Here is a 49,353-nt window from a genome sequence, read left to right as displayed (position 1 = left end):
GTGGATGCCTTGGTACCAGGAACCGATGAAGGACGTGGGAGGCCGCGATAGGCCCCGGGGAGCTGTCAACCGAGCTTTGATCCGGGGGTGTCCGAATGGGGAAACCCGGCAGTCGTCATGGGCTGTCACCCGCTGCTGAACACATAGGCAGTGTGGAGGGAACGAGGGGAAGTGAAACATCTCAGTACCCTCAGGAAGAGAAAACAACCGTGATTCCGGGAGTAGTGGCGAGCGAAACCGGATGAGGCCAAACCGTATGCGTGTGATACCCGGCAGGGGTTGCGTATACGGGGTTGTGGGAGTTCTTTTGATCGGTCTGCCGGCCGGTCGGCGAGTCAGAAACCGTATGGATAGGCGAAGGACATGCGAAAGGTCCGGCGTAGAGGGTAAGACCCCCGTAGCTGAAATCTGTACGGCTCGTTTGAGAACCACCCAAGTAGCACGGGGCCCGAGAAATCCCGTGTGAATCTGGCGGGACCACCCGCTAAGCCTAAATATTCCCTGGTGACCGATAGCGGATAGTACCGTGAGGGAATGGTGAAAAGTACCGCGGGAGCGGAGTGAAATAGTACCTGAAACCGTGTGCCTACAAGCCGTGGGAGCGTCGCTGGCAGCACTTGTGCTGTCAGTCGTGACTGCGTGCCTTTTGAAGAATGAGCCTGCGAGTTTGCGGTGTGTTGCGAGGTTAACCCGTGTGGGGAAGCCGTAGCGAAAGCGAGTCCGAATAGGGCGGTATAGTAGCGCGCTCAAGACCCGAAGCGGAGTGATCTAGCCATGGGCAGGTTGAAGCGGAGGTAAGACTTCGTGGAGGACCGAACCCACCAGGGTTGAAAACCTGGGGGATGACCTGTGGTTAGGGGTGAAAGGCCAATCAAACTCCGTGATAGCTGGTTCTCCCCGAAATGCATTTAGGTGCAGCGTCGTGTGTTTCTTGCCGGAGGTAGAGCACTGGATAGGCGATGGGCCCTACCGGGTTACTGACCTTAGCCAAACTCCGAATGCCGGTAAGTGAGAGCGCGGCAGTGAGACTGTGGGGGATAAGCTCCATGGTCGAGAGGGAAACAGCCCAGAGCATCGACTAAGGCCCCTAAGCGTACGCTAAGTGGGAAAGGATGTGGAGTCGCAGAGACAACCAGGAGGTTGGCTTAGAAGCAGCCATCCTTGAAAGAGTGCGTAATAGCTCACTGGTCAAGTGATTCCGCGCCGACAATGTAGCGGGGCTCAAGCGTACCGCCGAAGTCGTGTCATTGCAGTACATACCCCCAACGGGGACTGTGATGGGTAGGGGAGCGTCGTGTGCCGGGTGAAGCAGCAGCGGAAGCTAGTTGTGGACGGTTCACGAGTGAGAATGCAGGCATGAGTAGCGATACACACGTGGGAAACGTGTGCGCCGATTGACTAAGGGTTCCTGGGTCAAGCTGATCTGCCCAGGGTAAGTCGGGACCTAAGGCGAGGCCGACAGGCGTAGTCGATGGACAACCGGTTGATATTCCGGTACCCGCTTTGAAACGCCCAGTATCGAATCCATTAATGCTAAGGCCGTGAAGCCGTCCTGGAGCCTTCGGGCAAAGGGGAGTGGTGGAGCCGCTGATCCAAGGTGGTAGTAGGTAAGCGATGGGGTGACGCAGGAAGGTAGTCCAGCCCGGGCGGTGGTTGTCCCGGGGTAAGGGTGTAGGGCGTTGTCCAGGTAAATCCGGACAGCACAAGCCTGAGACCTGATGCCGAGCCGATTGTGGTGAAGTGGATGATCCTATGCTGTCGAGAAAAGCCTCTAGCGAGTTTCATGGCGGCCCGTACCCTAAACCGACTCAGGTGGTCAGGTAGAGAATACCGAGGCGTTCGGGTGAACTATGGTTAAGGAACTCGGCAAAATGCCCCCGTAACTTCGGGAGAAGGGGGGCCATTCTAGGTGATGGAATTTACTTCCTGAGCTTGGGGTGGCCGCAGAGACCAGCGAGAAGCGACTGTTTACTAAAAACACAGGTCCGTGCGAAGCCGTAAGGCGATGTATACGGACTGACGCCTGCCCGGTGCTGGAACGTTAAGGGGACCGGTTAGTCAATCTTCGGGTTGGCGAAGCTGAGAACTTAAGCGCCAGTAAACGGCGGTGGTAACTATAACCATCCTAAGGTAGCGAAATTCCTTGTCGGGTAAGTTCCGACCTGCACGAATGGCGTAACGACTTCTCGACTGTCTCAACCATAGGCCCGGTGAAATTGCACTACGAGTAAAGATGCTCGTTTCGCGCAGCAGGACGGAAAGACCCCGGGACCTTTACTATAGTTTGATATTGGTGTTCGGTTCGGCTTGTGTAGGATAGGTGGGAGACTTTGAAGCTTGGACGCCAGTTCAGGTGGAGTCGTCGTTGAAATACCACTCTGGTCGTGCTGGATGTCTAACCTGGGTCCGTGATCCGGATCAGGGACAGTGTCTGATGGGTAGTTTAACTGGGGCGGTTGCCTCCTAAAGAGTAACGGAGGCGCCCAAAGGTTCCCTCAGCCTGGTTGGTAATCAGGTGTTGAGTGTAAGTGCACAAGGGAGCTTGACTGTGAGACCGACGGGTCGAGCAGGGACGAAAGTCGGGACTAGTGATCCGGCGGTGGCTTGTGGAAGCGCCGTCGCTCAACGGATAAAAGGTACCCCGGGGATAACAGGCTGATCTTCCCCAAGAGTCCATATCGACGGGATGGTTTGGCACCTCGATGTCGGCTCGTCGCATCCTGGGGCTGGAGTCGGTCCCAAGGGTTGGGCTGTTCGCCCATTAAAGCGGTACGCGAGCTGGGTTTAGAACGTCGTGAGACAGTTCGGTCCCTATCCGCTGCGCGCGCAGGAGTCTTGAGAAGGGCTGTCCCTAGTACGAGAGGACCGGGACGGACGAACCTCTGGTGTGCCAGTTGTTCTGCCAAGGGCATGGCTGGTTGGCTACGTTCGGAAAGGATAACCGCTGAAAGCATCTAAGCGGGAAGCCTGCTTCGAGATGAGGACTCCCACCTCCTAGAGGGGTTAAGGCTCCCAGTAGACGACTGGGTTGATAGGCCAGATGTGGAAGACCGGTAACGGTTGGAGCTGACTGGTACTAATAGGCCGAGGGCTTGTCCTCAGTTGCTCGCGTCCACTGTGTTAGTTCTGAAGTAACGAACAGCCGTGACCGTCTTTAATTAGATGCGTATCCGGTGTTTGTTTAACTTCATAGTGTTTCGGTGGTCATTGCGTGAGGGAAACGCCCGGTTACATTCCGAACCCGGAAGCTAAGCCTCACAGCGCCGATGGTACTGCAGGGGGGACCCTGTGGGAGAGTAGGACGCCGCCGAACAATTATTGTGGGGATGCCCCGCACCTTATGGTGCGGGGCATTTCTGCGTTCACGGTCAGAAAGTCCCCAAGCCGCGGGGCCCGGTTCCCAACCCGGGCCGGCTCCCAGCCGGGCCGGATCAGTATGGCGACCGGTATTGAGCACGCCTGATCATCGGGTATGCTTCTTCTTGTTGCCGCGCCCCAATAGCTCAGTCGGTAGAGCGTCTCCATGGTAAGGAGAAGGTCTACGGTTCGATTCCGTATTGGGGCTCAACAAGAGAAAGGCCCCCGCCGACTGGCGGGGGCCTTTCTCGTTGTCTCGCTCAGCGCGGATCGGTCGGAAGCGGCTCCGGTACCCGCATGGCCAGGATGGCCATGTCGTCCGAGGCCGGTTCGGCCGCGAAGCGTTCCACGGCTCGCAGCACGCGGGAGGCGACCGCGCCCGCTGTCAGACCCGTACAGGTCGTCAGCACATCGGCCAGGCCGTCGTCGCCCAGCATGCGGGTGCCCTCCCTGCGCTCCGTGACGCCGTCGGTGACGCACAAGAGGACGTCTCCCGGGTCCAGGGTGACCGTCTGCTCGTACAGCTCCAGATCCTCCATGACGCCCAGCAGCGGCTGCGGTTCGGCGGCCGGTTCCACCGTGCCGTCCTGGCGCAGCCGGAGCGGGAGCGGGTGGCCGGCGCAGACCACCTTGAGCAGCGCGCTGCCGTCCTCCTGCGGCCACAACTCGCCGTAGAGCAGCGTCAGGAAGCGGCTGCGGGAGCCCTCGTCGAGGATCGCCGCGTTCAGCCGCTCCAGGACCGCCGGGCCGCTGAAGCCCTCGCGGGCCAGCAGGCGCAGCGCGTGGCGGGCCAGGCCGGTGACGGCCGCGGCCTCCGGGCCCGTACCGCAGACGTCTCCGATGGCGAAGCCGTACGCGTCGTCGCCGATCGGGAACAGGTCGTAGAAGTCGCCGCCGACCTCGTTGCCCTCGCCGGCCGCGCGGTAGATCACGTCGACTTCGACGCCGGGCACCTGGGGGAGGCCCGGCGGCAGCAGGCTGCGCTGGAGGGCCTGGCTGATGGCGGTGCGCTCCGAGTACAGGCGGGCGTTGTCGAGGGCGAGCGCCGCTCGGCGGGAGAGATCCTCGGCGAGCTCCAGGATCTCCTGGCGGAAGTGGTCGTCGGAGGGCTTGCCGAGGGTCAGCATGCCGATGACGCGGTTGCGCGCCACCAGCGGCAGGACCACGGTCTCGCCGCCGACCGCAGCGGCCGTGGCCAGCGTCGTGCCGACGCTCGACAGCGGGTGCTCGGAGTTTCTGCCCAGATCGCGCATGGAGGTACGCAGCGCCGCCTGGTGGGCGGCGTCCGCCGGGGCGGTCCAGACGCGGGCGCCCGGCGCCGGAACCGGTTCCGGCGGGTCGATCTTGGAGAGAAGGGCCTTGAGGCCGTCGATGCGGTCCTCGTCCTCGTGCAGCACGTAGGAGAGGTAAGGGTCCGACGCCTGGTCCGCGATCGTGTAGACGGCGCACCAAGTGGCCAGGGTCGGCACGGTCATCTGGGCCATCAGCGCGAGCGTCTGATCGCGGTCCAGGGTGCCGGCGAGGAGGTCGGACGCCTCCACGAGGAACGAGAGCGAACCGCGCCGGAGCCGCTCCAGTTCGCCGAGGCGGGCCGATTCGACGGCCAGGGCGATACGGTCAGCGGCGAACTGGAGGCGCAGCGCCTCCTCGTTCGAGTAGCGTCCGGCGCCTTCGGCGGCGACACCCAGGGATCCCGTGAGCCGGCCCTCGACCTTGAGCGGGACGGTGACGACGGAGCGCATCCCGGTGTTGTTGAGGAGGGGAACGGCGCCGGGGACGGCCGTCAGGTCCTCGTGGACGGCGGGCATCCGGGCCGAGCCGTAACGTCCCGTGCCGGCCTCCACCGGGACGCGGGCGAACCGCTGGCGGGCCGAGGGCAGTCCGGTGGAGGCCCGTACCTCCAGTTCCGTCTCGTCGTCCGTCGCGAGCAGCAGGAAGGCCGAGTCGCCGTCGAGCATGTCGCGGGCGCGTTCGACCGTGCGCTGGAGGAGCCCGTCGAGATCGTCGGGGGCGGGGGAGCCGATGAAGACCTCGAAGGGGTCCGCGGCGCGGCTTTCCGTGCCGGCATCGGTGGCGGGGGCGCGCAGCGGCGTCTGGATGACGGCGCGCTCGTAGTCCCGTACGAGGAGGCAGACGGTGGAGGGCTCGCCGTGGGTGTCGCGGACCCGCAGGTGGGTGGCGTACACGGGGATGACGCGGCCGTCGGCTCCCCTGACGCCGTAACTGCCCTCCCAGCGGGAGAGCTGGAGCGCCTCGGCGAAGCCGGTGCCGATGCCGGGCGTCTGCGGCCAGGCGGCGATGTCGGCGAGGGGTTTTCCGATGACCTTCTCGGCGGAGTATCCGAAGATGCTCTCGGCGTCCTCGTTCCAGTTGACGACGGTTCCGCCGCGGTCGATCTGTACGACGGCGACTCTGACCCGTTCGTCGGCGACGGGCAGCAGGCTGGTGGGGAGGACGGGCCCGGACGAGCGGGTGCCCACCTGGCGCTGGGGAAGTTCGAGCTGGAACCACACCTGTTTGAAGGTGGGCGTGTACTCGACGCCCCAGCGGGAGGCGAGGGCGGCGCACAGCAGCAGCCCCCGGCCGTTCTCCTGGTCGGGGGAGGCGAAGGACCGGCCCGACGCCTGGACGGGCACCTCGCGCTCCGGGTAGCGGTCCGCCACCTCGATACGGACGCCGTCCTCCGTACGGAGGCAGAGCACATCGGCGGCGGTGCCGGCGTGGATGACCGCGTTGGTGACGAGTTCGCTGGTGAGTACGACGGCGTCGTCGACGACATCCGAGTACCCCCACCCCTGGAGCGTGTCACGGACAAAGGCGCGGGCCGTCGCCACGGACCGCCCTACCGGGTCGAAGGTGGCAGCCGCACGCGCGGTGATCACAGCACTCCCCATTGGTCTTTCGTCGCTCCCCCGAGTTCTGTGCCCGTTTCTCGCGGCTTCGATTCGCTTGCCAGGCTAGACGGTCGCCCTGGGCCACGTGTGACGGAGTCCCGACTCGGTCCGGCCGAGGTGCGGCCCGCGGCCCTGCGCGGCGGCTCTGCGGGGGTGCGTGAGGGAGAGGGCCCTCTCGCCGGACCCTGCGGTCGGGGCGAGGACATGACCGCCCTTGTAGGCTTCAACGATTTGACGCTCACGTGGTCACGCGCCAACTGTTGGTGGTGGCAGTGAGTCGCAGTGAAACACTGGGCAGGCTTGTGGAGACGGCTCGGACGGTACGGAAACCCCTGCGGGAGGGACACGGTGGAGTCTGGCACGGCAGCGCGTGGCACGAGCACGCGCGCGAAAGGCGGACGGTCCCGAAGCGGCGGCGGGACCGTCGAAGTGGACGCGGCCGAGCTGAGCAGACTGCTCACGGCCCTGGTGTCGATGCGGGACGGGAATTTCCGTAAACGCCTGACCGTCTCCGGCGACGACGTGATGGCGGAGATCGCCGCCGTCTTCAACGAGGTCGGCGACCGCAATCTGCACCTCACCGGTGAGCTGGCCCGCGTACGGCGCGTGGTCGGGCGGGAAGGCAAGCTCACGGAGCGGCTGGAGACCGGGACCTGCGAGGGCTCCTGGGCCGCCGCGATCGACGCGTCGAACGCTCTGGTGGACGATCTGGCGCGGCCCGTCTCCGAGGTGGGCCGGGTGCTCTCCGCGGTCGCGGACGGCGATCTGGAGCAGCGCATGGAGCTGCGCTCCCAGTCGTCGGACGGGCCGGAGCGCCCGTTGCGCGGCGAGTTCCTGAAGGTGGCCCGTACGGTCAACAACCTGGTCGACCAGCTGTCCGCGTTCACCGACGAGGTGACCCGGGTGGCCCTGGAGGTCGGTACCGAGGGCAAGCTCGGGGGCCAGGCCACGGTGCGCGGGATGTCCGGGTCGTGGAAGGACCTGACGGACTCCGTCAACACGATGGCCTATCGGTTGACCGCTCAGGTGCGTGACATCGCACTCGTCACGACGGCCGTCGCCAAGGGGGATCTGTCGCGCAAGGTCACGGTCCATGTGGCCGGCGAGATGCTCCAGCTGAAGAACACCGTCAACACCATGGTGGATCAGCTGTCGTCCTTCTCCTCCGAGGTCACCAGGGTGGCCCGTGAGGTGGGCACCGAGGGCGAGCTGGGCGGTCAGGCGACCGTGCCGGGGGTCGCCGGGGTCTGGAAGGACCTCACCGATTCGGTGAACACGATGGCCGGGAACCTGACGAGCCAGGTGCGTGGCATCGCCGAGGTGACTGCGGCGGTCGCCAGTGGTGATCTGTCGCAGAAGGTCACGGTCAGCGCGCGCGGCGAGATGGCGCAGCTCGCCGAGACGATCAACCAGATGACCGAGACGCTGCGCACCTTCGCGGACGAGGTGACCCGGGTCGCGAGCGAGGTCGGGGCCGAGGGGCTGCTCGGTGGGCAGGCGCAGGTGCCGGGGGCGGCGGGGACCTGGAAGGACCTGACGGACTCCGTCAACACGGCCTTCCGCAATCTCACCGGTCAGGTGCGGGACATCGCGCAGGTGACGACGGCGGTCGCGAACGGTGACCTGTCGCAGAAGGTCACCGTGGACGTCGCCGGGGAGATGCTGGAGCTGAAAAACACCGTCAACACGATGGTGGACCAGCTCCAGTCGTTCGGTTCCGAGGTCACACGCGTGGCGCGGGAGGTCGGCGTCGAGGGCCGGCTCGGCGGTCAGGCCGAGGTGCCGGGGGCGGCGGGGACCTGGAAGGACCTGACGGACTCCGTCAACACGGCCTTCCATAACCTCACCGGTCAGGTGCGTGACATCGCGCAGGTGACGACGGCGGTCGCGAACGGTGACCTGTCGCAGAAGGTCACCGTGGACGTCGCGGGCGAGATGCTGGAGCTGAAGAACACCGTCAACACGATGGTGGCGCAGCTGTCCTCGTTCGCGGACCAGGTGACGGTCATGGCACGGGACGTGGGCACGGAGGGCCGGCTCGGCGGTCAGGCGCGGGTCGACGGCGTCAGTGGTACGTGGAAGGAGCTGACCGACTCCGTCAACTTCATGGCCGGCAACCTGACCTCGCAGGTCCGCCAGATCGCGCAGGTGACCACGGCGGTGGCGCGGGGTGACCTGTCGCAGAAGATCGACGTGGACGCGCGCGGCGAGATCCTGGAGCTCAAGAACACGATCAACACCATGGTCGACCAGCTCTCGGCCTTCGCCGAGCAGGTGACCAGGGTCGCCCGCGAGGTCGGTACCGACGGGCGGCTGGGCGGTCAGGCGCAGGTGCCCGGGGTGGCCGGCGTCTGGCGTGATCTGACCGACTCGGTGAACGGCATGGCGGGGAACCTCACCGCCCAGGTCCGCAGCATCGCGGGGGTCGCCACGGCGGTGGCCCGGGGCGATCTGTCGCAGAAGATCGACGTGGACGCGCGCGGTGAGCTGCTGGAGCTGAAGAGCACCCTCAACACGATGGTGGACCAGCTGTCCGACTTCGCCGAGCAGGTGACGCGGGTGGCCCGCGAGGTGGGCACCGAGGGCATCCTCGGCGGCCAGGCCGAGGTGCAGGGCGTCTCGGGCACCTGGAAGGACCTCACGCAGTCCGTCAACTTCATGGCGAACAACCTGACTTCCCAGGTCCGCAATATCGCCGAGGTGACGACGGCGGTAGCCATGGGGGATCTGTCCAAGAAGATCACCGTCGACGCCCGGGGGGAGTTCCTCGATCTGGTGACGACCGTCAACACGATGGTCGATCAGCTGTCCAACTTCGCCGACGAGGTGACGCGGGTCGCCCGTGAGGTGGGTACGGAGGGCATTCTCGGCGGCCAGGCGAGGGTCCGGGGCGTCACCGGGATCTGGAAGGACCTCAGCGACAACGTCAACACCATGGCCAACAACCTGACGAGTCAGGTGCGCAATATCTCGCGCGTCTCCTCGGCCGTCGCCCACGGTGACCTGACCAAGAAGGTGACGGTGGAGGCGCGCGGCGAGATCGCGGAGCTGGCCGACACCGTCAACACGATGGTGACGACGCTGTCGTCCTTCGCGGACGAGGTCACCCGTGTCGCGCGCGAGGTGGGTACGGAGGGGGAACTGGGCGGCCAGGCCCGGGTGCCCGGCGTCTCCGGTACGTGGAAGGACCTCACCGAGTCCGTGAACTCGATGGCGTCCAATCTGACCGGTCAGGTGCGCCAGATCGCCACGGTCACCACCGCCATCGCCAAGGGCGATCTCACCAAGAAGATCGACATCGACGCGCGCGGGGAGATCCTGAAGCTGAAGAACACGATCAACACGATGGTCGACCAGCTCTCCTCGTTCGCCGACCAGGTCACCAGGGTGGCCCGTGAGGTGGGTACGGACGGCCAGCTGGGCGGTCAGGCGCGGGTGCGGGACGTCGACGGCACCTGGCGCGACCTCACCGAATCGGTGAACGAGATGGCCGGGAACCTGACGCGTCAGGTACGGGCCATCGCCGCCGTGGCCACGGCGGTGACCAGGGGCGATCTGAACCTCAAGATCGACGTTGACGCGGCGGGCGAGATCCAGGTCCTCCAGGACAACATCAATACGATGATCGCCAATCTCCGGGACACCACGCTCGCCAATGAGGAGCAGGACTGGCTGAAGGGCAACCTCGCCCGGATCTCCGGTCTGATGCAGGGCCGGCGCGACCTGGAGGACGTGGCCTCGCTGATCATGAGCGAGCTGACCCCGGTGGTCTCGGCGCAGCACGGCGCGTTCTTCCTGGCGATGCAGACGGGCACGGTGCCCCAGGTCGGTACGGATGTCGGCAGGGACGGTTCGTACGAGCTGTGCATGCGCGGCAGTTACGGCTACTCGGCCGGTTCGATGCCGACGTCCTTCCGGCCCGGTGAGACGCTCATCGGCACGGCGGCCGAGGAGAAGCGCACCATCCAGGTCAATGTGCCGCCGGGGTATCTGAAGATCTCCTCCGGACTGGGGGAGGCGTCCCCGGCGCATGTGATCGTGCTTCCGGTGCTCTTCGAGGGGAAGGTCCTCGGGGTGATCGAGCTGGCGTCGTTCCAGCCGTTCACCCAGATCCAGCGGGACTTCCTCAACCAGATCGCGGAGATGATCGCGACCAGCGTCAACACCATCAGCGTCAACTCGAAGACCGAGGTGCTGCTGAAGCAGTCGCAGGAGCTGACGGAGCAGCTGCGGGAGCGTTCGGCGGAGCTGGAGAACCGGCAGAAGGCCCTTCAGGTGTCCAACGCTGAGCTGGAGGACAAGGCCGAGCTGCTGGCGCAGCAGAACCGCGACATCGAGGTGAAGAACACCGAGATCGAAGAGGCCAGGCAGGTGCTGGAGGAGCGGGCGGAGCAGCTCGCCGTCTCGATGCGCTACAAGTCCGAGTTCCTGGCGAACATGTCGCACGAGCTGCGCACGCCGCTGAACTCGCTGCTGATCCTGGCGAAGCTGCTCGCGGACAACGCGGAGTCGAATCTCTCCCCGAAGCAGGTGGAGTTCGCGGAGACGATCCACGGCGCGGGGTCGGACCTGCTCCAGCTGATCAACGACATCCTCGATCTGTCGAAGGTCGAGGCGGGCAAGATGGACGTGAGCCCGACCCGGATCGCCCTGGTCCAGCTCGTCGACTACGTGGAGGCGACGTTCCGGCCGCTCACGGCGGAGAAGGGACTCGACTTCTCGGTGCGGGTCTCGCCCGAGCTGCCCGCGACGCTGCACACGGACGAGCAGCGGCTGCTCCAGGTCCTGCGCAATCTGCTGTCCAACGCGGTGAAGTTCACCGACGGGGGCGCGGTGGAACTGGTGATCCGGCCGGCGGGCACGGATGTGCCGGACGCCATCAGGGAGCAGCTGCTGGAGGCCGGTTCGCTGCGTGACGCGGACGGTGATCTGATCGCGTTCTCGGTGACCGACACGGGCATCGGTATCGCGGCGAGCAAGATGCGCGTGATCTTCGAGGCGTTCAAGCAGGCCGACGGCACGACGAGCCGGAAGTACGGCGGTACGGGGCTGGGGCTGTCCATCAGCCGCGAGATCGCGCGGCTGCTCGGCGGAGAGATCCACGCGGCGAGCGAGCCGGGGCGCGGTTCGACGTTCACGCTCTATCTGCCGCTCCACCCGAGCCAACTGCCTCCGCAGGGCTATCCGCAGCTGCCGCCCGCAGGCATGCAGTCGCCGTCGCGGGCGGTGGAGGACGCCACGGCCGAGGTGACGGGACAGGCACGTCCGGAGGCGTTGCCCCCGGCGGAGCTGCCGGGTCCCGCCGCGCTGTTCAGGCGCCGCCGCAAGGGTGTGGGCGCGGGCCTGGGAGAGCAGGGCACCGGAGCGTCCGGGCGAGGACAGGGCTCCCAGGCGTGGCAGGGGACTTCAGCGGCTGCTGACGGGTCCGGCGGCGTGTCGTCCGGGGGCGGAGCCCCGTGGGCGGTGGGGGGCGCTGTGCCCGGGCGTCAGGAGGTTTCTGGCGAAGCGCGGCAGGAGGCGCCCGCGGAGAGCCGTACGTTCATGTTCACCGGCGAGAAGGTGCTGATCGTCGACGACGACATCCGCAACGTCTTCGCTCTCACCAGCGTGCTGGAACAGCACGGGCTTTCGGTGCTGTACGCGGAGAACGGCCGGGAGGGCATCGAAGTCCTGGAGCAGCACGACAATGTGACGGTCGTTCTGATGGACATCATGATGCCGGAGATGGACGGATACGCGACGACGACGGCGATCCGCCGGATGCCGCAGTTCGCCGGGCTGCCCATCATCGCGCTCACCGCGAAGGCGATGAAGGGCGACAAGGAGAAGGCCCTGGACGCCGGAGCTTCCGACTATGTGACGAAGCCTGTCGATCCGGATCATCTGCTGTCGGTCATGGAGCGGTGGATGCACGGCGAGTGACCGAACTGCGTGACAATCGGATCGCGATGGAGCCCAACTGTGTCTGCGGGCGTGTGAGCCACCGGTATTCGGGGAACCTTCTGGGCTTCCGCGACGTTTCCGCTTCAAGCACAGTGACATCACAGTGACAGGGTGTGGCGACGGGCGGGGTGCGGCTACCATGACCGGCACAAGGACGGACGGCGTAAGGGAGTCGTCCTCTGGGGCGGCGACCGGCGTTACGCAGGGCGTCGCGAACAGGGGACGCCCCGCGCCGGGGCGAGGAGGGCGGGCGGCCATGGTGCAGAAGGCCAAGATCCTCCTGGTCGATGACCGGCCGGAGAATCTGCTGGCGCTGGAGGCCATTCTCTCCGCGCTCGATCAGACGCTGGTGCGGGCATCGTCAGGGGAGGAAGCGCTCAAAGCGCTGCTGACGGACGACTTCGCGGTCATTCTGCTGGATGTCCAGATGCCGGGGATGGACGGGTTCGAGACTGCCGCGCACATCAAGCGGCGGGAGCGCACCCGCGACATCCCGATCATTTTTCTCACAGCGATCAACCACGGCCCGCATCACACCTTCCGGGGATACGCGGCGGGCGCGGTGGACTACATCTCGAAGCCGTTCGACCCCTGGGTGCTGCGCGCCAAGGTGTCGGTCTTCGTCGAGCTGTACATGAAGAACTGCCAGCTGAAGGAGCAGGCCGAACTGCTCAGACTTCAGCTCGCCGGGGCGGGCGAGGCCAGAGAACCGAACGGTCTGCTGGCCGAACTGTCCGCGCGGCTCGCGGCAGTTGAGGAGCAGGCGGAAGCGCTCTCCAAGCAGTTGGACGACGACGCGGCGGACGCCTCCGCGGTGGCGACCGCCGCCCATCTGGAGCGCAAACTCACCGGTCTGCGCCGGGCACTGGACGCGCTGGAGCCGGGTGCGGGGAGCGGCATGCCGCCGCTTCCCTCGCAGAACTGAGCGCGGTCCGCCGGACCCGGGCGGGATCCGGCGACCGGCCCGGTGGGGGGCGGCCCGGCGAGAGGGCCCCGTTCCCGGTCCTGTCGCCGTCGGCGGCCCGGCCGGCTCGGCCCGCGTGAAGCCGCGTCAGTTTCCCGCCGAGTCGCGGGCGACACGAACGGGTGAAGCGGTAGTCACACGTGTCCCCAGCCGTTCACACCGGTAACCTCACCACCATGGCCTCACGTACGTCCGGCAATGGCTCCCAGGGCACGGCGGGCACCGCGAAGCCGCGGGCCGGCCGTACGACCGGCGCCGCGAAGGCGGCGCCCGCCAAGAAGACAGCGGCGAAGAAGACGGCGCCCACGAAGAAGGCTCCGGCAAGGAAGGCCCCCGCGAAGAAGGCCGCCGCCAAACCGGCACCCAGGCCCGCGCCGTCCCCCACCGGGGGCGTGTACCGCGTGGTCCGCGCCGTATGGCTCGGGGCGGCACACGGAGTGGGCGCGATGTTCCGGGGCATAGGGCGCGGCGCCAAGGGCCTCGACCCGGCGCACCGCAAGGACGGTGTGGCGCTCCTGCTGCTCGGCATCGCCCTGGTCATCGCGGCGGGCACCTGGTCGAATCTGCACGGCCCGGTCGGTGATCTGGTCGAGATGCTGATCACCGGCGCCTTCGGACGCCTCGATCTGCTCGTACCGATACTGCTGGGCGTCGTCGCCGTACGGCTGATCCTCTATCCCGAGAAACCCGACGCCAACGGCCGGATCGTCATCGGCCTCTCCGCGCTGATCGTCGGTGTCCTCGGGCTGGTCCACATCGCCTGCGGCGCCCCGGGACGCGGCGAGGGCACCGCCGCGATGCAGGACGCGGGCGGGCTCATCGGCTGGGCCGCGTCCATGCCGCTGATCTTCACCACCGGCGAGGTGCTCGCCGTACCCCTGCTCCTGCTGCTCACGATCTTCGGTCTGCTGGTCGTCACCGCGACCCCCGTCAACGCCATTCCCCGCCGGCTTCGGCAGCTCGGCGTCAAACTCGGGATCGTCGAACCCGCCCATGAGCGCGGCCGGTTCGACGACGACGGCTACGACGAGCGGTACGACGACGGGCCGTACGACGACGACGAGCGCTACGACGAGCAGTGGCGCCAGGCGCTGCCCGGGGCCGGCGCGCGCCGCTCGCCCGCCCGGCGCGGTGGCCCGCCGCAGGAGTACGACGCGGACCGGGCCGAGTCCGAGGCGCTCGCCAAGCGGCGCAGGCCGCGCCGGCCCTCCGTGCAGCCGTCCATGGACCGCTCCATGGACGCGGTGGATGTGGCGGCGGCCGCGGCTGCGGCGCTGGACGGTGCCGTGCTCAACGGGATGCCGCCCTCGCCGATCGTCGCGGACCTCACGCAGGGCGTCTCCGTGGACCGTACGCGCAAGCCGGGACAGCGCCCCGGGGAGCGGGCCGACCGGCCGGCGGCGGACGAGAGCGACGTGGAGCGCTCCGCGCCCGTACCGGCGGCGCGCGAGGAGCGGTCCAGGCCCGCCGGCGCCCGCCCCGGGGCCGCTCCCGTCGCTGACCTGACCAAGCCGACCCCCGCACAGGACAAGCCGCTCCCGGCGCGGGCCGAGCAGCTCCAGCTCAGCGGCGACATCACGTACTCACTGCCCTCGCTGGACCTGCTGGAGCGCGGCGGCCCCGGCAAGACGCGCAGCGCCGCCAACGACGCCGTCGTCGCCTCGCTCAGCAATGTCTTCCAGGAGTTCAAGGTCGACGCGGCCGTCACCGGCTTCACCCGGGGCCCCACGGTCACGCGGTACGAGGTGGAGCTGGGCCCGGCCGTGAAGGTCGAGCGGATCACCGCGCTCACCAAGAACATCGCGTACGCCGTCGCCAGCCCCGACGTACGGATCATCTCCCCGATCCCCGGCAAGTCCGCGGTCGGCATCGAGATCCCCAACACCGACCGGGAGATGGTCAACCTCGGCGATGTGCTGCGCCTCGCGGACGCCGCCGAGGACGACCATCCGATGCTGGTGGCGCTCGGCAAGGACGTCGAGGGCGGCTACGAGATGGCCAATCTCGCGAAGATGCCCCACCTGCTGGTGGCGGGAGCGACCGGCTCCGGAAAGTCGTCCTGCATCAACTGCCTGATCACCTCGGTGATGGTCAGGGCCACCCCGGAGGACGTCCGGATGGTCCTCGTGGACCCCAAGCGGGTCGAGCTGACCGCCTACGAGGGCATCCCGCACCTGATCACACCGATCATCACCAACCCCAAGCGGGCCGCCGAGGCGCTCCAGTGGGTCGTGCGCGAGATGGATCTGCGCTACGACGACCTGGCGGCCTACGGATTCCGGCACATCGACGACTTCAACAAGGCCGTGCGCGCCGGCAAGGTCAAGGTGCCCGAGGGCAGCGAGCGCGAGCTGTCCCCGTATCCGTATCTGCTGGTCATCGTGGACGAGCTGGCGGACCTGATGATGGTCGCGCCGCGTGACGTCGAGGACGCCATCGTCCGTATCACCCAGTTGGCCCGGGCCGCCGGCATCCATCTGGTGCTCGCCACCCAGCGGCCCTCGGTCGACGTGGTCACCGGGCTGATCAAGGCGAACGTACCGTCGCGGCTCGCCTTCGCGACGTCCTCACTGGCGGACAGCCGGGTCATCCTCGACCAGCCGGGCGCGGAGAAACTGATCGGCAAGGGGGACGGTCTGTTCCTCCCGATGGGAGCGAACAAGCCGACCCGCATGCAGGGCGCCTTCGTCACCGAGGACGAGATCCAGGCGGTCGTCCAGCACTGCAAGGACCAGATGACGCCGGTCTTCCGCGACGACGTCGTGGTCGGTACGGCGAAGAAGAAGGAGATCGACGAGGACATCGGCGACGACCTCGATCTGCTCTGCCAGGCCGTCGAACTGGTCGTCTCCACCCAGTTCGGCTCCACCTCGATGCTCCAGCGGAAGCTGCGCGTCGGATTCGCCAAGGCGGGCCGGCTGATGGACCTCATGGAATCGAGGAACATCGTGGGGCCGAGCGAGGGGTCCAAGGCCCGCGACGTGCTCGTCAAGGCGGACGAACTCGACGGGGTGCTCGGCGTGATCCGGGGGGAGAGCCCGGCCTGATCCGGAGGGAGCCGCACCGGGACCGCGGGGCGGCTCCACTCGGTCGTCGCCAGCGGGAAACCCCCAGGGAAACGGGACGTCCGGCGACTCGCCGGAGGAGTAACGCCGTAAGGGGGAATCTTCCCGGATTTCGGGGGAACGCGGAGGGCAACCGTTTCCCTTGGCCGGGCGTCAAGTTGGAGAGGGGAAAAGCATCGTGTTCCCCCCTCGCGCCGTCCGGCCCTTCTGATGGCGTACAAAGTGCATCCGCCCGGTTGCCCCACCCTTTCGTACCACCCATAGACTGAGACTGAACCTCCAGCAGGTGGCTACACGCTCGAAAGGCGCCCCCGTGTCCATCGGCAACTCTTCCGACGGCAAATCCCCAGACGGCAACGCCCCCGACGACCAGGTTCCCGACGGTCAGCAGCCCGGCGGCAACCCTCCTGAAGACGAACGGCCTTCGATCGGCCACGTGCTTCGGCAAGCGCGTGTCGCGGCGCATCTGACGGTCGACGAGATCAGCGGCTCCACCCGGGTGCGCATCCCCATCGTGCACGCGATCGAACAGGACGACTTCTCGCGCTGCGGCGGCGACGTCTACGCCCGCGGGCACATCCGGATGCTCGCCCGCGAGGTGGGACTCGACCCCGAGCCCCTCATCGAGCAGTTCGACTCCGAGCGCGGAGGGCGTCCCGCGCCGACTCCCGCCGCGCCGATGTTCGAAGCCGAGCGGATCAGGCCCGAACGGCGCCGTCCCAACTGGACCGCCGCCATGGTGGCCGCGATCGTCGCCGTGGTCGGCTTCGTCGGCTTCACCCTGTTCAACGGTGGCGGCGACGCGACGAAGACCAAAGAGGTCGCCGAGGGCCCCAAGCCCGAGAAGAGCGAGGTCAAGCCCAGCGCGACCAAGAAGACCGAGCCCAAGCCCGAGCCGTCCGACAGCGCGATCGCTGCGGCGCCGCGCGACAAGGTCACGGTGAAGCTGTCGGCCATGGACGACAAGAGCTGGATCTCCGCCAAGGCGCACAACGGCCGACTGCTGTTCGACGGAATCCTGCTCAAGGGTGATTCCAAGACCTTCCAGGACGATGAGCAGATCGATCTGATCCTCGGAAACGCGGGCGCGATCGAGCTGTACGTCAACGGCAAGAAGGTCCAGGACGAGTTCCAGTCCGGCCAGGTCGAGCGTCTTTCGTACACGCAGGGTGACCCCGAGGCGGGCTGAGCACCCTGCACGGCAGGGGCGGGGCCGGGACAAAGTAGTCTTGAGCCCATGCCCGAACGCCGTACCGTCGCCCTTGTCACTCTTGGCTGCGCCCGTAACGAGGTGGACTCGGAGGAGCTTGCAGGCCGCTTGGCAGCGGACGGCTGGGAGCTCGTCCAGGACGCCTCCGGGGCGGATGTCGCCGTCGTCAACACCTGCGGATTCGTCGAGGCCGCGAAGAAGGACTCCGTCGACGCCCTGCTGGAAGCCAACGATCTCAAGGATCAGGGCAGAACCCAGGCCGTGGTGGCCGTCGGCTGCATGGCCGAGCGCTACGGCAAGGAGCTCGCCGAGGCGCTGCCCGAGGCGGACGGTGTGCTCGGCTTCGACGACTACGCCGACATCTCCGACCGGCTCCAGACCATTCTGAACGGCGGCGTCCACGCCTCGCACACCCCGCGCGACCGCCGGAAGCTGCTGCCCCTCAGCCCGGTCGAGCGGCAGGGCGCCGACGTGGCACTGCCCGGCCACGCGCAGACCCTCGACGAGGTGGCCCCCGCCCCCGCCGACCTGCCGGACGGGATCGCCCCGGCCTCCGGACCGCGCGCGCCCCTGCGGCGGCGCCTCGACACCAGCCCCGTCGCCTCCGTGAAGCTCGCCTCCGGCTGCGACCGGCGCTGCTCCTTCTGCGCCATCCCCTCCTTCCGCGGCTCCTTCATCTCCCGGCGCCCCTCCGACGTGCTCGGTGAGACGCGCTGGCTGGCCGAGCAGGGCGTCAAGGAGGTCATGCTCGTCTCCGAGAACAACACGTCGTACGGCAAGGACCTCGGCGACATCCGGCTGCTGGAGACACTGCTGCCCGAGCTGGCGGCCGTCGACGGGATCGAGCGGGTACGCGTCAGCTACCTCCAGCCCGCCGAGATGCGGCCGGGGCTGATCGACGTCCTGACCTCGACGCCGAAGGTCGCGCCGTACTTCGACCTGTCCTTCCAGCACTCGGCGCCGAGTGTGCTGCGCTCGATGCGGCGCTTCGGGGACACCGACCGCTTCCTGGAGCTGCTGGAGACCATCCGGGGCAAGGCGCCGCAGGCCGGAGTGCGCTCCAACTTCATCGTCGGTTTCCCCGGGGAGACCGAAGCGGACTTCGCCGAGCTGGAACGCTTCCTCACCGGTGCCCGGCTCGACGCCATCGGCGTCTTCGGGTACTCGGACGAGGACGGCACCGAGGCGGCGACCTACGACGGCAAGCTGGACGAGGACGTCGTCGCCGAGCGGTTGGCCCATCTGTCGCGGCTGGCCGAGGAACTGACCGCGCAGCGGGCCGAGGAACGGCTCGGTGAGAGCCTTGAGGTGCTCGTCGAGTCCATCGACCCGGACGGCGCCGACGGCGAGGCCGCGGTGGGCCGGGCGGCGCACCAGGCCCCCGAGACGGACGGCCAAGTGATCTTCACCTCGCGCGAGGGCCTGCGTCCGGGCCGTATCGTCGGGGCGAAGGTGATCGGCACCGAGGGCGTGGACCTGGTGGCCGAGTGCTACGAGCTGCCGGGGGACGAGCCGCGGACCCCGGGCGAGGAGGCGGCCAGATGACCGGAGTGCCGGCGTCCGCGGCGGGCGGCACCGGTGCGACGCCCGTGACGGGCGGCTCCGGGGGCAAGCCGGCGCCCGGCGGCAATCCGGGGCCCGGCCGTAAACCGGCGCCCGGTGGCAAGCTGGGGGCGGCGGCGGTCAATCAGGCCAGCCTGTGGAACATCGCCAACATCCTCACCATGGTGCGGCTGGTGCTCGTGCCCTGCTTCGTCCTGCTGCTGCTCCAGGACGGCGGTTTCGACCCCGTCTGGCGCGCCTGGGCGTGGGCCGCGTTCGCCGTCGCCATGATCACGGACATCTTCGACGGACATCTGGCCCGTACGTACAACCTGGTCACCGACTTCGGGAAGATCGCCGACCCGATCGCGGACAAGGCGATCATGGGTGCGGCGCTGGTCTGTCTGTCCGCGCTCGGCGATCTGCCGTGGTGGGTGACCGGGGTCATCCTTTTCCGTGAACTCGGCATCACCCTGATGCGGTTCTGGGTGATCAGACACGGAGTGATCCCCGCCAGCCGCGGCGGCAAGATGAAGACGCTGGCCCAGGGCACGGCCGTGGGCATGTACGTGCTCGCGCTGACCGGGCCGCTGGCCACGCTGCGCTTCTGGACGATGGCCGTCGCCGTCGTCCTGACGGTCGTCACCGGCCTCGATTACGTGCGCCAGGCGATCGTGCTGCGGCGCCAGGGGCTCGCGGCCGAGCGGGCCGAGGCGGGGTCCGCGCCGTGAGGGGCCCGGCCGGGCCGGAGACGGGGGAGAGCGGGGCGGCCGGTGCGGCCGCCGTGCTGGCCGCGCTGGACGAGCGCGGTGGGACGCTGGCCGTCGCGGAGTCCCTCACCGGCGGTCTGGTGGCCGCGGAGCTGACGGCCGTCCCCGGTGCCTCCCGTACCTTCCGCGGGTCCGTCACGGCGTACGCGACCGATCTCAAGCGGGACGTACTCGGCGTCGACGGGACCCTTCTGGGGGAGCGCGGTGCGGTGGATCCCGAGGTCGCGCGCCAGATGGCGGCCGGCGTACGGCGGCTGCTCGACGCCTCCTGGGGCGCGGCGACCACCGGGGTGGCGGGCCCCGATCCGCAGGACGGACAGCCGGTCGGCACCGTGTACGTCGCGGTCGCCGGGCCGCTGGGCGCCGGGAAAGTGGTCGCGCTGCGGTTGAACGGCGACCGGGCGGACATCCGTAAAGAGAGTGTACGGAGCGTGCTCGGGCTACTCCTCAGCGAACTGTCCGGAAACGGGCGGGCACAGGATACGGAACAGAACGGGGGGAATTGATGTTTACAGCCCTGAGTGAACACGACATCACTCCCCGCACGGCCGCGGCGCGAGGCGGTACGGTGGGGCGTGAAGGATGCGGCTACGCGGTCCGAGGAGGGAGCCACCGATGATTCTGCTCCGTCGCCTGCTTGGTGACGTGCTGCGTCGGCAGCGCCAGCGCCAGGGCCGTACTCTGCGCGAAGTCTCCTCGTCCGCCCGAGTCTCGCTCGGCTATCTCTCCGAGGTGGAGCGGGGGCAGAAGGAGGCATCCTCCGAACTGCTCTCCGCGATCTGCGACGCGCTTGACGTACGGATGTCCGAGCTCATGCGTGAAGTGAGCGACGAACTGTCGTTGGCGGAGCTGGCCGCGTCGGCGGCGGCGAACGAGCCGCTGTCTGCGCCAGTACGCCCCATGCTCAATTCCGTCTCTGTGACGTCGGTGGCCGGAGTGCCGACGGAACGGGTGACCATCAAAGCGCCTGCGGAAGCGGTGGATGTCGTCGCCGCCTGACTGCGCTCAGTTCAAAAGGTTTGCCGAGAGCCCCGGTTGGTACCCGTACCGACCGGGGCTTTTGTTCTCCCTTCAGGAGACCGCTTTGTCGCATTTGTGCCATGGTGGGAACTGAGAAGTGAGCTGAGAAAAGAGCTGAGACGGAAGAAAACGGAACTGGAGGATCCTGCATGTCTGTCGTGAAGAGTTCCCTGTCCGAGGAGAATCTGAAGCTGGTCGGCGAGGCGCTCCAAGGCGCGCTGGTCGATCTGGTCGACCTCTCGCTGGTGGCCAAGCAGGTCCACTGGAACATCGTCGGGCCGCGCTTCCGGTCCGTGCACCTCCAGCTCGACGAGGTCGTGACCACGGCGCGACAGCACTCGGACACCGTCGCGGAGCGGGCCTCCGCCATGGGCGTGACGCCGGACGGGCGGGCCGCGACCGTGGCGGGGACGAGTGCGATCGGGCCCGTGCCCAACGGCTGGATCAAGGACGTGGACGCGGTACGGATCCTGGTGGACGCGCTCGGCGCGGTGATCACCAGGATGCGTGAGCGGATCGAGGTGACGGACGCGCCGGACCCGGTGACGCAGGATGTGCTGATCCAGGTGGCCGCGGACCTCGAGAAGCACGCCTGGATGTTCCAGGCGGAGAGCGCCTGATACGGGGCGCCCGAAACGGGCGGGGGCGGGACGGGGCGGGCGCTCAACCGGGCGCTGGGGCCCGTGTGGGTACGCCTCGTACGTTCCCGCGCGCCGGAGCGTGCATCCGATGCGCCCTCCGTGTGGGTGATCGTGCCGGGCCGGATGAGCGAGTCTGAAGTAGCGTCGGCCGTCCCCTCCCTGTCACCCTCCCCGTCGGCGGGGCTTCGGGTCCCGCGGGCGGGACCCCGGACTCACTCATCCAGCGCGTCGGCCGGAGGAGGCAGCCATGGCACGGCGATGGACGCTGCTGTCCGCGCTCGCACTGGGCGGCGTGTGGTGGTGGGCGGTGCTGCGACTCGTGCTGGAGCCCGAGCACACCGGCCTGGTGGAAGGTGCGGTGGCGGCGGGCGGCTGGGGGCTCAGCCTGCTGCCCGTCCATGTCGCGGCCTCACGGCGGCCGGCCGGGGCCCGGGCCGATGAGCCGTCAGCGAGCCGTCAAGGACTGGGCCCCGACTGACAGACGGGGCACCAATAGGTGGGGCGCCCGTCCTGGTCGGCCGTACGGATCCCGGCGCGGCACCGGGGGCAGGGGCTGCCGGCGCGGCCGTACACGTACAGTCGCCGCGCCCCGCCGGGCCGGTTCCGGTTCGCCTCCAGCACCGCCTTGGCCGCGGCCACCAGGCGCTCGGGCGCGGGGAGACCGCCGACGGGCAGCCAGGGGGTCGCGCGGACCAGGAAGCAGGTCTCGGACTTGAAGATGTTGCCGACTCCGGCGAGATTGCGCTGATCGAGCAGGGCCTCCCCGAGAGAGCGGGACGGATCCGTCAGAAGGTTGCGCAGGGCGGTGGCCGGGTCCCAGCCGGGTCCGAGCAGATCGGGGCCGAGGTGGCCGACAACCCTTTCCTCCTCGCTGGTGCGCAGCAGCTCCAGTACGGGGAGGCGGTAGCCGACCGCGGTGCGTTCGGCCGTACCGAGGATGGCCCGGATCTGATGGGCCGCGCCGCCGCGCCAGCGTTCACCCGGCTCGTACACCTTCCAGGAACCGTCCATGCGCAGGTGCGAGTGGAGCGTGAGACCGCCCTCGACGCGGGTGAGCAGGTGCTTGCCGCGCGGGGTGACGTCCAGCACGGTGCGGCCCGTGAGATCGGCGGTCGCGAACCGGGGGACGCGCAGCTCCGAGCGGGTCAGCCGCTGTCCGGCGAGCGCGGTGTGCAGGCGGCGGGCGGTCTGCCAGACGGTGTCTCCTTCGGGCATGTCTCCCATGATGCGTGACGGACGGCGGGCCGGGGCTGTGTGCTCGTGGTGCGAGGGGGCGCGGGGCGGCGCGGGGCTCTCCCGCGGTGGTGGCGGGGACTCAGGGGCGCAGACGCAGCCCCCGGGGGGTGGCGTGGAACCCGGCCGCCTCAAGGGCGCGTCCCAGCGGAGCGGTCAGGGCGGGCACACCGTTGGCCCGCTCCACGGTGACGGTGCCGAGGGCCCCGGCGCGGGCCGCGCCCGCCAGGGCCTCGGTCGCGGCGCGCAGGGCGGGGTCCTCCGGGTCCGTGGGCCACGCCAGCAGCGTCTTGCCGCCGCGCTCCATGTAGAGCGTCAGTTCGCCGTCGACCAGGACGACCAGCGAACCGGCCTTGCGGCCCGGTTTGTGCCCGGCGCCGTTCGGTGCCTCCGGCCAGGGGAGCGCCGCCCCGTACGCGTTGGCCGGGTCGGCGGCGGCCAGGACCACGGCGTGCGGCGTGGGAGACGACGGTGCGCGGTCGCGGGCGGTCGCCGCCGCGCGCAGCCGGTCGACCGCGCCGTCCATCGCGAACTGGGCGGCGCCCAGGCCCTCCACGACATAGCCGCGGCGGGCCTGCCCGCTGTCCTCGAACGCGGACAGCACCCGGTACGTCGCGGAGAAGCCGCCCGCCACCCCCTCGGCCGTGACGGCGCCCCGGGTCACCACGCCGTGCCGGTCCAGAAGCGTGCGGGCGAGCGCGTGGGCGCGGTGCGTGGGATCGGGCTCCGGGGCGGGGAGCAGCGACCAGCGACCGCTGACCGTGGGCGGGCCCGTGCGGGAAGCGGGTCTGGCCGCGGCCGTCAGCGTCCCGTACCGCCCGCGCGGCACCGTCCGCCGGGCGCGGTGGGCGGTGGCGCCCGCGGTACGGCCCGAGCCGAGCAGGGAGCGCAGCGGCGCCAGCGTGTCATTGGTGAGCCGGCCCGACCAGGCGAGGTCCCAGAGGGCGTCGGCCAGCAGCGGGTCCGTCGCGTCGGGGTGGGTGGTGGCGCGGACCTGGTCGGCGATCTGCCGGAAGAACAGGCCGTAGCCGCCCGAGAGCGTGGTCAGAACGGATGCGTGCAGGGCGGTCTGCTCCAGGGGGTGCGGGGGCGGGAGCAGCAGGGGCGCCGCGTCCGCGAGATACAGCGACACCCAGCCGTCCTTGCCGGGCAGGGAGCCCGCGCCCGCCCACAGGACCTCGCCCGTGGTGGTGAGCTCGTCCAGCAGCGCGGGGGTGTACCCGGAGACACGGGACGGAAGGACCAGCTTCTCCAGCGCCGAGGCGGGGACGGGCGCCCCCTGCAACTGCTCGATCGCGCGGGCGAGTCCGTCGATGCCGCGCAGGCTGTTGCCGCCCAGATGCTGCCACTGCGGGAGGAAGGTGGCGAGCGCGGCGGGCGGTACCGGCTCCAGCTCCTGACGCAGCGCCGCCAGGGAGCGCCTGCGCAGCCGGCGCAGCACGGTGGCGTCGCACCACTCCTGGCCGATGCCGGAGGGGTGGAACTCGCCCTGGACGACCCGGCCGCTCGCGGCGAGCCGCTGGAGGGTGCCGTCCGTGACGGCGGAGCCGAGACCGAAGCGCTCCGCGGCGGCGGACGAGGTGAACGGGCCGTGCGTACGGGCGTAGCGGGCGAGGAGGTCGCCCAGAGGGTCTTTGACCGGTTCGGTGAAGGCTTCGGGCACGCCGACCGGCAGCGCCGTGCCCAGGGCGTCACGCAGCCGCCCCGCGTCCTCGACGGCCGCCCAGTGATCGGCCCCGCCGATCCGCACCCTGATGGCGCGGCGGGCCGAGGCGAGGTCCCGCGCCCAGGAATCGAGCGCGCCGCGCTCGGCCAGCTCGGCGTCGGTGAGCGGACCCAGTACCCGCAGCAGATCCGCGACTCCTTCGAGGTCCTTGACGCGCCGGTCCTCGGTGCGCCACTGGAGCTCGCTCTCCAGCTCGGTGAGGACCTCCGGATCGAGCAGTTCCCGCAGCTCTGCCTGGCCGAGCAACTCGGCCAGCAGCCGGGAGTCCAGCGACAGCGCGGCGGCCCGCCGCTCGGCGAGCGGGGAGTCGCCCTCGTAGAGGAACTGGGCGACATAGCCGAAGAGCAGCGACCGGGCGAACGGGGAGGGCTCCGTCGTCGTGACCTCGACCAGCCGGACCCGGCGGGACTCGATGTCCCCCATCAGCTCGGTGAGACCGGGGACGTCGAAGACGTCCTGAAGACACTCCCGCACCGCCTCCAGCACGATGGGGAACGAGCCGAACTCGCTGGCCACCTGGAGGAGCTGGGCGGCGCGCTGGCGCTGCTGCCACAGCGGCGTGCGCTTGCCCGGGCTGCGGCGCGGCAGCAGCAGCGCCCGGGCGGCGCACTCCCGGAACCGGGAGGCGAACAGTGCGGAGCCGCCCACCTGATCGGTGACGATCCCCCGGACGTCGCCCCCGTCGAACACGACGTCCGCGGCCCCGACGGGCGCCTGCTCGCTGTCGAAGGCCGCACTGCCGCGGTCCTGTTCGTCGTCGACGAGGTCGAACCCCATCAGATCGGCGTCGGGCAGACGCAGCACGATGCCGTCGTCGGCGTGCATGACCTGCGCGTCCATGCCGTACCGCTCGGAGAGCCGGGCGCCGAGCGCCAGCGCCCACGGGGCGTGCACCTGGGCTCCGAACGGGGAATGGATCACCACCCGCCAGTCGCCCAGCTCGTCGCGGAACCGCTCGACCAGGATCGTCCTGTCGTCGGGGACGTGACCACAGGAGCGGCGCTGTTCATCGAGGTACGAGAGCAGATTGCCGGCGGCCAGGGTGTCCAGGCCCGCCGCCGTCAGCCGCAGCCGGGCGTCCTCCTCGGAGAGGGAGCCGATCTCGCGCAGGAACGCGCCCACGGCGCGCCCCAGCTCCAGGGGGCGGCCCAGCTGATCGCCCTTCCAGAACGGCAGCCGTCCGGGGGCGCCCGGGGCGGGGGAGACCAGCACGCGGTCGCGGGTGATGTCCTCGATCCGCCAAGACGAGGTGCCGAGCGTGAAGACGTCACCGACCCGGGATTCGTAGACCATCTCCTCGTCCAGCTCACCGACCCGGCCGCCGCCCTTCTTGGGGTCCGCCCCGGCGAGGAAGACACCGAAGAGGCCCCGGTCGGGGATGGTGCCGCCGGAGGTGACGGCGAGGCGCTGGGCGCCCGGACGGCCCGTGACCGTACCGGTGACGCGGTCCCACACCACACGCGGACGCAGCTCGGCGAAGGCGTCCGAGGGATAGCGTCCGGCGAGCATGTCCAGTACGGCGATGAAGGCGGACTCGGGCAGCGCGGCGAAGGGGGCGGAGCGGCGGGCCAGGGCCAGCAGGTCGTCGGCCTGTCTGCTGTCGAGCGCGACCAGGGCCACCAGCTGCTGGGCCAGCACGTCCAGCGGATTGGCGGGCACGCGCAGCGCTTCGATCTCCCCGCCGCGCATCCGCTCGGTGACCACGGCGGCCTGCACCAGATCGCCCCGGTACTTCGGGAAGACCACTCCGGTGGAGACCGCGCCCACCTGGTGGCCTGCCCGGCCGACCCGCTGGAGGCCGGAGGCGACCGAGGGAGGCGACTCGACCTGGATGACCAGATCCACCGCGCCCATGTCGATCCCCAGCTCCAGACTGGACGTGGCCACGACGGCGGGCAGCCGGCCCGCCTTGAGGTCCTCCTCCACCTGGGCGCGCTGCTCCTTGGAGACCGAGCCGTGGTGCGCGCGGGCGAGCAGCGGCGGCGCGCCTCTGGCCGCGCCCGACTGGGCCATGACCTCGGCGGGGGAGTGTTCCTCCGGCATCGATTCGCCGGTCGCGCGTTCGTAGGCGATCTCATTGAGCCGGTTGCACAGGCGCTCGGCCAGTCTGCGGGAGTTCGCGAAGACGATCGTGGAGCGGTGCGCCTGGACGAGATCGGCGATGCGCTCCTCCACATGAGGCCAGATCGACGGCTTCTCCGCGCCGCCCGTGTCGGAGGCCGGGGAGCCGCCCAGCTCGCCGAGATCCTCGACCGGGACGACCACCGAGAGGTCGAATTCCTTGCCGGAGGGCGGCTGGACGATCTCCACCCTGCGCTGCGGGGACAGATAGCGGGCCACCTCCTCCACCGGACGCACCGTCGCCGACAGCCCGATACGGCGGGCCGGGCGTGGCAGCAACTCGTCCAGCCGCTCCAGGGAAAGGGCCAGATGCGCGCCCCGCTTCGTCCCCGCGACGGCGTGCACCTCGTCCAGGATCACCGTCTCGATCCCGGCGAGCGCGTCCCTGGCCGAGGACGTGAGCATCAGGAACAGCGACTCGGGGGTGGTGATCAGGATGTCCGGCGGTCGGGTGGCCATCGAGCGCCGCTCGGCGGCCGGGGTGTCGCCCGAGCGGATCCCCACCCGCACCTCTGGCTCGGGCAGCCCGCGCCGCACCGACTCCTGCCGGATTCCCGTGAGCGGGCTGCGCAGATTGCGCTCCACATCGACGGCGAGGGCCTTGAGCGGCGACACGTACAGCACGCGGCAGCGCTTCTTCGCCTCGGCGGGCGGCGGCGCTGAGGCGAGGCGGTCCAGGGCGGCGAGGAAGGCGGCCAGCGTCTTTCCCGAGCCGGTCGGGGCCACGACCAGCACGTCCGAGCCCTCCTCGATGGCACGCCAGGCCCCCTCCTGCGCCGGGGTGGGCGCGGAGAAGGCCCCCGTGAACCAGCCGCGGGTCGCGGGGGAGAAGGAGTCGAGCGCGGTACGTGCCATGTCCCCCATCGTGCACCCGGGCACTGACAATCGCCCGGACCTGGGGAAACGCCTCCCCGCCGAGGCGCGACGGCCACGCCCGGCGGTGCGGGACCCTGGCGCGGGCGTCCCGGACCGGTCAGCCGATGGCGCGGCCGTACGCCCGCAGGGTCAGCAGCGCCTCGATGGTCACGATCGGCCGCGACTCCAGCGCGGTCCCCGGCGCCCACTCGCGCCAGGTCACCGGCCAGCCGCCGTCCTCGTGCTGCCGGCCGGCGAGGAGGTCGAGCGACCGTTCCATCTCCTCGTCCGTGAACCAGCTCCGGGCCAGGGAGTGGGGCACGCGCGCGAAGTCGTGCGGGAAGTGGAGCTCGCCCGGGGCGTATCCCGGGGACACGGGGTGGTCGGCCAGGCGCGCCGGATCGAGCACAGCCAGCCCGCGCTCCCGCACCAGCCGGCCCAGCCGGTCGGCCGCCGCCTCGGCCCGCGCGCGGTCGGGGACACCGTCCAGGAACGCGACCGCGGCCTCGACCTCGTACGGATGCGAGTCCTCCAGGGCCTCGACGGCGGCCCAGCAGAAGTCGGTGGCCCGGAACAGCCAGGCGTGCCAGACCTCGTTGCGGTGCAGCAGCCCGACGACCGGGCCCGTCGCCAGGAGGTCACCCGGCGGGTTGTCGGTGATCGGCAGGAAGGGCGCGTGCGGATAGCCCCGCAGCGAGGGATGGAGGGCGGGCAGCGCGCCCTCGGGCGTGGACACCGAGGTGAGGTAGCGGCAGATCCGCTCGACCCGCAGTCCGTCGCAGCGGCCGATGGAGTCCAGGACCCGCAGCGCGTGCGCCGTGTGGAGGGGCTGGCTGACGGGGCCGCGCAGATCGGGTTCGAGCCCGTGCCCGTACCCCCCGTCCTCCTCGCGGTACGCGGTGAGCGCGGCCTCGACCGCCTCCCTCCCGTGGTCCGCGCCCGCCTCCCGGCCGAGGAAGTGGTAGGCGAACCGTCGCTGTTCGAGCACGCGTGCCGTCAGCCAGACGAAGTGCTCGGCGCGGGCGAGGGGGGACGCGGGGGATCCTTCGGTGCCAGCCATGTTCCGACCGTAGGCCGGAAACGGCGGGGAGCAATGGGGACGGGCCCTGCTGCACTCTCAGGGGCGCGATACTGGTGGCATGCGGTTGACGATTTTCTGGGAACGGATGGCGGACCACTTCGGCGCCGGTTACGCCGACTCCTTCGCCCGTGACCATGTGATGGCCGAACTGGGCGGCCGTACGGTGCACGAGGCACTCGACTCCGGCTGGGAGACGAAGGACGTCTGGCGCGCGGTCTGCGCTGCCGTGGGAATTCCGGCCGAGAAGCGCTGACGCGCCCACCGGACACCGGTGTCGCAGGGGTAGGCCACACTGGGCCCGTGGCACCGACTGACAACACCGCACCGGGCGTACAACCGCCGGTCCCCTCGCCGACCTCCCCTGCGATCGCTCCGCAGGCCACCCCGTCCGGGACAGCCCCGGCGGCTTCCGGGGCGCCTCCGGCGGCGCGGCCGTCACCGCCCGACGGGGGGAGCGGTCGCCGCGATCGCGGCCGTATGCCCGGCTGGCTGCCGCGTGCCATGATCCTCGCGCTGGCGCTCCTCGCCTGTTTCCAGCTGGGCAGTTGGGCATTCCACCAGCTCATCGGATTGCTGATCAACATACTGATCGCCTTCTTCTTGGCGCTGGCGGTCGAACCCGCCGTCAGCCGGATGGCGGATCGCGGTATGCGGCGTGGACTCGCCACTTTCATCGTCTTCATCGCGGTGCTGATCGCGAGCGTCGGCTTCGTCCTGATGCTCGGTTCGATACTGGCCGGTCAGATCCTCGACATGGTCGACTCCTTCCCGCAGTACCTCGACTCGGTGATCAACTGGATCAACGAGACCTTCCACACGGAGCTGTCCCGGGTCGCTGTCCAGGACAGCCTGCTCCACTCCGACTGGCTGCAGAGATATGTGCAGAACAGCGCGACCGGAGTCCTCGACGTCTCCACCACCGTCCTGGGCGGGCTGTTCCGGCTGCTGACGATCTTCCTGTTCTCGTTCTACTTCGCGGCGGACGGGCCCCGGCTGCGGCGCGGGCTCTGCTCCGTACTCCCGCCAGCCCGGCAGGCCGAGGTGCTGCGCGCCTGGGAGATCGCGGTCGACAAGACGGGCGGCTATCTCTACTCCCGCGGGCTGATGGCGCTCATCTCCGGGGTGGCGCACTACATCATGCTGGAGATCCTGGACGTGCCCTACGCGCCGGCCCTCGCGGTGTGGGTGGGGCTGGTCTCCCAGTTCATCCCGACCATCGGCACGTATCTCGCGGGCGCCCTGCCGATGCTGATCGCCTTCACCGTGGATCCCTGGTACGCGCTGTGGGTGCTCGCGTTCGTGGTGATCTACCAGCAGTTCGAGAACTACGTGCTCCAGCCGAAGCTGACCGCCAGGACCGTCGACATCCACCCGGCCGTGGCCTTCGGATCGGTCATCGCGGGGACCGCGCTGCTGGGCGCAGTCGGCGCGCTGATCGCGATCCCGGCGATCGCCACGCTCCAGGCGTTCCTCGGGGCGTACGTGAAGCGGTACGACGTGATGGACGACGCGAGAGTGGGGGGCCGCAGGCCACTCGGCGGCACTCCGCCGCTGACGCGGCTGCGACACGCGCTGCGGCGCGAGCGTGCTTGACACCAAAATCGAACATCTATTCTTATGGGGTGGTGGACGGTGTTTCCCGAGCCTGTCGGCGCGGTGGTGTGATGCCGTGGTCCGGCCGGACGGACCGGCCCGGTTTTCCACAGGCCGGGAGGGCGTCGGGGCGCGTTGTCAGTGGCAGGGGATAGCGTCACTGACGTGAAGCGATCGACTCAAGCAAATCGGGTGGAACCCATGGCAGGAACCGACCGCGAGAAGGCGCTGGACGCCGCTCTCGCACAGATTGAACGGCAATTCGGGAAGGGCGCGGTGATGCGCCTCGGTGACCGGCCGAACGACCCCATTGAGGTCATCCCCACCGGCTCGACCGCGCTCGACGTCGCGCTCGGCGTCGGCGGCCTGCCGCGCGGACGCGTGGTGGAGGTCTACGGCCCGGAGTCCTCCGGCAAGACGACGCTGACGCTGCACGCCGTGGCGAACGCGCAGCGGCTCGGCGGTTCGGTGGCCTTCGTGGACGCCGAGCACGCCCTCGACCCCGAGTACGCGAAGAAGCTCGGCGTCGACATCGACAACCTGCTCCTGTCCCAGCCGGACAACGGCGAGCAGGCGCTCGAAATCGTGGACATGCTGGTCCGCTCCGGGGCACTCGACCTCATCGTCATCGACTCCGTGGCGGCCCTGGTGCCGCGCGCGGAGATCGAGGGCGAGATGGGCGACTCGCACGTCGGTCTCCAGGCGCGGCTGATGAGCCAGGCGCTCCGCAAGATCACCAGCGCGCTCAACCAGTCCAAGACCACCGCGATCTTCATCAACCAGCTCCGCGAGAAGATCGGTGTGATGTTCGGTTCGCCGGAGACCACGACCGGTGGCCGGGCGCTCAAGTTCTACGCCTCGGTGCGCCTCGACATCCGCCGTATCGAGACCCTGAAGGACGGCACCGACGCCGTTGGCAACCGCACCCGCGTGAAGGTCGTCAAGAACAAGGTCGCGCCGCCCTTCAAGCAGGCCGAGTTCGACATCCTGTACGGCCAGGGCATCAGCCGCGAGGGCGGTCTGATCGACATGGGCGTGGAGCACGGCTTCGTGCGCAAGGCCGGCGCCTGGTACACGTACGAGGGCGACCAGCTCGGCCAGGGCAAGGAGAACGCCCGGAACTTCCTCAAGGACAACCCCGATCTCGCCAATGAGATCGAGAAGAAGATCCTGGAGAAGCTGGGCATCGGCGTCAGGCCGGAGACTCCGGGAGGAGAGCCCGGCGCGGACGCGGCGGGTGGTCCCGCCCCGGCCGACGACACGTCCAAGTCGGTGCCCGCCCCCGCCGCCAAGGCCAAGTCGGCCAAGGCGGCAGCGGCCAAGAGCTAGTCCGGGACCGTGCCTTACACGAAGAGGCGGCGGACGGAAAAGCCGGGCGGCAGCTCCGACTCGTCGAGGGCCGAGCAGGAGCTGTCGCCCCAGGATCCGGCGGAGCGGGCGCGGGCGATCTGTCTGCGCCTGCTCACCGGGACCCCGCGCACCCGTAAACAATTGGCGGACGCGCTGGCGAAGCGGGAGATCCCCGAGGAGATCGCGGAGGAGGTGCTCTCCCGCTTCGAGGACGTGGGGCTGATCAACGACGCGGCGTTCGCGGACGCCTGGGTGGAGTCCCGGCACCACGGCCGGGGCCTTGCCCGGCGAGCCCTCGCGCGGGAGCTGCGTACGAAAGGCGTGGACGCCTCACTGATCGACGAGGCGGTCGGGCAGCTCGACTCGGACCAGGAGGAGGCGACCGCGCGCGAGCTGATCGCCCGCAAGCTCCGGGCCACCCGCGGCCTGGAGCGCGACAAACGGCTGCGCAGGCTCGCGGGAATGCTGGCCCGCAAGGGCTACTCGGAGGGAATGGCGCTGCGCGTGGTCAGGCAGGCGCTGGAGGAGGAGGGGGAGGACACCGAGGGGCTGGACGAGGATTTCAGCTGACCGGTCGCGGGCCGCCTCCCGCCGACCGATCCGCCGCCGGTGCCACTCCGCGCCGCCTCCGCCACGGGCTACCGGGAGACCGGCAGTCCCGCCGCCTTCCATGCCTGGAAGCCGCCCACCAGATCGGTCGCACGGTCGAGTCCCAGCTGACGCAGGGACGCCGCCGCGAGACTGGACGCGTACCCCTCGTTGCAGATCACTATCACCCGCAGTCCGTGACCGGTGGCTTCAGGGGCGCGATGGCTGCCCTGCGGATCGAGCCGCCACTCCAGCTCGTTGCGCTCCACGACCAGGGCGCCCGGAATCAGCCCGTCGCGCTCCCGCAGCGCCGCGTACCGGATGTCCACCAGCAGCGCACCGTCGCCGGCGGCGGCGAACGCCTCGCGCGGTCCTATGCGGTCCAGGTCCTCGCGTACCCGTTCCAGCAGCTCGTCTATGCCCACCCGCTCGGTTGCCACGCCCGTCCCCGGCTGGTCCGGCCCTGACTGATCCGACGTCGCCCCGTCGCTCACTGCCACTCCTCGGGACGCTCGACCTGCTCAAGACGGAGCACCGCGCCCGTGCGGCTGTAGCGCCGCATCAGCGGCAGCGGCGGGTAGTACGCGTGTACGGAGACCGCGTGCTCGGCGGTCGACTCGTTGCGGACCTCGTGCACGTGGTGCCGGCCGAACGCCCGGCCCTCGCCCGCCGACAGCTGCCGCTCGCGGTCGACGTCCTCCGCCAGTTCCAGGGTCTTCCACCCCTCGGTGGGCAGCCTGGCCGCCAGCGAGTCCTCCCGCAGCGAGCCCGACGCCGTGGCGAACGCGCCGTGCGAGCCGCCGTGATCGTGCCAGCCGGTGCCCGTACCGGGCGGCCAGCCGATCAGCCATGCCTCGCTGCCCCGGGGACCTTCGAGCCGGACCCAGGTACGGCCCTCCGGATCGAGGGGGAGGGAGGCGACCAGCGCGGCGTCCCCGGCGGTCCTGCGGACGAAGCCCAGCAGTTCGGCGGGGGTCGGCCCGGAGACCTGGGGAGGTGAGGTGCGTTCCGCGCCGGTCGCCGGGGCGGACGAGGGCGCGGAGGTACGTACGGGAACAGACATGGTGACCGTCCTGAGAAGTTCGCGAGCGTGCACCCGCCACGAGCACGGCGCGGCAGGTACGGGGAGAAGAAGGGCGAATCAGCAGGACGGGCGACAGACGCAGCCCGCGTAGCGGAGCAGGTCCATATGGACTCTCCGCCACAGGCGCACATCGGTGTCGGTCACAATTCGGAGTACACCATGCGAGCCCGCGAGGGTCAATTGATGTTCGCAGTGCGGTCGCGCGTCGGCCGGGCCTCCTCGTCCCGCCCGGCCGAATCCTCCGGCCGCTCCTGCGCAGGGCGCGCGGACGGAGCGCCTCCGCGCGCCGCGTCCGCCGCCGCGTAGAGGTCGGCGGGGCGCACCCCGCCGAAAGCCGTCACCAGATGTCCGTCCGGTCGTACCAGCAGCACGCTGTGCGCGGAAGCCCCCGGATACGCCTCGGTGACCAGCAGCTCCGCCTGTACCGGCAGGGCCGTGACGGCGGCGGCCAGCCGGGGCATGACCCCCGCCGTCAGCCAGTGCCGCCGGTCCCACACCCCGGTGCCCGGCGCGACCAGCAGCACCAGCAGCCGCCCCTGCCCGAGCCGGTCCCCGAGCCGTACGGTCGTCCCGTCGGGCGCCGTCACCCGTACGTTCACGACCGGCCCGCCGGGGGGCGTACTCACCTCCGTCTGCGCCTCGGCGCGCGGAGGCGCGAGGGGGGAGTGCGGATAGGACGGTGGTGCTCCCAATGGTCCGTGCCCCAGATGCCCGTCGGCGAGCAGCGTGTCGTGCCCGCGCGTGGCTCCCGGCATGTACGTGCGCAGCCCGCCGCCGCCCCGCAGTATCGGCAACGACTGGTCCGCCGCCCGCAGCCGCGCGGCGACCGCGGTGCGCCGCTCGGCCTGATAGCTGTCGAGCAGCGTCTCCGACGCGACGTGGTGCCAGTCCTCGGCCAGTTTCCAGGCCAGATTGCCGACGTCCCGCAGCCCTTCGTCCAGCCCTTGGGTACCCACCGCGCCGAGCAGATGGGCGGCGTCCCCGGCCAGGAACGCCCGGCCCGCGCGCCAGCGCCTGGCGAGCCGGTGGTGCAGCGTGTAGACGCCGGTGTCGAGCAGCTCGTACGGAGGGGTCTCCCCGCACCAGCCGGCCAGGGTGTCCCGCAGCCGCGCCACCAGCGCGTCGGGCGTCACCAGCTCGCCACGCGAGGGCAGGAGCCAGTCCAGCCGCCACACGCCGTCGGCGAGCGGCCGCGCGGAGACCTCCTCGCCACCCCCGCGCCAGGGCGGCTGCCGGTGCAGCAGGGCCTCGCCCGGCCAGGGCAGATCGGCGCGGAGCGCGGCGACGGCGTGCCGCTCCACCGCCGTACGCCCCGGGAAGCGGATGCCGAGCAGTTTGCGGACGGTGGACCGCGCGCCGTCGCAGCCCACCAGATGGCTGCCCTGCCAGCGGGCCGCACCGGTCCCACGGGTGTGCGCGGTGATCGAGCGGCCGTTCTGCTCCAACGAGTCGAGCCGGCTGCCGGTGACCAGCCGCACCAGATCCTGTCCGGCGATGGCCTCGCGCAGCCCGCGCGACAGGGCGTGCTGCGGGATGTGCAGGGGAGTCGGGGCGCCTTCCGCCTCACCGAGAGGCAGCTCGCGCATCAGCTGCTTGCGGCGCATCAGACGCCAGCCGGCCCAGCGGGTGCCCTCGTCACCGAGGGTCGTGCAGCCGAGCCGGGCCACCAGGGCTGCGGTGTCGGGCCGCAGTATGGCCGTACGGGCCGGACGGGGATCGTCCGTACCGTCCCCTTCGTCCAGTACGACGGAAGGGACGTCCTGGGCGGCGAGGGCCAGCGCCAGCGCGAGCCCGACGGGGCCCGCGCCGACGACGATCACCGGGTCCACGGCACGACCCCTCCGGCCCGCGCGGTCATACGGTCAAGGGCGGTAGGAGCCCGGTGCGTGATCACAGAACGTATGCAACCCACTGGGGGTGCTCGCGTCAAGCGCTGCTCAGCGCGGCGCGCACACCCCCAGTCCCGTCAGCCTCAGACGCCGCTGGCGTTCGCCGGGGCGCCCGGCGCGTTGGCCTGATCCGCGTCATCGGCCCCGAGCACCGCGCCCGTGCTCTTCTTGCTGCCGCGCAGCCGCTTCTCCAGCCACCCCGCGAAACTGGTGAGCGCGAAGTTGAGGGCGATGTAGATCAGCGCGAGGACGACGATGGTCGCGATGGTGTTCGCGCCGTAATTGGCGGGGATCGTGTCCTTCTGCGAGAGAAGATCGGCGAATCCGAGCACCGCACCGCCCAGAGCGGTGTCCTTGACGATCACGACCAGCTGGCTGACCAGGGCCGGCAGCATCGCCGTGACAGCCTGCGGGAGCAGGACGTACCCCATGGTCTGGCCCTTGCGCATGCCGATCGCCTTCGCGGCGTCGGTCTGGCCGCGCGGCAGCGTGAGGATCCCGGCGCGCACGACCTCGGCGATGACCGACGAGTTGTACAGCACGAGGCCCGTCACCACCGCGTAGAGCGGGCGCAGATCGGACGAGACATTGCTGAACTGCACGTACAGCGCACTCGCGAAGATCATCATCATCAGGACCGGGATGGCCCGGAAGAACTCCACCACCGCGCCGACCGGTACCCGGACCCACGCGTGGTCGGAGAGCCTGCCGATGCCGAGCAGCGCGCCGAGGGGCAGGGCGATCACGATGGCGAGGGCCGCCGCCTTGAGCGTCTCGCCGAGACCCGGCAGCAGATAGGTGGTCCACACCTTGGAGTCCTTGACGAACGGACTCCACTTCTCGGCCGCCAGCTGGTTCTTGTCGGCCATCACGGACAGGATCCACCAGGCCGCCAGGGCGAACAGGACCAGGAACACGACCGTATAGATCACATTGCGCCGCTTGGCGGCTTTCCCGGGGGCGTCGTACAGAACGGACGTCGCACTCATCGCTTCACCGCCACTCGCTTGCTGACCCAGCCCAGCAGCAGACCGGTGGGAAGGGTGAGAACGATGAATCCGAAGGCGAAGACCGCGAAGACCGCGAAGAGCGCGCTGGATTCGTTCTCGATCATTTTCTTCATCAACGCCGAGGCCTCCGCGACACCGATGGCGGCGGCCACCGTGGTGTTCTTGGTCAGCGCGATCAGTACGTTGGCGAGCGGTGCCACCACGGAACGGAACGCCTGCGGAAGAATGATCAGCGTCAGTACCTGGCGGAAGCTCAGCCCGAGGGCGCGTGCCGCCTCCGCCTGGCCGACCGGCACGGTGTTGATACCGGAGCGGATCGACTCGCAGACGAAGGTGCTCGTATAGGCGACCAGCCCGAGAACGGCGAGCCGGAAGCCGATGGACTTGAAGTCCTGGCCGCCGAGGGTGAACTGGAGGGTCTGGCCGAGCCCCAGTGAACAGCCGACCAGCACCAGGGTCAGCGGGGTGTTACGGACCACGTTGACGTACCCGGTACCGAAGGTACGCAGAAGGGGCACGGGACTGACCCGCATCCCGGCGAGCAGCGTTCCCCATATGAGGGAACCGACTGCGGAGTAGAGGGTGAGCTGCACCGTCACCCAGAAGGCGCCGAGCAGGTCGTACTGCCCGGAATCAAGAAAGTCGAACACGATGCCCCGCGCTCTCCCCTGGTTGGCTGGTCGGTACGCGCCGCCGGACCGGCCGGCGGCGCGTCACTGCTGTCTTCAGTCGGCGATCTGCGGGGCGGGCTCGTTCTTGTAGTTGGCCGGGCCGAAGTTGGCCTTCACGGCCTTCTCCCAGGAGCCGTCCGACACCATCTTCTTGAGGGCGTCGTTGACCTTGGTCTTCAGCTCGGTGTCGCCCTTCTTGAGGCCGATGCCGTAGGGCTCGTCGCTGAGCTTGAGACCCAGCAGCTTGAACTTGCCCTTCAGCTCCGGCTGCGCGGCGTAACCGGCGAGGATGGAGTCGTCCGTGGTCAGCGCGTCGACGGCCTCGTTCTCCAGGCCCGTCAGGCACTCGGAGTAGCCGGCGAACTCCTGAAGGTCGGCCTTCGGCGCGAGGGTGTCGTGGATGTTCTGCGCCGAGGTCGAGCCCGCGACCGAACAGAGCTTCTTGGAGTTCAGGTCCTCGGCCTTGGTGATGGAATTGTCGTCCGCGCGGACCAGCAGGTCCTGGTGGGCGAGGAGGTACGGGCCGGCGAAGTCGACCTTCTTCTTGCGCTCGTCGTTGATCGTGTAGCTGGCGGCGACGAACTTGACGTCACCATTGGCGATCAGGTTCTCGCGCTCGGCGCTGGGGGCCTTTTTCCAGACGATGTTCTTCGCGTCGTAACCGAGTTCCTTGGCGACGTACGTCGCGACGTCCACGTCGAAGCCCGCGTAGCTGCCGTCGGGCTTCTGGAGGCCGATACCGGGCTGGTCGAACTTGATACCGATGGTGATCTTGTCGCCGCTGCCACTGCCGCTGCTGTCGTCCTTGCTGTCGCCGCCGCAGGCGGTGGCGGTCAGGGCGATGACCAGGGCGGTGGCGGCCGCCGCGGTTGCCTTCTGAAGCTTCATGGGTGAACTTCCCTCGGTGAGACGTGAACGAACAGGTTCTGCCAACTCGGTAGAGCCGTAAGAAGAGCTGTGAAAGAGCCGTGAGCAGAGCCCCGACCACTGATGCGGTGATCAATGACGCGGACACCGGCGGTACGGATACGGCGGTGCGGGAATCAGTGGGTGAGACCGGCGGGCGGGATCAGCGCTGCGATCAGCGGAGTCGGTGGAATCAGTGGTGCAGGATCTTCGACAGGAAGTCCTTGGCCCGGTCGCTGCGCGGATTGCTGAAGAACTCGTCGGGTGACGCCTCTTCCACGATCCGGCCGTCCGCCATGAAGACCACCCGGTTCGCGGCCGAGCGGGCGAAGCCCATCTCGTGGGTGACGACGACCATCGTCATTCCGTCGCGCGCCAGTTGCTGCATGACCTCGAGCACTTCATTGATCATCTCGGGGTCGAGCGCCGAGGTCGGCTCGTCGAAGAGCATGACCTTCGGGTCCATCGCCAGCGCCCGCGCGATGGCGACGCGCTGCTGCTGACCACCCGAGAGCTGCGCCGGGTACTTGTCGGCCTGCGAGCCGACGCCCACCCGGTCGAGCAGCGCCCGCGCCTTCTCCTCGGCCGCCTTCTTGTCGGCCTTGCGGACCTTCAGCTGGCCCAGTGTGACGTTCTCCAGCACGGTCTTGTGTGCGAAGAGGTTGAACGACTGGAAGACCATGCCGACATCGGCGCGCAGCCTGGCCAGCTCCCTGCCCTCGTCCGGCAGCGGCTTCCCGTCGATCGTGATGGCGCCCGAATCGATCGTCTCCAGGCGGTTGATGGTGCGGCACAGTGTGGACTTGCCGGACCCGGAGGGCCCGATGACGACCACGACCTCGCCACGGGCGATGGTCAGGTCGATGTCCTGGAGCACATGCAGCGCGCCGAAGTGCTTGTTCACGTTGCTCAGTACGACCAGGTCGCCCGTCGCCGGCCCGGCGTCCTCGGTGCCCTTGGTCGCTGACACTCCGCTCATCGGCTTTTTGCTCCGTCCTCCTCGGTTGGGAGGACCTTAGTCACGCACTGCGATCAGCGTCATTACATCTGAGCTGAAATTGAGCATAACGATCCGGCCGCAACCGGACACTCCGTGTGAAGGGGACGGTGCGGGGAGTACCGGGTGGGTAACGGAAACCTCGGCGTAACGGGAAGACACTTGACTGGCGCGGCACCATCGGCGTGGATGCCAGGTACGTACTTACTCGGGTACGTACCGATGCACGTACTCGTTCATGACCGCGACCGCGAAGAAGGGGGCCCGTGAGACTGCTGCTCGTGGAGGACGACGACCATGTCGCCGCCGCCCTGTCGGCCGTGCTCGCCAAGCATGGATTCCAGGTGACGCATGCCCGCAACGGCGAGGAGGCGCTTCAGGCGCTGCTTCCCGCCGCCAACGCCGGCAAGTCACCGTTCGGGGTGGTGCTGCTCGACCTCGGCCTGCCCGACCAGGACGGCTACCAGGTCTGCGGCAAGATCCGGAAGATCACCGCGACCCCGGTGATCATGGTGACGGCGCGTGCCGATGTCCGGTCCCGGATCCATGGCCTCAACCTGGGGGCCGACGACTATGTCGTCAAGCCGTACGACACCGGTGAACTGCTCGCCCGGATCCACGCCGTCAGCCGGCGCACGACGAGCGGGGACGAGCCAGGACCCGGGCCGGAGACCGCCCAGCGGCTGGGCCGGCTCACCCTCGAACTGCCCACCAGACGCGTCAGCGTCGACGGCGCGGCGGTCCAGCTGACCCGTAAGGAATTCGATCTGCTGGCGCTGCTCGCCCAGCGCCCCGGTGTGGTCTTCGGCCGGGAGCAGATCATCAGCGAGGTGTGGCGCACCAGTTGGGAAGGCACCGGCCGCACGCTCGAAGTCCATGTCGCCTCGCTGCGCGGCAAGCTCGGCATGCCCGCGCTGATCGAGACCGTACGGGGAGTCGGCTACCGGCTCGTCGTCCCGGCCGCGCACCAGGGGCCGTAGCCGCCCGTGAGCAGCCGCCTGTTCCCCCTGCTGATCGTTCTCATGGCGGGCGTACTCCTCGCGCTGGGGTTTCCGCTCGCCGTGAGACTCGCCGCCGCCGAACAGCAGAAGGTCGTCGTGGACCGGATCGACGACACGGCGCGGGTCGCGGCGCTCGCCCAGTTCGTCGCCGAGGGCTCCTCGGGAACCGAGGAGCGCCGTGAACTGCTCGCGGAGGAACTCGACCGCTACTACGACGTGTACGGCATCCGGGTCGGCGTCTTCTACCGGGACGACGACGCGATGGCCAGCGCTCCGGAGAACTGGAGCGTGCCGGTGGACGGACAGGGCCGCAAGTCCTTCAAGGAGGCCCTGCTCGGCCGCCGCAGCGGCGACCCCGAGCAGGTCTGGCCCTGGCAGGACGGCCGGCTCATCGTCGACTCGCCGGTGGTACGGGACGGAGACGTGGTCGCGGTCGTGGTGACCGACTCCCCGACCGACCAGATGCGCTCACGGATCCTCAGGGGCTGGCTGTACATCGCCGCGGGCGAGGCGCTGGCCATGCTGGTCGCCGTGGGGCTGGCCGTCCGGCTGACGGGCTGGGTGCTGCGTCCCGTACGGGTGCTGGACGCGGCCACCCACGACATCGCCACCGGCCGGATGAAGTCCCGGGTCGCCGCGGCCGGCGGTCCGCCGGAACTGCGACGGCTGGCCGACTCGTTCAACGAGATGGCCGACAACGTCGAGGACGTACTGGAACAGCAGCGCGCCTTCGTCGCCGACGCCTCCCACCAACTGCGCAATCCGCTCGCCGCGCTGCTGCTGCGGATCGAACTCCTCGGCCTCGAACTGCCCGAGGGGAACCCGGAGATCGCCGCCGTACGGACCGAGGGCAAGCGGCTCGCCCAGGTCCTGGACGACCTGCTGGGGCTGGCGCTGGCCGAGCACAGCGCCGCCGATCTGCGGCTCACCGACATCGGTGAGGTGGCGACCGAGCGGGTCGCGGCCTGGCGCGCCCTCGCCGAGGAGAAGGGCGTCGGACTGACCGAGTGCCGTGCCGCGGTCACCGCCTGGGCCGACCCCATCGCGCTCTCCAGCGCACTGGACGCCGTGATCGACAACGCGCTGAAATTCACTCCGGCGGGCGAAGAGGTCACGGTCACCGTCACCGGCGAGGGCGCCACCTCCACGATCGTCGTCAGCGACGGCGGACCCGGTCTCACGGACGACGAGATCGCCCGGATCGGGGACCGCTTCTGGCGCAGCGGCCGGCACCAGAACATCAAGGGCTCAGGACTCGGCCTGTCCATCACCAGGGCGCTGCTCACGGCGGGCGGCGGCTCCATCTCGTACGCGCACGGGGAACCACGCGGCCTGCGGGTGACGCTCAGCCTCCCGCGATCGGCGCCGACACCGTGAGACCCGGTGCCCCGCGCGCTCGTCGGGACGTCAGGGTTTGACCGACCGGTAGTACTGCTGGGCGCCCTCGTGCAGGGGGAGCGGGTCCGTGTATATCGCGGTCCGCAGGTCCACCAGCTGCGCGGGGTGGACCTCCTTGCCTATGCGGTCCCGGCTCTTGATCACGGTACGGGTGAAGCCCTTCACCAACTCGGTGGAGACCCGGTCCGTGGTGACCAGGAGATTGGCCACCGCGACGGTCGGCACCGCCTTGTTCCCCTGCGCCTCGCCGTAGGCGTCCGCGGGCATCGCGGCGGACCGGTAATAGCGCGCGGCCGCCCCGCCCGAGGCGTGCAACTGGTTGATCAGGGAGGGCGTCAGCGGGACCAGGTTGATGGCGAAGCGCTTGGACAGCTTCTGGATGGTGCTGGTCGGCAGCCCGCCCGACCAGAAGAAGGCGTCCAGCTCGCCCCGTTCGAGCTGGCCCGGCATCGTGTCTATGCCGGACGAGACCGGGGTGATCCCGTTCTCCGGGTCGAGCCCCGCGGCCGTCAGGATCCGGTCGGCTATCAGCCGGACCCCCGACCTGTCCTGCCCCACGCCCACGCGCCGGCCGGCCAGGTCGGCGACGGAGCCGATCTTCTTGTCCTTGGCGGCGACCAGCTGCACATAGTCGTCGTACAGGCGCGCACAGCCGCTCAGCCGGTCCGCGCCCGGCTTGTCGTCCATCTGGTACTTCGCCACCGCGTCGGCCGTGGCGATGGTGAACTGAGCGTCACCGGAGGCCACCCGCGCGATGTTCTCCTGCGATCCCTCGCTGCTCCGCAGCGCGACCGACACATCGGGCAGATCGCGGCCGAGATCCTCCTTCAGCAGCTTTCCGTACCGCTCGTAGACCCCGCTGTTCACCCCCGTGCTGAAGACGACCGAGCCGTTCGGCGTCGACTTCCCGATCGGCAGCAGCCACCACAACAGCAGCCCGAGCACCACCAGGAACGCCGCGGCGCCCTGGAGAACGCGGGCCCTGCCGGGCCGGGCCGGGAAAGTGAACATGTGCCGATCCTGTCAGCTCACTCCCCGTGATGACCAGGGCTTGGCTTGAGGTCGCCACGGGCCTCCCGGGAATCCCCGGGCGACGGCCGCGCGGGACCCCGTACCCTGGTGGGCGAGATGAGCGCGAAGACTTACGAGGTGCGCACCTACGGGTGCCAGATGAATGTCCACGACTCCGAGCGGCTGTCGGGCCTGCTGGAGGGAGCCGGATACGTCCGCGCGCCCGAAGGCGCCGACGGGGACGCCGATGTTGTCGTCTTCAACACCTGCGCGGTGCGGGAGAACGCCGACAACAAGCTGTACGGCAACCTCGGCCGGCTGGCGCCGATGAAGACCAGGCGGCCCGGCATGCAGATCGCCGTCGGCGGCTGCCTGGCGCAGAAGGACCGCGACACCATCGTGCGGCGCGCGCCCTGGGTCGATGTCGTCTTCGGCACGCACAACATCGGCAAGCTGCCGGTCCTCCTGGAGCGCGCCCGCGTCCAGGAAGAGGCGCAGATCGAGATCGCGGAGTCCTTGGAGGCGTTCCCCTCCACGCTGCCGACCCGCCGCGAGTCCGCGTACGCCGCGTGGGTCTCCATCTCGGTCGGCTGCAACAACACCTGCACCTTCTGCATCGTCCCGGCGCTGCGCGGCAAGGAGAAGGACCGCCGCCCCGGCGACATCCTCGCCGAGATCGAGGCGCTGGTCTCCGAGGGCGTCTCCGAGATCACGCTGCTCGGCCAGAACGTCAACGCGTACGGCTCCGACATGGGCGACCGCGAGGCGTTCTCCAAGCTGCTGCGCGCCTGTGGCGCGATCGAGGGGCTGGAGCGTGTCCGCTTCACCTCGCCGCATCCGCGTGACTTCACGGACGACGTGATCGCGGCGATGGCCGAGACCCCGAACGTGATGCCGCAGCTCCACATGCCGCTCCAGTCCGGCTCGGACCCGATCCTGAAGGCGATGCGCCGCTCGTACCGGCAGGACCGCTACCTGGGCATCATCGACAAGGTGCGCGCCGCGATCCCGCACGCCGCCATCTCCACCGACATCATCGTGGGCTTCCCCGGCGAGACCGAGGAGGACTTCGAGCAGACGATGAAGGTCGTGCGCGAGGCGCGCTTCGCGCAGGCGTTCACCTTCCAGTACTCCAAGCGCCCCGGCACCCCGGCCGCCGACATGGACGGGCAGATCCCCAAGGAGATCGTCCAGGAGCGCTACATGCGGCTGTCCGCCCTCCAGGAGGAGATCTCCTGGGAGGAGAACAAGCAGCAGGTCGGCCGGACGCTGGAGGTCATGGTCGCCGAGGGCGAGGGCCGCAAGGACGGAGCCACCCACCGGCTCTCGGGCCGCGCCCCCGACAACCGTCTCGTCCACTTCACCAAGCCGGACGAGGAGGTGCGGCCCGGCGATGTGGTGACCGTGGAGATCACCTACGCGGCCCCGCACCACCTGCTCGCCGAGGGACCCGCCCCGGCGGTGCGCCGCACCCGCGCCGGTGACGCCTGGGAGCGGCGGAACGCCGCCTCCGCCCCGAAGCCGGCCGGTGTGCTGCTGGGACTGCCCACGGTCGGGGTCCCGGCCCCGCTTCCGGCGGTCACGGGCGGTTGCGCGGTCGAGTGACGGCCACCAGGTGGGGGCTGATCGTCGAGCAGAATCTCGGATTCGGCAATCAGAAGCGGGTGTGGGCGCCCGATGTCCTGGCCCATGTGGACGGGACCAGGGAAGAGGCGATGGCCGAGCTGCTCGGGCGCGCCAGACGCTTCTCGCCCATGCATCCGGCCAATCCCAAACGCACCAGGCTCTACGCGGACGGGGACGGCTACCTGCTCGTCATCGAGGGCGTGTGGCAGCAGTTCCACTGCCGGTTCACCGTGGCCGAGCTGCTGTACGACAGCGACCCGCCGCCCCCGGCTCCCGCCCCGCCTGCCGAACCGGTCCGGGCGGATCCGCCGCTGCCTCCGCCGCCGCTTGCTCCTCCTCCGCCGCCGGAACCGCCCCGCCCTTGGGACGCGGACGTTCCGGAGGTGCCCTCCTGGCTCGGCCGCGAGGACCTGCCGGGCGCGGGCGCTCCGTGACGCCCTTCCCATGAAGGGGGCATCCGCTCCTCGCGGGTACGGCCGGGCGTCGCGCCGTTTAGGCTGCCGATCATGCTCGTATCCGCCGCCGTGTGCCCCAGCCCGCCCCTGCTCGTGCCCGCCGTAGCCGCCGGTGCCGCTCCCGAACTCGACGCCGCGCGCGCCGCGTGCGCGCGGGCGCTCGGCGTGCTGGCCGCCGCACGCCCCGACCGGCTGGTCGTCGTCGGCCCCGCGGGGGAGACGGGCCTCGGGGTCCACCCGCAGGGCGCCGTCGGCTCCTTCAGAGGCTTCGGCGTCGACTCCGAAGCCGTACTCGGCGGGGTCCGCACCGAGCCTGGGCCGGAATCGGCGGCGGGACGCGAACTGCCCGCCTCCCTTGCCGTCGCCGCCTGGCTGCTGGAGCACGTCCTCTGGAGCGGCGCCCCGGTATCGGGGCTGGGCGTGGGGGAGGCGCTGGCCCCCGAGGACTGTGCCGGGGCGGGGCGGGAGCTCGCCGCGGGAGCCGACCGGGTGGCCCTGCTCGTCATGGGCGACGGCAGTGCCTGCCGTACGGTCAAGGCCCCCGGGTATCTGGACGAGCGGGCGCCGGCCTTCGACGCGGAAGCGGCGCGGGCCCTGGCGGCCGCTGATGTGCCGGGGCTGCTGGCGCTGGAAACGGAACCTGCCCGCGCGCTCAAGGCGGCGGGCCGGGCGCCCTGGCAGGTGCTCGCGGGCGCGGCGCAGGGCGCGGGGCTGGGCGGCGAGTTGCTGTACGAGGACGCGCCGTACGGCGTCGGTTACTTCGTGGCCGTCTGGTCCTAGGACCGCCCCGCGTCCGGTTCATGGACATGGCCTGGGCGCGTCCCGCCGACGGGCGGCGGGACGCGCCCAGGTGTGCGTGCGGTGGATCAAGAGGAGGCGGCGGGCGGCGGGGGAGTTCCGTCGTCCTTGTGGGCGAGCTTGTCCAGGGCGCCCTTCGCCTTGTCCGTGCCGGTACCGATCTTGTCGCTGTACTTGCCCTTGGTCTTCTCGTCGACCGTACGGGCAGCCTTGTCCAGTCCCTGCTCGATCTTGTCCCCGTGCTGCTGCGCGAGGTCGGTGACCTTGTCACGGGCCGGACCGATCTTGGCCTTCAGTGAATCCAGGAAGCCCATGGGCCACCTTCCCTCGGAGGAAACAACAGCCTATGTACCTCACAGATTACTCGCGGCGGCGGCATCGCGCGCCGTGCGCCGCGCGCGCCGGCGTGCGGCCACCGGCGTACGCACCGGCGTGCGGCGCTGCGTAACTCGTTCGGGCAGGAGCCCGCGAGTTTGCGAGACTGGGGCAGTGAGAAGCGCAGCTACCGCACCGCGGGTCATCGCCGTCGTCGGTCCCACCGCGGCCGGCAAGTCAGATCTCGGCGTTCACCTCGCCCGGCAACTCGGCGGTGAGGTCGTCAACGCCGACTCCATGCAGCTCTACCGGGGGATGGACATCGGCACGGCCAAGTTGACGACCGAGGAACGTGCCGGCGTCCCGCACCATCTCCTCGACATCTGGGACGTCACCGAGGCCGCCAGCGTCGCCGAGTACCAGAAGCGGGCCCGGACGGAGATCGACCGGCTGCTCGCGGCGGGCCGTACCCCCGTGCTGGTGGGAGGCTCCGGGCTGTACGTACGCGGCGCCATCGACGCGCTCGACTTCCCCGGTACCGACCCCGGGGTACGGGCCCGGCTGGAGGCGGAGCTGACCCTGCGCGGCTCCGGCGCGCTGCACGCGCGGCTGGCCGCCGCCGACCCGCAGGCGGGCCGCGCGATCCTGCCCAGCAACGGCCGCCGGATCGTCCGGGCGCTGGAGGTGATCGAGATCACCGGCAAGCCCTTCACCGCCAATCTGCCCGGCCACGAAGCCGTCTACGACACCGTGCAGATCGGCGTCGACGTCGCCCGCCCGGAGCTGGACGAGCGGATCGCGCGGCGCGTCGACCGGATGTGGGACGAGGGGCTCGTCGACGAAGTGCGCGACCTGGAGACCCGGGGACTGCGCGAGGGGCGCACCGCCTCGCGCGCCCTCGGCTACCAGCAGGTGCTCGCGGCGCTCGCGGGCGAGTGCACCGACGAGGAGGCGCGCTTCGAGACCGTACGCGCCACCAAACGCTTCGCGCGCCGCCAGGATTCGTGGTTCCGCCGCGACTCACGCGTGCACTGGCTGGGCGGCGGAACCGAGCAACGGGGGGAACTCCCCGACCTGGCGCTGGCGTTGGTCGAACGAGCGGTTACAGCCTGATCACGTGATGGCATCGGGACGCTCAGGGCGCCCTTGCGGTACTCCACGGCGTGCCATCATCGAGCATCGGTCGACCATCGGGCATCGATCGACCACTGGAGTCCGACTTGGGAGGGCGCGTGGCGATGGAGGCCGGCCCTCGCGACAGAGAACCCACGGCACCGAGGGCAGCGGACGACGCCCCGGGCCTGAGCCCTGACGGGCCGGAAGAAGAGACAGTGACCCCCGAGGTCGAGGTCGAACTCCGCCCTCAGCGACGCCTGCGGATCTGGCAACTCGCCCCGATCGTGGCGCTCGCCGCCATCGGCTCGCTGATGTTCGCCTTCCCCCTCGCCTTCGGCACCGGGGACGGCGGCGCCGTCGTCGCCATGCTGGGGCTGCTGATCAGCTGCTGCGCGGCAGGCTGGGGCATGATGGCCGCCCGCCGCGTCGGCCACACCTGGCCCGGCCTGCCGGCCCGCGCCTCCGGCGAACGCCCCGACTGGCGCGTCATCGCGCTGTACGTGACGGTGGCCGCCGCCCTGGTGGCCCTGGCCGTCTGGCGCGTCGCCCGGCTGCGCTGACACCCGCCGGATCACGGGTGCGGACGCCGCCCGGCGGACGGTGTCGGTGGCTGCTCGTACGATGGATCAGTGAGCACTTCGCAGACCGCGCCGATCGCCTTCCTCAAGGGCCACGGGACCGAGAACGACTTCGTGATCGTCCCCGACCCCGACAACGCCATCGACCTGCCCCCGCGCGCCGTGGCCGCCCTGTGCGACCGCAGGGCGGGCGTCGGCGGCGACGGGCTGCTGCGCGTCGTCAGGTCGGCGGCGCACCCCGAGGCGCGCGCCATGGCGGGCGAGGCCGAGTGGTTCATGGACTACCGCAACGCCGACGGATCCATCGCCGAGATGTGCGGCAACGGGGTCCGGGTCTTCGCCCGCCACCTCCAGCGCGCCGGTCACGTGGAGGCGGGCGACCTGGCCGTGGCGACCCGCGGCGGAGTGAAGCGGGTGCACCTCTCCAAGGGGACCGGCGGCTCCAAGAGGACCGGCGGCTCCGAGGAGATCGGCGGCTCCGAGGGAGTGGACGGCTCCGAGGCGCTGGACGGCTCCGAGGCGCTGGACGGCGACATCACCGTCCACATGGGCCGGGCGCTGCTCCCCGGGGGCGACGGCGTGAGCGTCTCGGTCGGCGACCGCTCCTGGCCCGCGCGCAACGTCAACATGGGCAATCCGCACGCGGTCGCGTTCGTCGACGACCTGGCGCACGCCGGGAACCTGCTCTCCGCGCCCGCCGTCACCCCCTCCTCCGCCTACCCCGACGGAGTGAACGCCGAATTCGTCGTCGACCGGGGCCCGCGCCATCTCGCCATGCGGGTCCACGAGCGCGGTTCGGGCGAGACCCGCTCCTGCGGCACGGGCGCCTGCGCGGTGGCCGTGGCCGCCGCCCGCAGGGACGGCGTGGACCCCGCGGTGACCGGATCCCCCGTCACCTACACCGTCGATCTCCCCGGCGGACGGCTCGTCATCACCGAACACCCCGACGGTTCCGTCGAGATGGCCGGGCCCGCCGTGATCGTCGCCGAGGGATACATCGACCCGGTATGGCTCGAAACGGCCCTCGCCTGAAGCATCGCTCGAATGGGTGATCCGTTTCACGCCGGGCGGGAGCGGGACTGCTCCACGTGGTGGGCTCGATAGCATCAAGCACCGGCCCGGAGGGCGCTCCCGCTCATCCACCGCCGGTCGATGCTGCCGGAGGCTCCCCATGAGTGCAGAGGCCACCACCCCTGGTGCCCACAGCCGCAGACGCGGCCTTCCCAGGATCGACCTCCGCAGACTCGGCAGGGCGGCGCTCCTCGGCCCCGCCTCCCGGGACCGGCTGCCCGACGCCATGGGGCATGTCGCGGACGCCCATCGCGCGCACCACCCGGACGCCGATCTCGCCGTACTGCGCAGGGCGTACCTGCTCGCCGAAGCCTCCCACCGGGGGCAGTTCCGCAAGAGCGGCGAGCCGTACATCACGCATCCGCTGGCCGTGACCCTGATCCTCGCCGAACTGGGCGCGGAGACAACGACCCTGACGGCCTCGCTCCTCCACGACACCGTCGAGGACACCGAAGTGACGCTCGACCAGGTCAGGGCGGAGTTCGGCGACGAGGTCTGCTATCTCGTCGACGGCGTGACCAAACTGGAGAAGGTCGACTACGGGGCCGCCGCCGAACCCGAGACCTTCCGCAAGATGCTCGTCGCCACCGGCAACGACGTCCGGGTGATGTCGATCAAGCTCGCGGACCGGCTGCACAACATGCGCACCCTCGGCGTGATGCGCCCCGAGAAACAGGCCCGCATCGCCAAGGTCACCCACGACGTCCTCATCCCGCTCGCCGAACGCCTCGGCGTCCAGGCGCTCAAGACCGAGCTGGAGGACCTGGTGTTCGCGATCCTCCACCCCGAGGAGTACGCGCACACCCGCGCCCTGATCGCGGACAACGCCACCGCGGGGGACGCCCTCGCGGCCATCTCCGAGGACGTCAGGCGCGTGCTGCGCGAGGCGGGCATCACGGCGGAAGTCCTGGTGCGGCCCCGGCACTTCGTCTCCGTGCACCGGTCCGGGCTCAAACGCGGCGAACTGCGCGGCACGGACTTCGGCAGGCTGCTGGTGCTGGTGGGGGAGGACGCCGACTGCTACGCGGTCCTCGGCGAGCTGCACACCTGCTTCACCCCGGTGATCTCCGAGTTCAAGGACTTCATCGCCGCGCCCAAGTTCAACCTGTACCAGTCCCTGCACACCGCCGTGGCGGGCCCGGACGGCGCCGTCGCCGAAGTCCTCATCCGCACGCACCGGATGCACAAGGTCGCCGAGGCCGGCGTCGTCGCGCTCGGCAATCCGTACACCGCGGCAGACAACGGCACGGGCCCGGACCGTACGGATCCGCGGGCCGCCGCGGAACCGTCGGACGGCGAGCGCGCCGACCCGACCCGGCCCGGCTGGCTCTCCCGGCTGCTGGAGTGGCAGCAGGCCGCCACCGATCCGGACACCTTCTGGACGACGCTGCGCGCGGACCTGGCCCAGGACGCCGAGATCACCGTCTTCCGCGCCGAGGGCGGCATGCTGGGGCTGCCGCCCGGGGCGACCTGC

37 protein-coding genes, 1 tRNA gene and 2 rRNA genes (2 of these 40 cut by a window edge) are annotated in these 49,353 nt (G+C 69.8%); 26 read left to right on the top strand and 14 right to left on the bottom strand.

Annotation, left to right across the window (positions count from 1 at the left end):
* The 3 genes from OG627_RS07720 to OG627_RS07710 form a co-directional block, all read left to right on the top strand.
* A 23S ribosomal RNA gene (locus OG627_RS07720) occupies positions 1–3,100 on the top strand (it extends 23 nt beyond the left edge of the window).
* 96 nt (positions 3,101–3,196) lie between these two features.
* Positions 3,197–3,313: ribosomal RNA gene (gene rrf / locus OG627_RS07715) — 5S ribosomal RNA — on the top strand.
* Between the two features lie 179 nt (positions 3,314–3,492).
* A tRNA-Thr gene (locus tag OG627_RS07710) sits at positions 3,493–3,565 on the top strand.
* Positions 3,566–3,617: 52 nt separating this feature from the next.
* Here the strand turns inward: OG627_RS07710 and OG627_RS07705 are convergent.
* Complete coding sequence (locus tag OG627_RS07705) at positions 3,618–6,251, bottom strand: SpoIIE family protein phosphatase (protein ID WP_329062750.1); 2,634 nt, start codon at positions 6,249–6,251, stop codon at positions 3,618–3,620.
* 348 nt (positions 6,252–6,599) lie between these two features.
* Between OG627_RS07705 and OG627_RS07700 the strand changes: the two genes are divergently transcribed.
* From OG627_RS07700 to OG627_RS07655, 10 genes are all read left to right on the top strand, one after another.
* Complete coding sequence (locus OG627_RS07700) at positions 6,600–12,173, top strand: hybrid sensor histidine kinase/response regulator (protein ID WP_329062749.1); 5,574 nt, start codon at positions 6,600–6,602, stop codon at positions 12,171–12,173.
* A 277-nt stretch (positions 12,174–12,450) separates the two neighbouring features.
* Positions 12,451–13,119, top strand: a complete 669-nt coding sequence (locus OG627_RS07695; RefSeq protein ID WP_329062748.1) for a response regulator — start codon at positions 12,451–12,453, stop codon at positions 13,117–13,119.
* Positions 13,120–13,334: 215 nt separating this feature from the next.
* The gene (locus OG627_RS07690) at positions 13,335–16,205 is read left to right on the top strand and encodes a DNA translocase FtsK (RefSeq protein ID WP_329062747.1); all 2,871 of its coding nucleotides are present in this window, start codon (positions 13,335–13,337) and stop codon (positions 16,203–16,205) included.
* 454 nt (positions 16,206–16,659) lie between these two features.
* Positions 16,660–17,412, top strand: a complete 753-nt coding sequence (locus OG627_RS07685; protein ID WP_329062746.1) for a helix-turn-helix domain-containing protein — start codon at positions 16,660–16,662, stop codon at positions 17,410–17,412.
* 48 nt (positions 17,413–17,460) lie between these two features.
* Positions 17,461–18,978, top strand: coding sequence for a 30S ribosomal protein S12 methylthiotransferase RimO (gene rimO / locus OG627_RS07680; RefSeq protein WP_329062745.1), 1,518 nt, complete (start codon positions 17,461–17,463; stop codon positions 18,976–18,978).
* Positions 18,975–19,706 carry a CDP-diacylglycerol--glycerol-3-phosphate 3-phosphatidyltransferase gene (gene pgsA, locus OG627_RS07675; protein ID WP_329062744.1) on the top strand — a complete coding sequence of 244 codons (732 nt, stop codon included), beginning with the start codon at positions 18,975–18,977 and terminating at the stop codon, positions 19,704–19,706. The genes rimO and pgsA overlap by 4 nt, the downstream gene beginning before the upstream one ends.
* The gene (locus tag OG627_RS07670; protein WP_443073430.1) at positions 19,703–20,251 is read left to right on the top strand and encodes a CinA family protein; all 549 of its coding nucleotides are present in this window, start codon (positions 19,703–19,705) and stop codon (positions 20,249–20,251) included. The genes pgsA and OG627_RS07670 overlap by 4 nt, the downstream gene beginning before the upstream one ends.
* A 109-nt stretch (positions 20,252–20,360) precedes the next feature.
* Positions 20,361–20,744, top strand: a complete 384-nt coding sequence (locus OG627_RS07665; protein ID WP_114662598.1) for a helix-turn-helix domain-containing protein — start codon at positions 20,361–20,363, stop codon at positions 20,742–20,744.
* A gap of 170 nt (positions 20,745–20,914) precedes the next feature.
* A complete protein-coding gene (locus OG627_RS07660; RefSeq protein WP_329062743.1) occupies positions 20,915–21,385 on the top strand; it encodes a Dps family protein in 471 nt (156 codons plus the stop codon).
* Positions 21,386–21,653: 268 nt separating this feature from the next.
* Positions 21,654–21,884 carry a hypothetical protein gene (locus tag OG627_RS07655; protein ID WP_329062742.1) on the top strand — a complete coding sequence of 77 codons (231 nt, stop codon included), beginning with the start codon at positions 21,654–21,656 and terminating at the stop codon, positions 21,882–21,884.
* Here the strand turns inward: OG627_RS07655 and OG627_RS07650 are convergent.
* The 3 genes from OG627_RS07650 to OG627_RS07640 all read right to left on the bottom strand — a co-directional run bounded on the left by OG627_RS07650 (position 21,863) and on the right by OG627_RS07640 (position 28,401).
* Complete coding sequence (locus tag OG627_RS07650; RefSeq protein ID WP_329062741.1) at positions 21,863–22,621, bottom strand: Fpg/Nei family DNA glycosylase; 759 nt, start codon at positions 22,619–22,621, stop codon at positions 21,863–21,865. The two genes, OG627_RS07655 and OG627_RS07650, sit on opposite strands and share 22 nt — an antisense overlap.
* Positions 22,622–22,721: 100 nt before the next feature.
* Positions 22,722–27,341, bottom strand: coding sequence for an ATP-dependent helicase (locus OG627_RS07645; RefSeq protein WP_329062740.1), 4,620 nt, complete (start codon positions 27,339–27,341; stop codon positions 22,722–22,724).
* A 118-nt stretch (positions 27,342–27,459) separates the two neighbouring features.
* Positions 27,460–28,401, bottom strand: a complete 942-nt coding sequence (locus tag OG627_RS07640; protein ID WP_329062739.1) for a hypothetical protein — start codon at positions 28,399–28,401, stop codon at positions 27,460–27,462.
* Between the two features lie 79 nt (positions 28,402–28,480).
* On the opposite strand from OG627_RS07640, the gene OG627_RS07635 reads away from it, so the two are divergent.
* The 4 genes from OG627_RS07635 to recX all read left to right on the top strand — a co-directional run bounded on the left by OG627_RS07635 (position 28,481) and on the right by recX (position 31,935).
* A complete protein-coding gene (locus OG627_RS07635) occupies positions 28,481–28,675 on the top strand; it encodes a DUF3046 domain-containing protein (protein WP_329062738.1) in 195 nt (64 codons plus the stop codon).
* 224 nt (positions 28,676–28,899) lie between these two features.
* Complete coding sequence (locus tag OG627_RS07630; protein WP_329062737.1) at positions 28,900–30,015, top strand: AI-2E family transporter; 1,116 nt, start codon at positions 28,900–28,902, stop codon at positions 30,013–30,015.
* A gap of 201 nt (positions 30,016–30,216) precedes the next feature.
* Complete coding sequence (recA, locus tag OG627_RS07625; protein WP_329062736.1) at positions 30,217–31,344, top strand: recombinase RecA; 1,128 nt, start codon at positions 30,217–30,219, stop codon at positions 31,342–31,344.
* 9 nt (positions 31,345–31,353) lie between these two features.
* Positions 31,354–31,935, top strand: coding sequence for a recombination regulator RecX (gene recX / locus OG627_RS07620; RefSeq protein WP_329062735.1), 582 nt, complete (start codon positions 31,354–31,356; stop codon positions 31,933–31,935).
* A gap of 68 nt (positions 31,936–32,003) precedes the next feature.
* Here the strand turns inward: recX and OG627_RS07615 are convergent, their stop codons facing one another.
* From OG627_RS07615 to OG627_RS07580, 8 genes are all read right to left on the bottom strand, one after another.
* Positions 32,004–32,393 carry a rhodanese-like domain-containing protein gene (locus OG627_RS07615; protein ID WP_329062734.1) on the bottom strand — a complete coding sequence of 130 codons (390 nt, stop codon included), beginning with the start codon at positions 32,391–32,393 and terminating at the stop codon, positions 32,004–32,006.
* A gap of 50 nt (positions 32,394–32,443) precedes the next feature.
* A complete protein-coding gene (locus OG627_RS07610) occupies positions 32,444–33,016 on the bottom strand; it encodes a cysteine dioxygenase (RefSeq protein ID WP_329062733.1) in 573 nt (190 codons plus the stop codon).
* 78 nt (positions 33,017–33,094) lie between these two features.
* Positions 33,095–33,166, bottom strand: a complete 72-nt coding sequence (locus OG627_RS07605) for a putative leader peptide (RefSeq protein WP_310851512.1) — start codon at positions 33,164–33,166, stop codon at positions 33,095–33,097.
* Between the two features lie 47 nt (positions 33,167–33,213).
* Complete coding sequence (locus OG627_RS07600; protein ID WP_329062732.1) at positions 33,214–34,866, bottom strand: FAD-dependent monooxygenase; 1,653 nt, start codon at positions 34,864–34,866, stop codon at positions 33,214–33,216.
* Positions 34,867–35,009: 143 nt separating this feature from the next.
* Positions 35,010–35,915 carry an amino acid ABC transporter permease gene (locus tag OG627_RS07595; RefSeq protein WP_329062731.1) on the bottom strand — a complete coding sequence of 302 codons (906 nt, stop codon included), beginning with the start codon at positions 35,913–35,915 and terminating at the stop codon, positions 35,010–35,012.
* The gene (locus OG627_RS07590) at positions 35,912–36,586 is read right to left on the bottom strand and encodes an amino acid ABC transporter permease (RefSeq protein WP_329062730.1); all 675 of its coding nucleotides are present in this window, start codon (positions 36,584–36,586) and stop codon (positions 35,912–35,914) included. The genes OG627_RS07595 and OG627_RS07590 overlap by 4 nt, the downstream gene beginning before the upstream one ends.
* A gap of 75 nt (positions 36,587–36,661) precedes the next feature.
* Entirely contained in the window at positions 36,662–37,495 is an 834-nt protein-coding gene (locus tag OG627_RS07585) for a glutamate ABC transporter substrate-binding protein (RefSeq protein WP_329062729.1), read from the bottom strand.
* A 211-nt stretch (positions 37,496–37,706) separates the two neighbouring features.
* Positions 37,707–38,492 (bottom strand): amino acid ABC transporter ATP-binding protein, encoded by a 786-nt coding sequence (locus OG627_RS07580; RefSeq protein WP_114623434.1) that lies wholly within the window; start codon positions 38,490–38,492, stop codon positions 37,707–37,709.
* A gap of 284 nt (positions 38,493–38,776) precedes the next feature.
* On the opposite strand from OG627_RS07580, the gene OG627_RS07575 reads away from it, so the two are divergent.
* Positions 38,777–39,490 carry a response regulator transcription factor gene (locus OG627_RS07575; RefSeq protein WP_329062725.1) on the top strand — a complete coding sequence of 238 codons (714 nt, stop codon included), beginning with the start codon at positions 38,777–38,779 and terminating at the stop codon, positions 39,488–39,490.
* A gap of 6 nt (positions 39,491–39,496) precedes the next feature.
* Complete coding sequence (locus OG627_RS07570; protein WP_329062723.1) at positions 39,497–40,888, top strand: sensor histidine kinase; 1,392 nt, start codon at positions 39,497–39,499, stop codon at positions 40,886–40,888.
* A gap of 30 nt (positions 40,889–40,918) precedes the next feature.
* Here the strand turns inward: OG627_RS07570 and OG627_RS07565 are convergent, their stop codons facing one another.
* A complete protein-coding gene (locus OG627_RS07565; RefSeq protein WP_329062721.1) occupies positions 40,919–41,920 on the bottom strand; it encodes a TAXI family TRAP transporter solute-binding subunit in 1,002 nt (333 codons plus the stop codon).
* Between the two features lie 117 nt (positions 41,921–42,037).
* Between OG627_RS07565 and miaB the strand changes: the two genes are divergently transcribed.
* From miaB to OG627_RS07550, 3 genes are all read left to right on the top strand, one after another.
* Positions 42,038–43,525, top strand: a complete 1,488-nt coding sequence (miaB, locus tag OG627_RS07560; protein ID WP_329062719.1) for a tRNA (N6-isopentenyl adenosine(37)-C2)-methylthiotransferase MiaB — start codon at positions 42,038–42,040, stop codon at positions 43,523–43,525.
* Positions 43,522–43,980: a hypothetical protein gene (locus OG627_RS07555; protein ID WP_329062717.1), complete on the top strand. Its 459-nt coding sequence runs from the start codon at positions 43,522–43,524 to the stop codon at positions 43,978–43,980. Before miaB ends, OG627_RS07555 begins: the two co-directional genes overlap by 4 nt.
* Positions 43,981–44,052: 72 nt before the next feature.
* Positions 44,053–44,781, top strand: a complete 729-nt coding sequence (locus OG627_RS07550; protein ID WP_329062715.1) for a hypothetical protein — start codon at positions 44,053–44,055, stop codon at positions 44,779–44,781.
* Between the two features lie 86 nt (positions 44,782–44,867).
* Here OG627_RS07550 and OG627_RS07545 read toward each other — a convergent pair whose 3' ends face one another.
* The gene (locus tag OG627_RS07545; RefSeq protein ID WP_329062713.1) at positions 44,868–45,113 is read right to left on the bottom strand and encodes an antitoxin; all 246 of its coding nucleotides are present in this window, start codon (positions 45,111–45,113) and stop codon (positions 44,868–44,870) included.
* A 175-nt stretch (positions 45,114–45,288) separates the two neighbouring features.
* On the opposite strand from OG627_RS07545, the gene miaA reads away from it, so the two are divergent.
* The 4 genes from miaA to OG627_RS07525 form a co-directional block, all read left to right on the top strand.
* Positions 45,289–46,227, top strand: a complete 939-nt coding sequence (gene miaA, locus OG627_RS07540; protein WP_329062711.1) for a tRNA (adenosine(37)-N6)-dimethylallyltransferase MiaA — start codon at positions 45,289–45,291, stop codon at positions 46,225–46,227.
* A gap of 125 nt (positions 46,228–46,352) precedes the next feature.
* Complete coding sequence (locus OG627_RS07535; protein ID WP_329072464.1) at positions 46,353–46,790, top strand: hypothetical protein; 438 nt, start codon at positions 46,353–46,355, stop codon at positions 46,788–46,790.
* Positions 46,791–46,859: 69 nt separating this feature from the next.
* Positions 46,860–47,840: a diaminopimelate epimerase gene (locus OG627_RS07530; RefSeq protein WP_329062709.1), complete on the top strand. Its 981-nt coding sequence runs from the start codon at positions 46,860–46,862 to the stop codon at positions 47,838–47,840.
* A 139-nt stretch (positions 47,841–47,979) separates the two neighbouring features.
* Positions 47,980–49,353, top strand: partial view of a RelA/SpoT family protein gene (locus OG627_RS07525; protein WP_329062707.1) — the 5' portion only. 738 nt of this gene lie beyond the right edge of the window; the window shows 1,374 of its 2,112 coding nt (coding positions 1–1,374); the start codon lies at positions 47,980–47,982; its stop codon lies off the right edge, out of view.

The sequence above is a fragment of the Streptomyces sp. NBC_01429 genome (assembly GCF_036231945.1).
Classification (GTDB): domain Bacteria; phylum Actinomycetota; class Actinomycetes; order Streptomycetales; family Streptomycetaceae; genus Streptomyces.
Note: the sequence above shows the minus strand (reverse complement) of the source record. Positions and strands in the feature narration are given on the sequence as shown.

Coding starts and splice junctions, on each gene's coding strand:
- OG627_RS07705 (WP_329062750.1), bottom strand. CDS start 6,251: ATGGGGAGTGCTGTGATCACCGCGCGTGCGGCTGCCACCTTCGACCCG.
- OG627_RS07695 (WP_329062748.1), top strand. CDS start 12,451: ATGGTGCAGAAGGCCAAGATCCTCCTGGTCGATGACCGGCCGGAGAAT.
- OG627_RS07690 (WP_329062747.1), top strand. CDS start 13,335: ATGGCCTCACGTACGTCCGGCAATGGCTCCCAGGGCACGGCGGGCACC.
- rimO (WP_329062745.1), top strand. CDS start 17,461: ATGCCCGAACGCCGTACCGTCGCCCTTGTCACTCTTGGCTGCGCCCGT.
- pgsA (WP_329062744.1), top strand. CDS start 18,975: ATGACCGGAGTGCCGGCGTCCGCGGCGGGCGGCACCGGTGCGACGCCC.
- OG627_RS07665 (WP_114662598.1), top strand. CDS start 20,361: ATGATTCTGCTCCGTCGCCTGCTTGGTGACGTGCTGCGTCGGCAGCGC.
- OG627_RS07660 (WP_329062743.1), top strand. CDS start 20,915: ATGTCTGTCGTGAAGAGTTCCCTGTCCGAGGAGAATCTGAAGCTGGTC.
- OG627_RS07655 (WP_329062742.1), top strand. CDS start 21,654: ATGGCACGGCGATGGACGCTGCTGTCCGCGCTCGCACTGGGCGGCGTG.
- OG627_RS07650 (WP_329062741.1), bottom strand. CDS start 22,621: ATGCCCGAAGGAGACACCGTCTGGCAGACCGCCCGCCGCCTGCACACC.
- OG627_RS07645 (WP_329062740.1), bottom strand. CDS start 27,341: ATGGCACGTACCGCGCTCGACTCCTTCTCCCCCGCGACCCGCGGCTGG.
- OG627_RS07640 (WP_329062739.1), bottom strand. CDS start 28,401: ATGGCTGGCACCGAAGGATCCCCCGCGTCCCCCCTCGCCCGCGCCGAG.
- OG627_RS07635 (WP_329062738.1), top strand. CDS start 28,481: ATGCGGTTGACGATTTTCTGGGAACGGATGGCGGACCACTTCGGCGCC.
- OG627_RS07630 (WP_329062737.1), top strand. CDS start 28,900: ATGCCCGGCTGGCTGCCGCGTGCCATGATCCTCGCGCTGGCGCTCCTC.
- recA (WP_329062736.1), top strand. CDS start 30,217: ATGGCAGGAACCGACCGCGAGAAGGCGCTGGACGCCGCTCTCGCACAG.
- OG627_RS07610 (WP_329062733.1), bottom strand. CDS start 33,016: ATGTCTGTTCCCGTACGTACCTCCGCGCCCTCGTCCGCCCCGGCGACC.
- OG627_RS07595 (WP_329062731.1), bottom strand. CDS start 35,915: ATGAGTGCGACGTCCGTTCTGTACGACGCCCCCGGGAAAGCCGCCAAG.
- OG627_RS07585 (WP_329062729.1), bottom strand. CDS start 37,495: ATGAAGCTTCAGAAGGCAACCGCGGCGGCCGCCACCGCCCTGGTCATC.
- OG627_RS07580 (WP_114623434.1), bottom strand. CDS start 38,492: ATGAGCGGAGTGTCAGCGACCAAGGGCACCGAGGACGCCGGGCCGGCG.
- OG627_RS07565 (WP_329062721.1), bottom strand. CDS start 41,920: ATGTTCACTTTCCCGGCCCGGCCCGGCAGGGCCCGCGTTCTCCAGGGC.
- miaB (WP_329062719.1), top strand. CDS start 42,038: ATGAGCGCGAAGACTTACGAGGTGCGCACCTACGGGTGCCAGATGAAT.
- OG627_RS07550 (WP_329062715.1), top strand. CDS start 44,053: ATGCTCGTATCCGCCGCCGTGTGCCCCAGCCCGCCCCTGCTCGTGCCC.
- OG627_RS07545 (WP_329062713.1), bottom strand. CDS start 45,113: ATGGGCTTCCTGGATTCACTGAAGGCCAAGATCGGTCCGGCCCGTGAC.
- OG627_RS07535 (WP_329072464.1), top strand. CDS start 46,353: ATGGAGGCCGGCCCTCGCGACAGAGAACCCACGGCACCGAGGGCAGCG.